The sequence below is a fragment of the Streptococcus sp. SM5 genome (genome assembly GCF_027497975.1).
Map to the genome: position 1 here is coordinate 1 of NZ_JAJNSC010000029.1, position 42,425 is coordinate 42,425.

Sequence of the window (42,425 nt, forward strand, 5' to 3'; positions counted from 1 at the left end):
TTTTTAGCTTCTGCTGCGCGCAAGATAGCTTGAGTCCACTCAAGGTTGTTTGTGTTAAATCCACCAACTGCATAACCGTTGTCACGAGCTGCTTGGACAAATTTTTCTGCTGAAACGATTGCCATTTTATCAGGCCTCCTGTATATTTTTATGGGTCATCCCATTTACATTGTTCATTTTATCACTTTTTGATAAAAAAATCTAGTTTTTCCCGCAGTTTCGATTGAATTTCTTCTAGCTTCATCTATGTAAACCCTTTCTATTCCTAGTCTTGGGCGGCTTTTGGAAAAGCTATGAAGAAGGTCAAACGATTCTCCTGCATTTCAAAACGATAAGCTAATTTTTCATGTTCTAATAGACTTTTGACCACAAAGAGCCCCATCCCCGACCCCTTGGCCTTACGACTAGCATTATCAGAAAAAGACTGGGCTAGTTTTTCTTGTTCTTCTGAGCTACAGCTATTTTCTATAAAAAGTTCACCTTCTCTTTCTCCAATGCTAACTAAGCCGCCTGGAACGGAGTGCTTGATAGCATTACTGATGAGGTTAGACAAAATCAACTTCATGACAGATGGGTTTAGATAAGCCTGCTGATGGGACAAGCTATTATCAATCTGAAGCTCTCTTTCCTTGGCTAGCAAGGCATAATCCTTGACTAGACTTTGCGTCATCTGGAGCAGGTCAATTTTTTCCCTATCATCTCGTAATTCCTGTACAGACGAGAGAGAAAGTATCTGGAGAACGTGATGATTGAGCTCATCCACAATCCCCAAGGCAACTCCCAGATAGTAGTCTCTATCCTTATAACGACCAATATTTTCCTGCATATTTTCAATCAAGATTTTGAGACTTGCCAGAGGTGTCTTCAATTCATGAGAAGCGCCCCGTAGGAATTCAACCTTCATCTTTTCCAGCTGGAGAATGGCTTCATTCTTGTCATGCAAGTCCGCAATGACAGTCAAAAGATGTTGGTAGAGGCTATTGATTTGTTCCTTGAGATCACCAATTTCGTCCTTAGAATCCACGCGCAAACGCACTTGGGCATCTAGCTCCATCATCCGACGGGTTACTTGCTTGATTTCCAAAATCGGTGCAACAATAGTCCGTGCATAAATATAGGCCACCAAGAGAGAAATTAGAAAGGATGTCAGCAAGGTGTAGGGGAGAAATTGGAGACTGATTTGCTCCGCTTCCTTTTGCAAATCCACGGAAGCTAAAAATTGCAGAGTCATGGTACTACCATCTTGCGTTTTCACCTCGCGCTCCTCGATAAAGAGAGAGGTTGTCTGGCGGTCTGTATCCAGAGGAAGGCTGTCCTTTACTTCTAACTTGTCCTCGGTCATTTCTCCCTTGACAGCCCCCTTGATATCACTAGTCTGGGAATACAAGTCTAAGACTTGCTCGATACTCTGCCTATCCTTTCCTTCTAGGGACTGGGCAATGGCTGTCGCTTTCTGGCCAATGGTTTCCTGACGATGACTCAGATAAGTCGAAGGAAAAAGAAAATAAATAGCTAAATGAAGACAAATGACCAGAACACTAAAAGTCGAGAAGGTGTAGATGAATATCTTTGTAAATAAACCTGTTCGTTTCATTTTCGCTCCAATTTATAACCAACATTGCGCACAGTGAGGATGCAGTCTAGGTCTAGCTTTTTCCGCAGTTCCTTGATATAAACATCAATGACTCGGTCAAAGGGAACCTCATCTGTCGCTTTCCAGACGGCATCGATTATCTGAGATCGGGTCAAGGCCCGTCCTTCATTTTTTACCAGATAGTCCAGAATTTCCAACTCTTTGGCATTGATGGCTACTTCCTCTCCTGCTAGACTGGCACTGTAGCTCTCAAAGTCCACTTGGGTATCCTTATAGGAGAAGATTCGTCCCGTATCGTAGTATCTCTTGAAAATCGCATCCACCCTCACTTTTAAGAGGGAGAGAGAAAAAGGTTTTTCCAGATAGCCATCTGCCAGAGAAGCAAAAGCACTCATCTTGTATTCCTCATCCTGAAAAGCGGTCAACATCAAGACAGGGACCTGGCTGGTTTTACGAATCTCAGCTAGGACTTCTAGGCCATTGAGCTTGGGCATCTGGATATCTAGTAAAACCAAGGCTACTTCATAGCTGGAAAATTTTTCTAAGGCTTCCTCCCCGTCTGCCGCCTCAATGATTTCATAACCGCAATCCGTCAAATAGTCACTGACCCCCTCACGGATCATCTCTTCATCTTCTACAATTAAAATTTTCATAAAAAAACGTTTCACATTCCTTTAAATTTCTTGTAAATCATCTCAAGTTCATCCTGAAAGAAAGAGGCCTTATCAAGATAAAATAGATAAAAATGCTACCTATATTATACCCCATTTAGGGGAGAATAGGTAGCAAGTTTGTTATTCGCTATCCAGCAGAAGCTCTTTTGGTTGTTTTCTAAGGAGATTGCTTGAAGCAAGCGCCATAACGAGAACCACTAGAACCAAGGCAAGGACAAAGACGATGATAAAATCTGATGTCTGAATAGAAATATCTAGGCTCGACAAAGTCTTACTAAAGCCATCTACTTCTGCACCACCACCAAGGTTAGAGGCTTGAGCAGCCTTGCTAGCCTGCTTAGCAACACCTGAAGTGACGTTGGCAAGAACAGTATTTCCGATTGCACGCGCTGTGTAGTTGGCTAGAAAGTAAGCAGAAACAAGAGCAGGGATGGCAATCAAGATGGATTCGGTGATGAATTGACCCAAGATACTTGCCTGCTTGAGACCGATAGAGAGGAGAATTCCCACTTCCTTGCGACGGGCATTGATCCAAAGGCTAAGCAAGAGGGCAAGGAGAAGAACTGAGAAGCTCAAGCTACCCCAGAAGAGGAGATTGGCCATCTTGTACATACCAGAAATGGATTGCTCAAGAGCTGGGTAGTTAGATGAGCTCTTAACGAGTGTATAGCTCTTCCAGTTGATACCACTGATGCCATTCAACTCTTTCATAACATCATCCAAGTTCTTGTCCGCTGTTACAAAGAAGGTTGCATCCCCATAAATGGCTGTGTCTTCTGTGTATCCATATAACTTAGCGGCCGTATGTATGTCTGTGATAGCTGTGTTTTCATAGAGTTCTTGTGAATAGGTTACTGCAGACTTATTGTGACCATCAAAGAGTCCCTTGATTGTCACTTCGACTGTTTCCTTGGCTCCTTTTTCATTGTCTGCATCGTAGATATTAGAGTCTAGTTTGACCTTGTCCCCTACTTTCCAGCCGTGTTTGGCTGCCAAGTCCTTGTGCAGGAGGATCTTGTCCTTGTCATCGTTGGTTAGGTGCTCACCTTCGACCAGCTTATAAGAACCAGAGACAAACTTGTCTTCTTTAGAGGAGTCATTGACACCTGTAATCATCAAGCTACTTCCAAAATGTTTGGCACGGTCAGGTGTCAGATTTTTCTTGGTTTCTGGCGTTTCGATGAGTTCATAGCCAGTCAAATCCCCAATAGCGTTGATGCGTTTCACATAAGACTCAATGGCCTTGTTTTCGGTGATTTTTTTGATATCTTCACCCTTGATATTCCCAGCACCACGTGGCGTTCCTTGATTGACGCGACGATTGATTTGCATGGAGAAGCTGTTGGTGATATTTTTAAAGGTCTCCTGAGAAGCCTTGGCAGTAGCTCCCTTGATCGACAAGCCGACCAAACTCAAGCTCGCCATGAGGAGAATAATCAGGAAGATGACAATCGATTTGAAAAACTTCCTTGTAACATAGGCAAATGCGTTGTGTAACATAGGTTCCCTTTCTAGATGTTGTTCTATTTTATAGTTCTAACAGAAAAAGCTCATATTATTTCGTATTATTTCATAGTATTGCGAGTTTCAGTCAGTTTCTTATCCTTCAATTCAAGTGTAATATCTGATGCTTGTGCCACTTCTTTGCTGTGAGTTACGACGATGACACATTTACCTGTTTTCTGGGCAAGTGATTTGAGCAGTTCGACAATATCTCCAGCAGTTTTAGGGTCCAGATTTCCCGTTGGCTCATCCGCTAGAATAACTGGAGCTTCTGATACCAAACTACGAGCAATGGCAACACGTTGCTGTTGACCACCTGATAACTGGAGAACATTCCGCTTGATCTGACTTTCATCTAAACCAAGTTCAAGAAGTGTATCCTTACTTGCCTTTTTATTGACCAAGCGGATATTTTCCAGTGGAGAAAGATAATCTATCAAGTTATAATTTTGGAAGACCAGGGAAATATGGTGCATGCGATGGTAAGAATAGCCCTTCTTACGAATGTCCTCTCCTTGAAAAAGGATAGAACCCTCAACAGGACTATCTAGACCAGCAAGTAGGGACAAGAGTGTGGATTTTCCTGCTCCTGACTCACCAATAATACTGTAAAATTTCCCGGGTTCAAAATTATAATTGATCTGATATAGGACTGCTTCAGCAGTGTTCTTATAACGGTAGGTAACATCTTGTAATTGTAATAAAGTCATGATTTCTCCTTCTTAACTAATAGATGATAAAATTTCTTTAGGCGATTTTCTAAATAAGAATAGGAAACAAAGGGCTACAGATAAGCAACTAAGCAGAACTAGAAAAACATAGGATTCTGCAAAAGATAGGATGCTGGTTGATAGACTGCTTGCTTTGGCTAGCGTGTCTTGTAAGCTTGCCTGATCTCCACTTGCTAATAGAGTTTGGAGTAGGTAAGATGTGATTGCGTTTCCTGCAACAAATGCTGGAAGCAAAGCACCAAGAGATACCAAAACTACCTCTAAACAGAATTGTAGGAAGATCGAGCTCTTACCTTTTCCAAGTGCCAGAAGGATTCCCACTTCGTAGACCCTTTCCCTCAACCAGAGAGACAAGACTAAAATTAAGGATCCAGCTCCTGCTATCAACATCCCATAAAGGAAGATGGTTAGGAAGGTTTGGAAGGTTGCCACTGAGTCTTTGATTTGTTCAAAAGCCTTGTTTTCCTTTTCGACTTGATAGCCTTGATTTTCCAAAGACAAGTTTTCTACCTGCTTCATGAGTCCGTCCATTTCCTTAGGATTTTCTACATAGAAGCGAGCTGCACTGACTAGAGATTCACCATTACCCAAAAGGCTTTGGCTACTTTCATAGTCTGTAAAGACTTGGTTTTCACTGAAGTCAGAAGACAAGCCTGTAAATTTCTCTTGTTTTTTACCAGAAAAGATGCCGACAATCTCAAACTCCACTGTTTGCCCTTTGCCAGCTTCTGACTGACCAGCATCCAAGCGAAACTTGTCATGAAGCGAAAGACTATTCTTCTTAGCCAACTCTTCGTGGATTAGGATTTTCTTGGAATCCCCTTTTTGAAGATGTCGCCCTTCTTTTAAGTTGAAAGCCGAGCTGGTAAAGGTGACATCCTTAGATGAATCTTCAAGAGCTGTTAAGCTAACCAAATTCTTATCCGCAGCGGACAAATCATCACGTTCCACGCTCTGCTCGCCACTCACTGCTTCCTTGTCTTTTAGTTTTGCGACCGTCTCGAGTTCAGGAGAAACATTTTCCAGTCCCTTAATCTTGCTTACAGATGCTAGGTCTGACAACTTGAATGTCTGACCATTTTCTATCTTCTTAATAGAAAAAGAGGTATTGAGTGATTTGTAAAGATTGGTTTCAACTGTTTTGTTGGACTTCATCAGAGTCAAACAGGCTGAAATTCCAGCCAATAGGACCAATAAAATCAGAAATAAAATAAAACTTCTCAGTCGTTTTCTGCTGACATAAGCCCAAGCTCTTTGGATCGGATTCATTTGTCACCTCCATATTTGTAAGACTATTATAAAATCCAAATATGAAATGTTTATGAAATACAAAAAAAGAGCAAAAATTTTTTGCTCTACTTGAATTAGATAAAAAAGAGCTAGCCTAAGCTAACTCTTATCCTATGCGGAGAGAGGGACTTGAACCCTCACGACCTAAAGCGGTCACAGGATCCTTAGTCCTGCGCGTCTGCCAATTCCGCCATCCCCGCGTCGATTACTTTACTAGTATATCAACTTTTAGGATGCTTGTCAACACTTTTTTTCAATTTTTTTCATTTCATCAACCAAATTACTCAGAAAGTTCATTTAGATTTTCATCTACTAACTTAGCTCCAAGTGTGTTTTTAAAATGACCTAGGGCAAATTGATGATTTTCAGGCCAGATGGAAGCAACAGCTGGTTTAACAATCTCGATGTCATATCCTAGATTATAGGCATCTATAGCTGTATGCAGGACACAGATATCCGTCAAAACTCCGGTTAAAATAACTGTAGAAATTCGACGCTCTCTCAAACGGATATCCAGGTCAGTCCCTGAAAAAGCTGAGTAATGGCGTTTATCCATCCAAAAGACACGACTGTCTGAACCATGCTCTTGATAAAAGGTCCCCAAATCTCCGTATAAATTCCGTCCACTAGTCCCAATCAAATTGTGAGGAGGAAACAGCTTGCTTTCTGGATGGAAACAATCGTTTTCTTCATGAGCATCTATTGTAAAGAAGATGTAATCTCCGCGTTCAAAAGCTAATCGAGTTACCTTGCTGATGGCATCCGAAATTGCCTGAGCTGGAGCACCTGCTGTCAGCTTCCCACTATCAGCAACAAAATCTTCTGTATAATCAATCGAAATTAAAGCCTTAATCATTAGTAATCTCTTTTCTTCACTTCTTCAAAAATATCTGAAATCAAGACCTTAAGATAGGTTCCCTTCATTCCAAGTGAGCGACTTTCAATAATTCCCGCAGACTCAAGCTTACGAAGAGCATTGACAATCACAGAACGGGTAATACCGATACGGTCTGCAATCACAGACGCAGTTAACTGGCCTTCATTTCCATTTAATTCCCCTAAAATTGCTGAAACAGCACGGAGTTCTGAATAAGAAAGGGTATTAACCGCCATGGTAACAGCAGTACGGCGGCGAATATTTTTCTCATCTTCTTCACGCTGGAAGTTGAGGAGTTGAATTCCAACAACGGTACTCGCAATCTCAACAAGAATCAAATCCTCGTCTTCGAATTTTTTATCATTGCGCCAAATAATCAAAGAACCAAGACGAATCCCTGATACATGAATCGGTGCAATAGTCGTCAAACCATCTGGAAAGTCGGCACGACTTTCCACAGGAAAAATACTTAAATCATGATCAACTGTCAGATTGGCTTCTGTATCGTAAATCATGTTCGCACCTTGAATGTAGTCATCTGGGAAAATTTTAGTTTGGAAGAATTGCTCTACACGATCTGTATTGGTTTTGTAACGCATAAAATAGCCAAGGAGACGTCCCTTGCTATTAACGATACAGGCGTTACAGTCAATAATATCTGCCAATTGACGGGTAATTGCATTGTAGGGAAGTTCTTCCTGCAACTGCTCCTCTGAGCGCTTCAGGATAGAAGTAATTTTTCTAGTTTTTTCTAATAAATGTGCCATTTTTCACCTCGAATATAATCGCTATCATTATAACATAAACAGCTTGAATTTTCAATTATTATCTGAAAATTGCTTATTTAATTGCAATTTAAAAAAACAAGAATATTTTTAATTAAATTGCTTCTTTTCTATTGACAAGCCCCCTATTTTTGTGTATCATAATATTATAAGAAGATAATATATCTATTTTATTTATCTTTCTTTTCCATTCGGTCTCCTTATATAAAAAAGCGATTCATTTTGAACCGCTTTTTCTTATTTATCGCCCTTGTTACGAATAACAAAGCCTGTTTGCTTTTCGCTTGAAGTATTGCGTGGTTTTTTATTATCTTTACGGTAACGTTTTTCCTTATCAAAACGATCGTTGCCACGACTTCCTTTTTTGAAATCATCACGACGACCACCACGACGGTTGTCTCCACGGCGATTATCACGACGGTCATCTCCACGACGACCTCCCTTACCTTTACCACCGAATCCATTACCTGATGGTTTAAATGGCAATGGTTTTTCACGTGCAATCTCCACTTCAGGAAGACTATCTGGGTCTTGAACAGTCAGACTCAAGATATACATTGCCAATTCTTCAGGAGTAAATTCGGCAGCCAGCTTACGAGCATCCTTACCAAATTTCTCAAAGTTGGCACGGATAGTCTCATCTGCAAAATCACGTTCGATTTTCTTGAGAGCTACGTGTTTTTTAGCTTGGAAGGCTTCTTCTGCACTTGCAGGTTTGAGACCTTTCATGCGTTTCTTAGTCAAGTTTTCAATGATTTGGAGGTAGCCCATTTCATTTGGTGATACGAAAGTAATAGACTGACCTGACTTACCAGCACGACCTGTACGACCGATACGGTGAACATAACTTTCAGGATCTTGTGGAATATCGTAGTTATAGACATGGGTCACACCTGAAATATCCAACCCACGCGCTGCAACGTCTGTCGCAACCAAAACATCAAGATTGCCATTTTTAAAGTCACGAAGGACACGAAGACGTTTGTTTTGGTCTAGGTCTCCATGAATTCCTTCTGCACGGAAGCCACGGATTTTCAAACCACGAGTCAATTCATCTACACGGCGTTTTGTACGACCAAACACGATAGCAAGCTCAGGCTGTTCCACATCCATAAGACGGGTCATGGTATCAAATTTTTCTTGTTCTTTAACACGAATATAGTACTGGTCAACCAATTCTGTTGTTAATTCCTTAGCAGCAATCTTCACATGCTCAGGTTCTTTCATAAACTGAACACCGATACGTTTGATGGCATCTGGCATAGTTGCTGAGAAAAGCAAAGTTTGACGGCTTTCAGGGACACGAGAGATGATAGCTTCAATATCTTCAAGGAAGCCCATGTTGAGCATTTCATCCGCTTCATCAAGTATAAGAGTTTCAATATCTTGTAATTTCAAGGCCTTGCGTTTAATCAAGTCCAAGAGACGACCTGGAGTTCCCACCACGATATGAGCACCAGATTTAAGAGCCTTAATTTGTTTTTCAATGCTTGATCCGCCATATACTGAGCGGACTTTGACTCCCTTACTACGGCCAAAGCGGAAGAGTTCCTCTTGACTTTGGACAGCTAGTTCACGAGTTGGAGCGATGACCAAGGCTTGGATGGTCGCTTCTTCTGTACGGATTTTTTCAAGGGTTGGCAAGCCAAAGGCTGCAGTTTTTCCTGTACCAGTCTGAGCTTGACCGATAACGTCCTTGCCTTCTAGAGCCAAGGGAATAGTTTGTTCTTGGATCGGGCTGGCTTCTACAAATCCAGCTTTTTCAATCTCTGCTAGCAAATCAGCAGACAAGTTTAATTCATTAAATTTCACGTTATTCTTCTTTCTAAAGGTGGTGCGAAGCCACCCTATAGGGCTTAGTTTATACTTTTCTTTTTATGACGTATTTTCATATACTGGATATAAAATCGTGTTGCTTCTTTTCCACAAAAGAAAAGTACTGTTTTCTTTGCAACCTATCTAGTATAACACAAGAGAGAAGCAAAAGATAGCCCAATCCTTCGATAATGTCATGTAAACGATTTTTCTGATAAAATAAGGCTGAAATTTACACTATTTCATAAACTTTTTTAAAGCGTAGCAGAATTGTGCAAAAGTTTTTTTCTTGTGCTAGAATGAAATTCGAATAGGAGGAACTCTAAATGTTAACTTATGATTTAATCGTTATCGGATTTGGTAAAGCTGGTAAAACACTAGCTGGTAAATTGGCTTCAGCTGGCAAAAAAGTTGCCCTTATTGAACGTAGCAAAGCTATGTACGGTGGAACTTGTATCAACATCGGTTGTATCCCAACTAAGACTTTGCTAGTTGCTGCTGAGAAGGACTTGTCTTTTGAAGAAGTGATTGCTACCAAAAACACGATTACTGGCCGCCTCAACGGTAAAAACTATGCGACTGTTGCTGGTACAGGCGTGGATATCTTTGATGCGGAAGCTCACTTCCTTTCAAATAAAGTCATCGAAATCCAAGCTGGTGATGAAAAGAAAGAACTGACTGCTGAAACAATCGTCATCAACACTGGTGCTGTTTCAAACGTCTTGCCAATCCCTGGACTTGCTACAAGCAAAAACGTCTTTGACTCAACAGGTATCCAAAACTTGGACAAATTGCCTAAAAAACTTGGAGTCCTTGGTGGCGGAAATATCGGTCTTGAATTTGCTGGTCTTTACAACAAACTTGGAAGCAAGGTTACAGTTCTAGATGCCTTGGATACTTTCCTTCCTCGTGCAGAACCTTCAATCGCTGCTCTTGCTAAACAATACATGGAAGAAGACGGTATTGAATTGCTTCAAAATATTCGTACTACTGAAATCAAAAACGACGGTGACCAAGTGCTTGTCGTAACTGAAAACGAAACTTACCGTTTCGATGCCCTTCTCTACGCAACTGGACGCAAACCAAATGTAGAACCACTTCAACTTGAAAATACAGATATTGAACTAACTGAACGTGGTGCTATTAAAGTAGACAAACATTGTCAAACAAACGTTCCTGGTGTCTTTGCAGTTGGGGATGTCAACGGTGGACTTCAATTTACTTACATTTCACTTGATGACTTCCGTGTTGTTTACAGCTACCTTGCTGGAGATGGCAGCTACACACTTGAAGACCGTCTCAATGTACCAAACACCATGTTTATCACACCTGCGCTTTCACAAGTTGGTTTGACTGAAAACCAAGCAGCTGATTTGAAACTTCCATACGCCGTTAAGGAAATTCCTGTTGCAGCCATGCCTCGTGGTCACGTAAACGGAGACCTTCGCGGAGCTTTCAAAGCTGTAGTTAATACTGAAACAAAAGAAATTCTTGGAGCAAGCATCTTCTCAGAAGGTTCTCAAGAAATTATCAACATCATCACTGTTGCTATGGACAACAAGATTCCTTACACTTACTTCACAAAACAAATCTTCACTCACCCAACCTTGGCTGAGAACTTGAATGACTTGTTTGCGATTTAAGTTGAGATTTAATCGTATCGAACAGCCCTCTGAGGGCTGTTTTCATTTCTGCGAAATCTCATACTCTTCGAAAATCAAATTCAAACCACGTCAGCTTTATCTGCAACCTCAAAGCGGTGCTTTGAGCAACCTGCGGCTAGCTTCCTAGTTTGCTCTTTGATTTTCATTGAGTATCAAATCTGTCTTTTCCTTCTTTTATGATATAATAGAAACATGAAATTAAAAACTACTTTGGGCCTTCTTGCTGGGCGTTCTTCCCACTTCATTTTAAGCCGTCTTGGCCGTGGAAGTACGCTTCCAGGAAAACTTGCCCTTCAATTTGATAAAGATATTTTACAAAACCTAGCTAAGAACTACGAGATTGTCGTGGTGACTGGAACCAACGGAAAAACCTTGACAACTGCTCTCACTGTCGGCATTTTAAAAGAGGTTTATGGTCAAGTTCTGACCAACCCAAGCGGTGCCAACATGATTACAGGAATTGCGACAACCTTCTTAACAGCCAAATCTTCTAAAACTGGGAAAAATATTGCCGTCCTAGAAATCGACGAAGCCAGTCTATCTCGTATCTGTGACTATATCCGGCCAAGCCTTTTTGTCATCACTAACATTTTCCGTGACCAAATGGACCGCTATGGTGAGATTTACACAACTTACAAGATGATTTTGGATGCTATTCGTAAGGTGCCTACTGCCACTGTTCTTCTTAATGGAGACAGTCCACTTTTCTATAAGCCAGCTATTCCAAATCCTGTACAGTATTTTGGTTTTGACTTGGAGAAAGGCCCAGCACAGCTGGCTCACTATAATACAGAAGGGATTCTCTGTCCTGACTGCCAAGGCATCCTCAAATATGAGCATAATACCTATGCAAACTTGGGTGCCTATATCTGTGAAGACTGTGGATGTAAACGTCCTGATCTCGACTATCGCTTGACAGAACTGGTTGAGTTAACCAACAATCGCTCTAGCTTTGTCATTGACGGACAAGAATACGGTATTCAAATCGGTGGTCTCTACAATATCTACAACGCCCTAGCAGCGGTTTCCATCGCCCGTTTCCTTGGTGCAGATTCACAACTAATCAAGCAAGGATTTGATAAGAGCCGTGCAGTCTTTGGACGCCAAGAAACCTTCCATATCGGTGACAAGGAATGCACGCTCGTCTTGATTAAAAATCCAGTCGGTGCAACTCAAGCTATCGAAATGATTAAACTAGCACCTTATCCATTTAGTCTATCTGTTCTCCTAAATGCCAACTATGCAGATGGAATTGATACCAGCTGGATCTGGGATGCTGATTTTGAACAAATCACTGAGATGGACATCCCTGAAATCAACGCTGGCGGTGTTCGCCATTCTGAAATCGCTCGTCGTCTACGAGTAACAGGCTATCCAGCTGATAAAATCACTGAAACAAGTAGTCTAGAACAAGTTCTTAAGACCATTGAGAACCAAGACTGCAAGCATGCTTATATTCTAGCTACCTATACTGCTATGCTTGAATTCCGCGAACTGCTGGCTAGTCGTCAGATTGTTAGAAAGGAGATGAACTAATGGTTTATACTTCACTTTCCTCAAAAGCTGGCAATTACCCTTATCAGCTCAACATTGCTCACCTCTATGGAAACCTCATGAATACCTACGGGGACAATGGAAATATCCTCATGCTCAAGTATGTGGCTGAAAAACTAGGGGCCCATGTGACGGTTGACATCGTTTCACTGCATGATGATTTTGATGAAAATCACTACGACATTGCCTTTTTCGGTGGCGGTCAAGACTTTGAACAAAGTATTATTGCAGACGACCTACCTGCTAAAAAAGAGAGCATTGACAACTACATCCAAAACGACGGTGTGGTTCTCGCTATCTGCGGTGGTTTCCAACTATTGGGCCAATATTATATTGAAGCTTCAGGTAAACGTATCGAAGGGCTCGGTGTCATGGGCCATTATACCCTAAACCAGACCAATAACCGCTTTATCGGTGACATCAAGATTCATAATGAAGATTTCGATGAAACCTACTATGGCTTTGAAAATCACCAAGGCCGTACTTTCCTTTCTGATGACCAAAAACCGCTGGGACAGGTTGTCTATGGAAATGGAAACAACGAAGAAAAGGTCGGCGAAGGGGTTCATTATAAGAATGTCTTTGGTTCCTACTTCCACGGGCCTATCCTCTCTCGTAATGCCAATCTGGCCTATCGCCTAGTCACTACTGCCCTCAAGAAGAAATACGGTCAGGACATCCAACTCCCTGCCTATGAGGACATCCTCAGTCAAGAAATCGCTGAAGAATACAGCGACGTCAAAAGCAAGGCTGACTTTTCTTAAACCAAGGAAAACTATATCAAAGAACTCCGCTATCTTACCGGAGTTCTTTTTGTCTTTTCTTTTACCCTTCTCCCTTGCATTTTCTCTCTTTTTTTGCCAAAATAGAGGGGTAGAAAGAAGGTAGCATATGTCTAAATTACAACAAATCGTAACATATCTTGAATCAGAAAAACTAGACGTCGCTGTCGTATCTGACCCCGTCACAATCAATTACCTCACTGGCTTTTACAGTGATCCCCATGAACGCCAAATGTTCCTTTTTGTCCTAGCGGATCAGGAACCCCTCCTCTTTGTCCCAGCCCTTGAAGTTGAGCGTGCAAGCAGCACTGTTTCCTTCCCAGTTGTGGGCTATGTGGATTCTGAAAATCCATGGCAAAAAATGAAACATGCTCTTCCACAGCTTGACTTCAAACGTGTCGCTGTCGAGTTTGACAATCTCATCTTGACTAAATATCATGGCTTGAAAACAGTCTTTGAAACTGCTGAGTTTGAAAACCTCACTCCTCGTATCCAACGCATGCGTCTCATCAAATCAGCTGATGAAGTACAAAAAATGATGGTTGCAGGTCTCTATGCTGATAAAGCAGTTAATGTTGGTTTTGACAATATTTCTCTTGATAAGACCGAGACAGATATCATCGCTCAAATCGACTTTGCCATGAAACGTGAGGGCTATGAAATGAGCTTTGATACCATGGTCTTGACTGGAGATAACGCTGCAAATCCACACGGCATTCCAGCAGCTAATAAGGTCGAAAATGATGCTCTTCTCCTCTTTGACCTTGGTGTTCTAGTAAACGGCTACGCGTCAGATATGACTCGTACAGTCGCTGTCGGTAAACCTGACCAATTCAAGAAAGATATTTACAACTTGACTCTTGAAGCCCAACAAGCTGCTCTTGAATTTATCAAACCAGGTGTGACTGCCCATGAAGTAGACCGCGCTGCCCGTGAGGTCATCGAAAAAGCTGGTTACGGAGAGTACTTCAACCACCGTCTCGGTCACGGTATCGGTATGGATGTCCACGAATTTCCATCTATCATGGAAGGAAACAACATGGTCATCGAAGAAGGCATGTGCTTCTCTGTTGAACCAGGTATCTATATCCCTGGTAAAGTCGGTGTCCGCATCGAAGATTGCGGTGTTGTTACCAAGGATGGCTTTGACCTCTTTACAAACACCAGCAAAGACTTGCTTTATTTTGATTAATATTCTTCCAAAATCTTCCCACAACAAAACGCATAGTATCAAGTTTTTTCAACACCTGATAGTATGCGTTTTTGCTGATTTTTAGGACTTTTGACTCAGCCTCTTTACTTAATCTTCTTAATACTTTGACTAAGGATAAATCCTACAATCATCCCTACCATATTTTGCATGAAATTCGGTAGGATTTCTGGTAGGGCTGCTGCCCAGCCATTCATCAAAGTTGAACCCAAGGCGTAGCCCCCTACCATGGCAATCGTTGCTAAGATAAGACCTAGCCACTGAGCTTTTCCTTTAAATCCTGCGAAAAATCCCTGCAAGCCATGGTTGACCAAGCTAAAGAACATCCACTGAGGATAGCCTGATAAGAGGTCAATCAAGAAACCTGCTAGTCCTCCTACTACAGCCCCTTCACGACTACCAAAGTAGAAGGCCGTAAAGAAGACACCCGCATCTAAAAGAGTTAGAATGCCTGTCGGTGTTGGAATTTTTAAGAAATAACCTAGAACCACAGAGAGGGCGGTTAATAGGGATACAAGGGCAATTTTAGTCGTTTTTGTTTGCTTCATATTGTCTTACTCCATACTGATCTGCTTGTGCAATAGCACGGTAAACGAAAGCCTTAGAGCTTTCTACTGCTGGTAAAAGTTCATCACCTTTAACCAAGTGACTGGCAATGCTAGAGGCAAAGGTACAACCTGCACCAGCATTTTGCCCTTGGATGACAGGATTTTCTAAGACTGTAAAGTTCTGTCCATCATAAAAAACATCTACAGCCTTGTCCTGACTAAGGCGATTGCCTCCCTTGATAATGACTGCTGGCGCTCCTAAATCATGCAATTTCTGCGCTGCAGCTTTCATGTCTTCCAAGGTTTTGATTTCCTGACCAGCCAATAATTCTGCTTCTGGGAGATTAGGCGTAATTACGCTCACATAAGGGAAAAAGCGAATCAACTCTTGGCAGAGCTCACTAACAGCCACGTCATGCGTTTCCTTGCAGACCAAGACAGGGTCCAATACCACAGGTACTCCTGGGCGTTGCTTGATAAAATCCAATGCTTTCTCAGCTACACTAACATTAGGGAGAAGACCAATCTTAATCCCTGCAAACTCCACATCACGCAAACTATCTAATTCATGTTGAAAAATGGCATCGTCAGTTGGAAAGACTTCAAACCCCTTCTCTGTCAAGGCTGTCAAACAAGTCACTGCTACAAAGCCATGCAAGCCGTTCAAAGTATAGGTAGCCAAATCTGCTGATAAACCACCGCCACTAAAAATATCATTTCCAGAAAGTGCTAAAATACGATTATTCTTCATAACGAATCTCCTTTAAATACAAACCATTTGGTGCTGCAGTGGGACCTGCAAGCTGCCTGTCCTTTTTCTTCAAGATGAGGTCAATCTGCTCTACTGGCATGCGGTTATTGCCGATTTTGAGCAGTGTCCCCACCATATTGCGAATCTGCTTATACAAGAAACCATTTCCTGAAAAGGTAAAGGTCAAAAACTGACCTGTCTCATCAACTGCTAAACTAGCTTCTGTGATGGTGCGAACCTTATCCTCTACACTAGTCCCAGAGGCTGTAAAACCGGTAAAATCATGGGTTCCCTCTAACTTTTTGATTGCAATCTGCATGCGTTCCACATCGAGTGGATAGGGAAAGTGAGTGGCATAGTGACGGCGCATAGGATTTTTAGGACGGCCCCTATCCACGATAAACTCATAGGTCTTACTGTGCTTAGCATAACGGCAATGAAAATCATCCGCCACAAGCTCAATCGAAATCACATCAATATCTTCAGGGGACTGAGTGTCTAGAGCAAAACGGAGCTTCTCCTCATCCATTTGATAAGGCAGGTCAAAATGAATCACCTGTCCCAGGGCATGAACCCCACTATCTGTCCTACCAGCACCGTGAACAGTAATGGCTTGCCCTTTATTTAGCTTGGTCAAGGCTTTTTCAATTTCTTCCTGAACGCTACGCGCATGAGGCTGGCACTGAAAACCAGCAAAGGCGTAACCATCATAGGAAATAGTTGCTTTATATCTTGTCATAACTTCTATTTTATCAAGAAAATAATCTGTAAACAAGAGTCTAAAATAAATATTGTCTGGGTACAAAAATCCCGAAAGAAAAACTTAGGAAATGAATCCTAAGCTCTCTTTTGAAGTAGATACATGACAAAGATAGAGGTTACAATCAACCATGAGCCTAAAATGGCAAAGACCAACATACCATTGTGAGTTAGTAAGCCAATTGCACCTAGAACAAATGGAGTCGTAAAGGCTCCGAAACTACAGCCTAATACAGCAAATGAGGTTGCTTGATTGAGGAGTTTAGCTGGAATTCTTTCAGAGACAAGTTGAAAGACCGTCGTCAAGGCTACACTGTAGGCAAAACCAGCCAGAATGCTTCCTGCCACCACCACCCACAAGGATGGAGACAAGGCAATCACAATTTGCCCTAAGCCAAAGGTAATACCAGACCAGAGGAGCAGTTTCTCTTTAAAGATAGAAATCAAGAAAGAGAAACTCACACCAGCCACAATCCCGATTAACTGCATGACACTAAGAACAAAACTAGATAACTGGGCATCTCCAAGCCCTCTTTCCACCATCAAGCTTGGAATACGGATGGTAATAGCTGTATTGGTACAAACTACAACTGCCGCTTCGATAGCTAGGATAAAAATCAAGCCCTTCATTTCCCTAGTTAAGCGACTTGCTTCCTTCTCCTTTCTCTTGACTTCTTTCTTTTCCTTTCCATAAGGGACAAAGAGCAGATAAAGGGTCAGTACCAAAAATCCAGCACTATAGGCTAGGAAGGTAGCTGTCCAACCAAAGGCCAACAACTGGCCGACTGCCAAGGTGATGAGAGAAGCCCCAACGACCTCTGCAGAACCGCGTAGCCCTAACATCTGAATTCGCGTTTTTCCTTGAAAGCGTTCACTGATAATGGAAATGGCCTTGGCATTGATCATCCCAACACCTAAACCAAAGAGAATACGTGTTCCAAAGACAAAAGGATAGGCTTGATACCAAAAGGGTGCTGTTCCACTCAGTGATAAAATCAGTAAACCCAAACTAATCTGTAAGCGCTCAGGGAATATTTTTTCTAAGAAACCATTTAGTAGTAACATGATCATGATCCCAAAGGAAGGCAAGCTCACCAAAAGCTCAATTTGTTCCTTAGGATAACCTTGATAATAGTCAAACATGGCTGGTAGGGCACTTGAAATCGAAAAGGACGTAATCAAAACGAGGGAGAGAGCCAAAATACTGGCCCGTTCTAAAAATTGTTTCATGAAATCTCTTTCTATCTTTCTCTTAATCTTCTATTTTTTGATGGTTATCAAGCAAGAAAAGAAGAAGTCTCATTGGTTTGTAGACTCCTTCTTAAACTCGAAAATGAATCCCTTGTGTCTTATACTCAATGAAAATCAAAGAGCAAACTAGGAAGATAGCCGCAGGCTGTACTTGAGTACGGCAAGGCGAAACTGACGTGGTTTGAATTTGATTTTCGAAGAGTATTAGGATGACTTTCTCTTGATTTGCTTAATAAAGTAGAAGATAAATCCTGCCACCATATAGGCAACAAAGATAATCAGACACCACTTGAACACGACATCCCACCCCTTGTTCACATTCAAAAAGAAGTAAGGGAAGGGACTGACCTTAGAATTAGGAACATCAAGTTTCAGTACCAAGCCATTAAAAAGAGCAAAAATCATATAAAGCAAGGGTAAAATCGTCCACACAATTGGATCCCAAATCTTGTATTGACCCTGTTTGTCAAAAAAGAGGGTATCTGCTAAAAACCAGAGGGGAACGATATAGTGGCAAAGGAAATTTTCTAGGGTATAGAAATTAGTCGCAATGGGCGCCAGGAGGAAATGGTAAATCACACAGGTAATCATGATACTCATGGTGACCCCACCTTTTAAGCGCAAGAGGCTTGGCCTTTGCCAGTTTTCACCTAAACGGCTCATAACCTTTAGGAGATAGAGCGTAAAAATCGCGACTACAAGGTTGGACAGAACCGTATAATAGAGCAACATCCCAAAGCCACCATGCTTGGCGATTTCAAGATAAACTCCCGTAAAAGCCGCTAGAAACAAGAAGATACGGCTATAAAATACTAGTTTATAGTGCTTTGACATGCTTAAATTTTCTTCACAAACTCTGATTTGAGTTTCATGGCACCAAAGCCATCGATTTTACAGTCGATATTGTGGTCGCCTTCTACGATGCGAATATTTTTCACGCGCGTTCCTTGTTTCAAATCTTTTGGCGCACCTTTTACTTTCAAGTCCTTGATGAGGGTTACTGTATCACCGTCAGCCAATTTATTTCCGTTGGCATCGATAGCGACAAGGCCTTCTTCTACTTCTGCAACTTCAGCAGGATTCCACTCATTAGCGCACTCTGGGCAAACCAGTAGTGCACCGTCTTCGTAGACATACTCTGAGTTACATTCTGGGCAATTTGGTAGGTTGTTCATGGTTTCTCCTTATCATCATTCACTATTCTTTGAAAATCAAAATTTCTCGAACAGCAACTATTATACCTTAAAATTAGTATTTTGACAAATGAGTCGCCGGAGGAGTAAAGAAAAAATCATGTAACTTTTTCTGCTACATGATTTTTAAAAGATAGTTTATCATGAGTAGTGATACAGAAACTCATGATAGAAAGGGATGCATTTATCTTATAAACCAGGTGCTTGTCCAAGTTCTGCGGCAAGCATCCAGATTGTTTTATCAGTTTCAGTTTTAGCATCTGAGAAGATACCGTTTGTCACATCATCACCCTCTTCATCAGTGACATCCAAACCTTTTTGGAAGAGTTCTGACAAGTAACGGTAGATAGCAAGCACACGTTCCAAGCTTTCTTCAACATTACGGTATTCACCAGCTTCTTCTTCGATTTCACTGTTTTGAAGGAATTCTGTCAATGTAGAGAATGGGCTTCCTCCAAGTGTGATCAAACGCTCACTGATTTCATCCAATTGACCGTCAAGAGCTTCCATATACTCATCCATTTTTGGATGCCATACAAGGAAACCACGACCACGCATGTACCAATGCACTTGGTGCAAAGCAACGTGAGCTACATACAAATCAGCAACAGCTTGGTTCAAGACTTCCTTTGTTTTTGCCAATGCTACTGGCGCTGCTTTTGTCAATGATGTTACGTCTTTTACTGCTTCTTTTTTCAATTCTACCATTTTATTTTACCTCATTCATTATTATTTGTAACCACTTCTTAGTGTTTACTCCCTTAGTATACTACTAATGAAAACCAATAGCAAGCCAAATGACTCACATGAGAAAAGTTGCAATAGACTGATAATTTAAGAAAAGTTTAGTTAGTTCTGATTAGCTCACTTTATCAGATTTACTTGAAAATTGGCTTTGGTAAAGTTCATAATAAAAGCCTTTTGCTTAGAGTAATCTTTCGTAATTTCCCTGCTCAATAATCTGTCCATCCTTAAGAACGAGAATCTTATTTGCTTCTTAAATGGTCTAGAGACAGCGGGCGATGACAAAACTGTTCCTTCCTTTCATCAACAGTTTCATAGCTTTTTGAATCAAGAGTTCCAAACGGGTATCAATAGAGGAAGTCGCCTCATCTAAAATGAGAATTTTAGGATTAGCTAGAATAGCAAGCGCGATGGTCAACAGTTGTTTTTGCCCGAGGGAAATATTGCTGGAGTCTTGGTTCATCTCCATGATATAACCACCAGGAAGAGTTCGAATAAAATGGTCTACATTAGCCGCTTTAATAGCAAAAAAGAAAGGACGATATTTGTCCTTTCTCGATTTTAGCTTTTCTTCAACCAAATAATGTTAATAAAGAGTCGATTATTTTACAAAGTCAAGCAATGCCAAGAAGCTTTCAGCTTCAAGTGACGCACCACCAACAAGGGCACCGTCAACGTCTGGGCAAGCCATGTATGAAGCAACGTTTTCAGGTTTAACAGAACCACCGTACTGAACACGAACTTTGTCCGCAACTTCTTGACCAAAGTCAGCAGCTACAACGTCACGAACAACTTTACACATTTTTTGTGCGTCGTCTTGTGAAGCTGATTTACCAGTACCGATAGCCCAGATTGGTTCGTAAGCGATAACTGATGCAGCAACTTGTTCAGCAGTCAATCCAGCCAATGCTGCAGATACTTGAGCACCTACAAACTCAGCAGCTTTACCAGCTTCGTAAGTTTCAAGTGACTCACCACAACAGATGATTGGAAGCATACCGTTTGCAAAGATTGCTTTTGCTTTTTTGTTGATATCTTCGTCAGTTTCATGGAAGTAGTCACGGCGTTCTGAGTGACCGATAACAACGTAATCAGTACCGATTTCTTTCAAAACTTGTGGGCTTGTTTCACCAGTGAAAGCACCTGCATTTTCAAAGTAGCAGTTTTGAGCAGCAACCTTAAGGTTTGAACCTTTTGCAGCCGCAAGAACAGTTGTCAAATCAAGAGCTGGAGCTGCGATACCTGCTTCAACAAGATCTGATGAAGGAAGTTTTGATGCAACTGCTTCAACGAATGCTTTAGCTTCTTCTGGATTTTTGTTCATTTTCCAGTTACCAGCGATAAATGGTTTACGTGACATTTCACATACCTCTTTTTTCAATTTATTTTCTATTTATTTTATCACAATTAGACACAGCTTGCAAATCTTACTCGGATTTCAAGCCTGCTTACATGGATTAATCCTTCCAGAGATCCATGGCATTTCTGAAATCTGCCGATACCTGTGTCAACTGAGGATTACTTGCTTCTCTCTCTGCTCGCTTGGCCTCTATTTGAGGCACACTTTTAATGCCTTCATGGCGCCAATTTCTCAAAATGGCCTGAATGTACTTCCAGTTTGGTTTTCCATTCAAAACAGCTTCACGAAGAGCTTCCTTAATCAAGTCAGCACTAGTTCCATCTTCCTTAAGAGTCTTGGTCAAATCCTCAATCTCAAAAGGGGTCAACAGGCGTCCCAATTCCTGCTGGAAGGTTTCCACTAAATCTTTAAGCTGATTTTGAGGTGTCAACTGGTCTGAACTTGAATGAGCAGCTCCAAGCAGGTCATCCAAACGTTCCAGAGCCAAACTTGCATCAAAAAGCAATTCAATTTCACCATTCAATTCGATGGTTCGATACTGAAGCAGTCCCCTTTCCGTCAGATTGGAAATAGCCTGATTGACATCCGAAATTTCCTTGCCAATCCTTTCAGCAATCTGGCTTGGCGACATTTCTTCTAAGCCTGTCGTATTTTGAAAATAGAAAAATTGCCAGACCAGAAAATCATCGCTAGACGGAAAGAGTTCCTTAAAATGCAAGAGCAGGGCACTCGGTAAAACCAAGTTCCCTGATTTAAAAGCGTCTAAATATGTCATAATTCCTCTTATAAATACCCAAATGCGGATGCATCATCTTCTATTTTTCTCCAGTCAAAAGGGGTTTCCTGATAGACCGCATAATTCACCCAGTTACTGAAAAAGAGGGCTGCTGATGAAGACCAACAAAGACAAGGTGTCTGATTAACATCATTATCCTTAAAGTAATTTTCTGGAATATGTGGATCTAAACCTGCATCACGATCCCTAAAATACTCTTTTGCCAAGGTATCACGGTCATATTCCAAATGCCCAAAACTATAAATTTCTCGTAAATCCCGACTGGCCAAAATCGAAACCCCAACCTGCGGGCCCTCTGATAAAATCTCAAGATTGGTTTTATTTAAGACCTCTTCCTTAGAAATCTCCGTATGCCGAGAATGAGGTGATACGTAGCTATCGTCAAATCCTCTAAAGAGAAGATGACCTTCCTTTAAAGTGTCCTGAGGATAAATACCCGATAACTTACTGTCCATCTGGTGTTTTTCCACTCCATAGCGAAGATAGAGTCCAGCCTGAGCTCCCCAACAGATATGAAGGGTCGAATAGACATGGGTCTTGGACCACTCAAGCACCTGACTGAATTCCTCCCAATAGTCCACTTCCTCAAATGGTAAATGCTCAATCGGAGCCCCTGTGATAATCATCCCATCAAAATACTCGTCCTTGACTTCAGGAAAAGTTTTATAAAAAGTCTCCATATGCTCTGCACGAGTCGTCTTGGAACGGTGGCTCTCCATATAGAGAAAGTCTATGTCCAATTGCAAAGGAGTATTTGCTAAATGCCGTAACAACTGGGTCTCTGTGACCACTTTTTTGGGCATTAGGTTTAAAATCAAAATTTTCAAGGGACGGATATCTTGGTGGGCCGCACGTTGATCATCCATGACAAAGATATTCTCTGTCCGTAAAATCTCAACAGCTGGCAATTTTTTATCAATTCGAATCGGCATAACCTTCTCCTAACTGTATTCTTTCAGGAATCATTGCATATGTTTGAAGCCAAATCTCAAACACTTAGTCCTTTTATTATACTGCAAGAAGATATAGTTTTCAATTATAGTTTTTCTCTAACTAGCTATAGTCTATTTTTATATCCTAATGTAGAGAAAACAGCCCTAGGGACTGTTTTTCATTAATAATGCATAAGAACTTTGTAATCGTAGTCACCGATTTTTTCACGGCCGTTCAAGTCATCCAATTCAACAAGGAAGGCACAACCTGCTACAACACCACCAAGTTTTTCAATCATTTCGATAGTTGCCTTAACAGTTCCACCTGTTGCCAAGAGGTCATCCACGATAAGAACACGTTGACCTGGCTTAATAGCGTCAGCATGCATAGTCAAGGTATCAACACCGTACTCTTTTTCATAGTCAGCAGAAATGACTTCGCGTGGCAATTTACCTGGCTTACGAACAGGTGCAAAACCAATTCCCAATTCAAAGGCAACTGGACAACCCACGATAAATCCACGAGCCTCAGGCCCTACGATCATATCAATTTTCTTGTCAGTAGCATATTGAACGATTTCACGAACAGCGTAGCTATAAGCATTCCCATCAGCCATCAAAGGACTGATATCACGGAAAGTAATACCTTCCTTTGGATAATTTTCAATTGTTGCAATATAATCTTTTAAATTCATCTTTTTCTTTCTTTCAAAGTTTTTACTCTCTATTATACCATATTTTCTCCAAAAGAAGAAAGTAAAACTCCATTTTCCTTTTCAAGTCAAGAGCAAAAATAGTTCACTTCCAACTTTATTGGATACAAAAGCAATCAAAAAACGAGCACTTTCGTACTCGCCTTTGTTTATAAACTACTGATTAAAGTGAGTTTACGTCAACTTTGATACCAACACCTTGAGTAGTTGTGATAGTCAAGTTTGTTACGTAAGTTCCTTTAGCTGTAGCTGGTTTTGCTTTTTGGATTGTTTCGTTGAAAGCTTTGAAGTTTTCAACCAATTTTTCAGCTTCAAATGATACTTTACCGATGATTGCTTGAACATTACCTGCACGGTCAGCACGGTAAGTAATTTTACCACCTTTAGACTCTTCAACTGCTTTAGCAACATCCATTGTTACAGTACCAGTTTTAGGGTTTGGCATCAAGTTACGTGGTCCAAGGACACGTCCAAGACGTCCAACAAGAGCCATCATGTCAGGTGTAGCAATAACTACGTCGAAGTCTAACCAACCGTCATTGATTTTAGCAACAAGGTCATCTTCACCAACAAAGTCTGCACCAGCAGCTTTTGCTTCTTCAGCTTTTGCACCACGTGCGAAAACAAGAACGCGTGAAGTTTTACCAGTACCGTTTGGCAATACCATTGCTCCACGGATTTGTTGGTCAGCTTTTTTAACGTCGATGTTCAAGTTGTAAGCAACTTCTACAGTTGCGTCAAATTTTGCAAAGTTAGTTTCTTTTGCAAGTGCTACAGCTTCTTCTACGCTGTATGCTTTTGTGCTGTCGATTTTCTCAAGAGCAGCACGAAGTTGTTTGCTTTTTTTAGCCATTTTCTATTCTCCTTGTAAGTGGTTCAATCGATTTTCATCTCCCACGTCACTTCTCGAAATGATGAAGTCTTGCGGGTTATATTGGGGGTGTTATTGATTAATCAACAACAGTGAATCCCATAGAACGAGCAGTACCTTCGATCATACGCATTGCAGACTCTACGTTTGCTGCGTTCAAATCTGGCATCTTAGTTTCTGCAATTTCTTGTACTTGTGCACGAGTAACTGTAGCAACTTTAGTTTTGTTAGGTGTACCTGATCCTTTTTCAACACCTGCAGCTTTTTTCAAAAGAACAGCAGCTGGTGGTGTTTTAGTGATGAAAGTAAATGATTTATCTTCGTAAACTGAGATAACAACTGGAATGATCATACCAGCTTGGTCAGCTGTACGAGCGTTGAACTCTTTTGTGAATCCCATGATGTTGATACCAGCTTGACCAAGAGCAGGTCCAACCGGTGGAGCTGGTGTAGCTTTACCAGCAGGGATTTGCAATTTTACAAGTTTTTCGACTTTTTTAGCCATTTTTAAATCCTCCTTTGTGGTTTTGGCGGTAATTAGAGATTTTTACCTCCCACAAGTATGCTTTTCACATACCCATCTATTATACACTATTTATCTGGAATTGCAAGAGAAAAGTTTATTTTTTAATCGACGTAATCTCCACCTTCAAAGCCGAAATACTCTTCCAAACTGAGGCCACTAGCTGCAATCTCTTTAGCCTCTTTTCCGACATAACGAAGGTGCCATTCCTCAGCCATATAGCCTGTTTCCTTTTCCTTACCTTTAAGATAACGGACAACAAAGCCATAATCAGCTGCATGGTCCAAAAGCCATTGGGCCGCTTTTTCTTCTGTCACCAAATCACCATTTGTCCCAATCACATCAAAGGCCAAGCCTGTCTGGTGCTCGCTATAGCCAGGGCGAGCAGAGTAACGGTCTGCTGCAGCCTTTCCATCTTTATTGACATAATCTTGATAGAGGTTAGTCTGAGTCTCGTAACTTCTAAAACCACTGTATTGATCACTAATTGGGAAGCCTGCCTCTTGCATCGCTTTGATGAGTTTGACCAACTCAGCCTTGGCTGTTGGATTTTCCCCTGGATTGTAGTCTTTAGATAATGGATAATGTTTATTTGCTACGATAATTTCATCGTATTTCCCTTGAATACTGTAGTAGTCACCTTTATTAACCACTTCTGCTTTTTTCTGGGTGGCTTCTTGAGACTTATTTCCGACTGTTCCATCAACTTTGGCTGTTTGTTCTGTCTTAGCTGCTCCATCTTCATTTTTTGCTTTTTCCTGTGAACAAGCTGCTAAACTCAAGGCTAGCAAGGCTGTCAAGACAAGGTATCTTTTTTTCATTTCTACTCCTTTATTTTCAATAATTTATCTAGTTCTGACGATAAACGTTCGACTAATCTTTTAATCTCATCCGGTTTTGCTTGGCAGGTTTCTGCTGTCATTTCTTCAAAGGGAACCCACCAGACTGGCCCACGCCCCTTGAGACCGTGACCATTCATGTCACCTCTTCGTCTAGGAAAAAGATGCCAATGAAGATGGGCATCACCATTTCCTAGCAGTTCGATATTCATTTTCTCAGCAGCAAAGGCCTTAGCAACCGCCTCTTGGACTAAACTCATTTCCTCTAGAAAACGGATTCTAGTTTCCTTCTCTAAATGATGCAATTCGGTGACATGTTCCTTGGCTAGAAAGAGACTATAGCCTGCAAAATACTGGTGGTCTCCAATCACAAGATAGCCTGTTTCCAACTCTTTGACAAAATAGGGATTTTCTCCCTTCTTGATGAGTTCAATTCTCTGGCAAATCAGGCACATATTAGTCCACCAACGTGCTCTTAAGGTAAGCATCCACCATACGCTCTGTTGCAACCACCGAGTCAATATGAGTACGCTCATAAGAATGACTAGACTCGATACCAGCACCGAGAAGGGCGTGTTTGACTTCTGCCCCTGCAGACATAGCTGCTGAAGCGTCCGAACCATAAAATGGATAGATATCCAGCTTAAATGGAATATCTTGCTCTTTAGCCAAAGCAACCAAGTGTTGACGGAAGTCATAGTGATAAGGTCCAGAAGCATCCTTGACACAGATAGACACTGTATCTTCGTCTGTTTGCTGGTCATCTCCCATAGCTCCCATATCCACAGCCAGATATTCTACTACCTGAGCAGGAATGTTAGAATTAGCACCGTGTCCCACTTCTTCAAAGACTGAAAAAGCAAAATGGGTTGTTACTGGCAATTCAATCTTCTCTTCCTTATAAATACGAAGCAGGTTAAGCAAAATCGCTGCGCTGACCTTATCGTCCAAATGACGAGACTTGATAAAACCTGTCTCTGTCACGACAGTTCGTGGGTCAAAGCTGATAAAATCACCGACCTCAATACCAAGAGCACGAGTTTCTTTTTCACTGGTTACTTTTGCATCCAAACGCACTTCCATATTGTCCTGCGTGCGTTCTGCAGTTCCTGCATCCTTATAGACATGGCAAGAAGTCTGGTGGATGAGGATGGTTCCTGATACTTTTTCACCTGTGCTAGCCACATGAACGGTACAGTTTTCTCCTTCAATCATGTTCCAAGGGAAACTACCGATACGGTCCATTTTGAGACGGCCATCTGATTTGACAGCACGGACAATAGCACCCAGCGTATCCACATGGGCAGTCACATAGCGATGCTCCTCATCATTTTGACCTTTGATGGTCACATTGACACCACCCTTAGCTGTGCGAACCGGCTGGTAACCAAAACCTTCTAGAGTCTTGACTAAATAGTCCGAAATCTCCCGAGTGAAGCCCGTTGGCGACGCAATGGCTGTCAGTTCTTTGATATATTCTACTGTTTGATTCATTTCTTCACCTCTTTTGCTACCTATTATAACACATTTATCATCGGATAAAAAAAGAAAATCACTCCTGTAGACTTGGCTACAAAAGTGATTTTAGTGATTATTCCATTTCAAAAACATCGCTTTCTTGCTTGTTTGGTAGAACCAATGAGAGCAAGATTCCAACAATGGCTGGTACCAACCATGGGAGTGATGCTTTAGCAAAAGGAAGAGCGTTGACAAAGTTTGCAAGAAACTCAACCTTAAACGAGCTTCCTAGTACGCTTGCAATGGCAATAGCTGTAACCACAGCAATTGTCAATTGCATACCAGGTTTTGAAAGGGCAACAAATTTGTTGACAATGACAATCATAACGATGGCAATCGTGATTGGGTACAAAATAACCAGTACTGGAATGGAGTACTTGATAATCGCATCAAGACCCAAATTAGCAATGGCAAATCCAATCAAGGTAAAGGCTGTCGCATAGACCTTGTAACTGATTTGTGGGAAACGTTCATTAAAGAACTCAGCTGTTGACACAATCAAACCAACCGTTGTTGTGAAGCAGGTTACGGTAACCATAGCTGCAAGGAAGAGTTGGGCTGTTGAGCCAAAGATTTCTTGAGTGGCTTGTGACAAGATGTAAACACCTGGTGTTCCACCCTTCATCGCTTCAGCTGGTACTGGGAAATGATTTCCAAGGAAACCTAAACCGATATAAAGAGCACTGAAGGCAAGGGCAACAACGATACCAACCACCCAAATAGTCGAAATGTATTCTTTCTTACTTGAAAATCCAAGTTGTTTCAAGGTTTGAACTGCAATCACACTAAAGGCAACTGAAGCAAGGGCGTCCAAGGTATTGTAACCTTCTAAGAAACCTGTACCAAAGGCAGAAGCTTGATAAGCAGCTGAAGCAGCTTGAGGACTTGTTCCACCGTATTTGAAAGCTCCAAGAACAACTAAGATAACAATCAAAATCGCAAAAACTGGTGTTAAAATACGGCCGATACGATCTAAGATTTTTGATGGATTAAGCGAAATCAAATAGGCTGCTGCAAAATACAGAACTGTAAAGACAATCAAACCAAGACCTTTATTGGCATCCGACAAAAGAGGCTTAATCCCTACTTCGTAAGCTGTTGTAGCTGTACGCGGGATAGCAAAGAATGGACCGATTGACAAGTAAAGAACTGAGAGGTAAAGAGTCGCAAACCAAGGCGCTATCTTTGTAGAAATCTCGTAGATATATCCTTTAGGATTTAGCGTTCCAATAATAAGAGTCAAGACGGCGATACCGACGCCTGAAAAGACAAAACCTGCGATGGCAGGAAGAAAATGTTCTCCAGATAAAGCACCTAGAGAAGGCGGAAAAATCAAGTTTCCCGCACCAAAAAATATTCCAAACAGGAGCAAACCTGTTAGAGCACCTTTTTTAGCCATGAAAATCTCCTTCATATTTATAAAATACTGACCTAGTATATCATGAATGGGAGTATGAAAAAAGCTTCACGAAGTAAATATTGAATGTTTTCAAGATTCTCAAAAATGAGAATTGTCTAAAAATAAAATTCTCCTACCCAGTCCACACCAAGTAGGAGAAATTCTAATGTTTATACTCTTCGAAAATCTCTTCAAACCACGTCAGCTTCACCTTGCCGTACTCAAGTACAGCCTGCGGCTAGCTTCCTAGTTTGCTCTTTGATTTTCATTGAGTATTAAAGTTCTTCAAAGGCCATCATGCCACCTTGTACATTGATAACCTCATAACCTTGTTCAGCTAGAAATTGACAAGCGCGCGCCGATCTCATTCCAGATTTACAAATAACATAATGTAACTGATCCTTGTCCAATTGATCATAAGTATCAGCTAATTGACTCAGAGGAAGATTCTGAGCACCTTCTAAATGAAGAGCGTCAAACTCTTCCACTTCTCTCACGTCCACTAGAGAAAGTTGGTCGTTTTGGTAAAGCTGGTAAAATGCGTCAAAGGTAATTTCTTTCATTCTTTTTCTCCTAATACTCTTCGAAAATCAAATTCAAACCACGTCAGCGTCGCCTTACCGTACTCAAGTACAGCCTGCGGCTAGCTTTCTAGTTTGCTCTTTGATTTTCATTGACTATAAAATAGTTTTAATTCTTTTTTTCAAATCTGGCACCACTTCTGACTCAAACCAAGGATTTTTGGCCATCCAGATTTGATTTCGAGGCGAGGGGTGAACTAGTGGAAAATAGGTTGGCAAGTAGTTCTGGTAATGTTTTACCCGTTCTGTCACCTTGCCACTGATTTTCTCCTGCAAATAGTAAGCCTGGGCATATTGCCCAATTAAGAGGGTCAACTGAATATCGGGCAATTCTTGTAAGAGTTGCGGATGCCATTTTTCGGCAAAACCCGCTCTTGGTGGTAAATCACCTGATTTGCCATGCCCTGGAAAGTAGAAATCCATAGGCAAGACAGCAAAATAGCCTGAATTGTAAAAGGTATCCTCATCCACACCTAGCCAGTCTCTCAGGCGGTCACCACTCTTATCTTTCCAGTAAAGGCCTGCTTCTTGGGTTTTAAGACCAGGCGCTTGACCGATGATATTGATGCGAGCAGTCTTTGGCGCTGCAAAGAGAGGCTCGATGCCACGCTTTGTATAGGTAGCATTCTGCGGATCCGCCATGATATCCTGCTTGATTCTTTCGATTTGAGACATCTACTTTCCCTCCAAAAAGAAGTCTAAGCATACAATCTCAGACTTCTATCGTTTTATTTGATCAATTCGTAAATAGCTTCGGCATAGATTGCTGCTGCTCGGAAGAGATCGTCCAAGGCGATAAATTCATTGGCTTGGTGCATGGTGTCAATTGAGTCTGGGAACATGGCACCATAAGCAACACCTCGTTCTAGCAAGCGACCAAAGGTTCCACCACCGATAACTTGCTCATGACCTTTAAGACCAGTTTGTTTTTCATAAACATTCAACAAGGTTTGCACAAGTGGATCTTCCATTGGCACATAGTGAGGCGTATGACCGTGTTCAGAAAGACTAACAGAAGCAACCGGCAAGTTTTCAAGGATTGACTTGATTTGCTCTGGACTTGTTCCTTTTGGATAGCGGATGTTGAGGGCAATGGTATTATCAGCACTTGCTTCATCAAAGCGGAAGACACCGGCATTCATAGAAAGGGCACCCATCTTTTCATCCACATGAGCAATCTTGAGATTTTCACCCTCATGATCGTTCAAGAGAATCTTACCAGCGATGTCAAGGTAGTCTTTGGCTGGACCAGCAAAGTCAAACTGGCTAAGGAAGAGGGCTAGGTAAGTCGCACCATTGACACCTGAAGCAGGCATAGCACCGTGGGCTGATTTACCAATAATCGTCACCTTGTATTGCCCAGCTTCTTCTTGGAGTTCTCCTCTAAGTTTGTGTTCTGCAACAAAGGCATCTAGTTTAGCTTGCAAGTCAGTCAAATCACCTGAAACGACTGCTGTTGCTGATTCTGGTACCATATTTTCACGTAAACCACCTGTAAAGCTGTGAAGACGGGCAGCACCTGCATTTTCACCTGCAAAGTGGAGGTATTCTGTGATATTTCCTTTTTCACCATTGATGATTGGGAACTCAGCATCTGGAGAGAAACCGAAGTCTGGTTTTGCAAGTCCTACGTGCTCGAAATAGTAGTCCATGTCTGCCCAACCTGATTCTTCATCTGTTCCAACGATGAAACGAACTTTCTTAGAAGTTGGAAGGCCCAATTCTTTGATGATTTTCAAACCATAGTAACAAGCTGTTGTAGGTCCCTTGTCATCAGAAGAACCACGCGCATAAAGGCGACCGTCTTTGATAGTTGGTGTGTAAGGGTCTGTGTCCCAACCGCTACCAGCAGGCACTACGTCCATGTGGGCAAAGATTCCGAGAACTTCTTCTCCATCACCAAACTCGAAATGTCCTGCGTAGTTATCAACATTTTTAGTTGGGTAGCCATCACGGTCTGCAATTTCAAGGAATTTTTCCAAGGCTTTTACCGGCCCAGGTCCAAATGGATGCTCAGCATCAGCCTTGCTGTCATCACGTTCTGAGTTGATTTCCAAAAGGCTAAACAAGTCAGCCAAGAGGTCTTCTTTGCGTTTTTCTACTTCTGCTGTAAAATCAATTGTTGTCATTTTTTTCTTCTTTCTATCTTTTCTCGATGATTTCATCTACTGGCAAGCGGTAACTTGGTTCCAATTTTTCGTCTGTGTATCCCACTGTAATCAAAAGTTCTGGGCGGAAGCGGTCTTCGATATCCAAAACTTCATTGACTTTTGATTTGTCAAAACCAAGAATCAGATTTGATCCGATTCCTTGGTCTGTAAGAGCCAGAACCAAATTCATAGCAACCAAACCTGCATTGAGGGCTAGGTAGTCGCTGACTTGTTGTTCATTGTAACGGGCAAATTCAGCAGGCAAATTTTTCATAAAGTATTGAAGTTGTTCTTCTGAGAAATTGTTAGCACCACCAACTCGGGCAATCTTACGAGCACGTTTAGCCAAATCTGTGTCTGTAAACAAGGCAATAGTTACAGGCGCTGATAATACCTGCTCAAAGTTGGAACCGTAAGCCAACTTTGCCAGTTCAGCATTTTTCTCACGAACGACCACAAATTTCCAAGGCTGGCTGTTGTGGGCACTTGGAGCCAAGGTTGCAATTTCGATGGCCGTACGCACATCTTTTGGATCAACCGGCTTATCAGTGAAATGCTTAGTCGCATGACGTTTTTTATTTAATTCAAGAAATTTCATAATCGATTTCCTTTTCTAATTCTACTGCTTCCATTCTACCATAATTTGAAAGAGCTTGCAGGGATTTTTCATAGGAAAAGTAATAGCAAAAAAACTGCTCTATGCAGTTTGTAGCAATTATTCTAGTTACTCACTATAAAATTAGCAAATGGAATCATACTGAGATAGCTTCTCCGTTGTCACTTCTTCCAACTTTTTCTTTACCTGACCTTTTATAGCCGTATCCATCTGTGATTTTATTTTCCCAATAGCGACTTTTGTCTCCTCCGCACTTTCTCTCACTTTTTCTTTATAATCTGTTTGCAAAGAATTTTTTTCCTTTAGGATTACTGTCGCCATTGTATAGATTCTATTCCTCTCCATCATACGATACATCTGACGTAAAGCAAATTCATATTCTTCATCTGTATAATATTCATTTAATGGCGCGAGCATATGACCTCCTTAAATCTCCGATTGTCTGTTCTAACTCATCTTGCTTTTTACGATAATCTCTGTTTAACAAATCCTCTTGATACTGCAATTCATCTTCTCTATGCCTACACACAAACTGAGAATCCTCCATCAATTGTTGTAAACTCCTATAAAACTGTTCTCCATCTTGGTAACTATATTGTCCTTTTTGAAGAAAAGCAGTCATCTTACCAGCTTCGTCTTCTACGATTCGGGCAAGGCGGTCTCGACGTTCATAGAGTTCATTGCGTTGATTTGTAAAAGTTGCTTTCTGCTTTAGATATTCATCTTCCAAATCATAATACTCTTTTTCTTTTGCTTTTAACTTTTGGAAGACTAAATCCGACTGTTCCATTTTCTAAATTCTCCTGCCAATTCCTTATCTGTGGCTAGTTTATTCTCAATGACTTGGATAATCTGTTGGTTAAGGGTATCAAATTCTGTGGCTAGTTTTTCAGCTTTTTGGTTCATTTGCTCAAAATCTTGCTCAACTGAACCGACAATCGTATCCCGAGTCACACCCGCAGACGCAAAAGTCGATAGGACTTCATCATAACTCAGGTATCGGAAACTACTAAAGTCAAGCTGATTCCATAGTTCTTGTGCTTTTGACACCACCTCCTCTTGAAGGTGCTTAATATCGTCTGCACCAGCTCGAGCTGCATTAGACATCCCTTCCCCTAGAGCCATTCCCTGCAAGCTATCCAAGTATATCTCTTCCCTACTTGACAAACCATCTGCCGAGAGGTAGCTTTTAATTTTTTGGTAGCGGTACATACCCGCTGTTGCTTCTGCTAGTACCGTTACTTTGAGATTCGTAACTCGCTTTCCGTTCAAATCAACTAACTGGCCATTCTCATCAAATCGCCACTGGGACAAGTTATGATATTCTAACTTGTCACCCCAGTTATCTTTTGCAGGATAGATATAGGGATAGATAGCTGTTTGAGTCGTATTTCCCATAATATTGCCAATAAAATCATACTTATGACGGTAATTGCGAAATTGTTCTGGATGCTCTTGCATGTACTTGATTTCTTCTTTCGAAATCAAGTTATGAATATCTGGCCCATTATACCCTATATTGGCATAACCTCGCTTCAAAGCGACATACATAGCCAGAGACTCTCCAAGCGAATGCCCCGCAGTTGTGATTTTAGCAGAGGGATAAGTTTTTTCGATTTCTTCCGCAAAACTCAGAGCCGTTTGAAATTGAGATTTTCTAAATGTCTTTGTTTTCGAATCCGACAACATCCGTCTATCACCAAATCCTATTGATTGGATATCTGTTTGGATGTCAAGCCGATCGTCTCTATTCGTCCCAGCATAAGCAATCACTACATGACTATAATCCACATTCCCATTTTTATCCACAGGAGCAACCGCCATCGCCTGCATACCATTGGAGGTGTTGTCTTTTGCACTCAGAACTCGAAAAGTTTGAGAATCCTTTCTTAACTCATCTCCTGCTTTCCATGGAGTTGAATTTTTATTTTTATCAACTTCATATACTTGGTCAACTAAGTAATTAAAACTTTTATCCGTAATCATATTATCTCACCCAATAAATAACTGTTATATTTGACATAAGTGAATCGCTATTTATTACTTCCGGATTATCTCTTTCTATTAATTCATTCCCATTACTTTGACTAATATGCTGTCCAAAACCTATTTCATCCTCTGTCATCAAGTTTTGAACAGAAAAAGTGACAAATATTTCGTCATTGACAATGGCATTAGAATTCCAAGTTCCTGTTAATTTATTCTGTTGAAAACTTGTAAACTCAATCTTCTCAACCTTTTCATAATGACTAACTAAGTATAACGCCATCCTATCCTGTTCAATTCTCATTTTTTCTTCCATCGTTTTTTCTTTTTGTTGATTCAAACTAAACATTATAATCCCTCCTATGATACAAATTACTAAAGCAATAATACCCCATTTTTTGTGCCTATTCATTAACACACCTCCTTATATTATTCTATAAAGCAACTTGGTCTGAATTACCTTATAGTATAACATAAATGGCTTTTTTACTTAACATTGGCATAATTCAAAGCTGTCACAAACTGAGAATCCTCCATCAATTGTTGTAAACTCCTATAAAACTGTTCTCCATCTTGGTAACTATATTGTCCTTTTTGAAGAAAAGCAGTCATCTTACCAGCTTCGTCTTCTACGATTCGGGCAAGGCGGTCTCGACGTTCATAGAGTTCATTGCGTTGATTTGTAAAAGTTGCTTTCTGCTTTAGATATTCATCTTCCAAATCATAATACTCTTTTTCTTTTGCTTTTAACTTTTGGAAGACTAAATCCGACTGTTCCATTTTCTAAATTCTCCTGCCAATTCCTTATCTGTGGCTAGTTTATTCTCAATGACTTGGATAATCTGTTGGTTAAGGGTATCAAATTCTGTGGCTAGTTTTTCAGCTTTTTGGTTCATTTGCTCAAAATCTTGCTCAACTGAACCGACAATCGTATCCCGAGTCACACCCGCAGACGCAAAAGTCGATAGGACTTCATCATAACTCAGGTATCGGAAACTACTAAAGTCAAGCTGATTCCATAGTTCTTGTGCTTTTGACACCACCTCCTCTTGAAGGTGCTTAATATCGTCTGCACCAGCTCGAGCTGCATTAGACATCCCTTCCCCTAGAGCCATTCCCTGCAAGCTATCCAAGTATATCTCTTCCCTACTTGACAAACCATCTGCCGAGAGGTAGCTTTTAATTTTTTGGTAGCGGTACATACCCGCTGTTGCTTCTGCTAGTACCGTTACTTTGAGATTCGTAACTCGCTTTCCGTCCAAATCAACTAGCTGGCCATTCTCATCAAATCGCCACTGGGACAAGTTATGATATTCTAACTTGTCACCCCAGTTATCTTTTGCAGGATAGATATAGGGATAGATGGCTGTTTGAGTCGTATTTCCCGTAATATTGCCAATAACATCATACTTATGACGGTAATTGCGAAATTGTTCTGGATGTTCTTGCATGTGCTTGATTTCTTCTTTCGAAATCAAGTTATGAATATCTGGTCCGTTATACCCAACATTGGCATAACCTCGCTTCAAAGCGACATACATAGCCAGAGACTCTCCAAGCGAATGCCCCGCAGTTGTGATTTTAGCAGAGGGATAAGTTTTTTCGATTTCTTCCGCGAAACTCAAAGCCGTTTGAAATTGAGATTTTCTAAATGTCTTTGTTTTCGAATCCGACAACATCCGTCTATCACCAAATCCTATTGATTGGATATCTGTTTGGATGTCAAGTCGATCATCTTTATTCGTCCCAGCATAAGCAATCACTACATGACTATAATCCACATTCCCATTTTTATCCACAGGAGCAACCGCCATCGCCTGCATACCGTTGGAGGTGTTGTCTATGGGGTTAGAGATTACTTTAAACCGATCGTTTGCAACTAATCGTCCCTCCTGAATAGGATTACTCACCTTACCAGAGTCAACATCGTAAACATCGTCTACTATATATCTATAATCTTCTTCTGTAACCATATAGTTATCTCTCCTCTAAGTAGATAATTTTTACTGCTATATCATACCCAGCTTCTTCTTTGTGTTCTCTCTTTATGAATTCTGTTGGTGAATAATTAGAACTTCTTATTTTCCCATTCTCATTTAAAGAATCTATTTTGACAGATATATCATATTGACCATTTACTTTAGCAGTAATCCTCCAACTCCCCGTACTTTCATTTTTTTGAAATTCAACAAACTCCACTCTCTCAATCTTTTGTCCATCAGCTAAATCATAGTTACTTACTAAAAACTTTGCTACCCTATCCTGTTCGATTCTCATTTTCTCTTCCAATGTTTTTTCTTTTTGATGATTCAAACTAAACATCACAATTCCTCCTATTACACAGATTACTAAAGCAATAATACCCCATTTTTTGTGCCTATCCATTAACGCACCTCCTTATATTATTCTATAAAGCAACTTGGTCTGAATTACCTTATAGTATAGGACCAATAGTCGCTCTGGTCTTGTGCATTGAATTCAAGATTAGCATAGTTCACTCGCGATTTCCTTTTCTAATTCTACTGCTTCCGTTCTACCATAATTTGAAAGAGCTTGCAGGGATTTTTCATAGTATCTCTTGGTCCAAATTATTCTTTTTTAAAAACCAAAATATAATTTTTATAAAAACCTAAGGTAGCAACTGATAAAAGTATCACATCAAAAATGATAATTGCAACAGATAGCCCGGTCGATAAAGCAATTTTATGGCCTGCTGTATCTGTAATTCGTTCTAAATGAAAATTTTTAAGTACCAAATACAGATAATAGCTGTTCAATAAACTCGATATATAACCAATTAAAATCTGGGATTTCAATTTTGTAAATATCCATAAACCTAACAAAGGAATAGCTATTATTAATAAGGGAAAACCAAATAAGATAACCGTCAAAAAAAGAAAAATTGGTCCATTCCAAATCCACAGACAATAAAGAAGGCAGAGATAAGAAATTACATATACTGTCCCTAATATTTTATTGCTTATTTTACTCATTTTTTCTCCATTCTATTATTCCTTGTTCAGCAACTTGAGCTAATTCCTTTTCTTCCTGCGGGTTCAACTTTCTTTGCACAGCCTCTGCTACTGCTATTGGTACTCCAACTTCGACAATCTCATCCACACTGGCTTCCTTGATTTTAGTCAAAGACTTGAAATGCTTCATGAGATTTTGCTTGCGTTTAGGTCCTAGACCGTCAATGCCATCCAATTGTGATGAAAAGGAATTTTTGGAGCGCAGTTGGCGGTGGAAAGTAATGGCAAAGCGGTGCACCTCATCTTGGATACGTTGTAGGAGGAAAAATTCCTGAGAATTACGAGACAACTCCACCACCTCAAGCGGATCTCCAAAGAGCAATTCATGGGTTTGGTGCTTGTCATTCTTTTGCAGACCTGCAATGGGAATATCCAAGCCCAGTTCTTCTTGGATGACCTGCTTGGCGATATTGACTTGACCTTGTCCCCCATCAATCACAATCAAATCTGGAGGAGTCAAACTGTCACGCTGTACTCGACCATAGCGTCTGCGAATGACCTCTCGCATACTGGCATAGTCGTCTGGCCCGACTACGGTTTTTATCTTGTACTTACGATAATCCTTCTTACTTGGTTTGCCGTTGACAAAGACCACCATGGCTGAAACAGGACTAGTTCCCATGATATTGGAGTTATCGAAGGATTCTATGCGGACTGGTGTCGGAATTTGGAGCAAGCGTCCTAGATTTTCAATAGCCCCCTGTGTCTTTTCGACAGATTTCTCTAGCAGGTTGAATTTCTGCTCTAGGCTGACTCGAGCATTCTTTATAGCCAGATTGACCAGCTGCTTTTTCTCTCCACGCTGGGGTTTGAGAATCTTAGTATCCACTATGGCCTTGACGGCTTCTTCATCAATATCCTGCGGAATCAGTACCTCATTGGGAACTAGGTGAGATTTTTCTTGATAGAATTGTCCCACATAGGTTAAGAAGTCCTCGTCCGAATCATTGTAGTAGGGGAATAGATTGACATCCCGCTCAATGAGCTTGCCCTGACGGACAAAGAAAACCTGAACACACATCCAGCCCTTGTCCACATAATAGCCAAAGACATCCCGATTTTGGAGATCCTTAGCCATGACCCGTTGCTTGGTTCGAAGCGTTCCAATAGCCTGAATTAGGTCACGATATTCCGCCGCACGTTCAAATTCCATAGTCTGGACTGCCGCTGCCATTTTGCCCTTTAGGTCATCAATGATTTTGTCATCCTGCCCTTTTAGGAAATCAGAAACCTCCTGAGCCATAGACTTGAAGTAGGACTCATCCTTCTTACAGATAGTGTGGGCCATGCATTGGCCGATATGGTAGTAAAAACAGACCTTAGACGGTGGATTGGTACACTTGCGAAAAGGGAAAATCCGATCCAGCAATCGCTTGATTTCATTGGCTGCCCCCACATCGGGATAAGGTCCAAAATAAAGACCGCCGTCCTTCTTGACCTGACGGGTAATAATCAAACGAGGATAGCGTTCATTGGTGATTTTGATGAAGGGATAAGACTTATCATCCTTGAGCATGATATTGTATTTAGGCTTGTTTTCCTTGATCAAGTTGATTTCTAGGAGAAGTGCCTCAATATTGGACTCAGTAACGATAAATTCAAAATCCACAATTTCGGACACCAGAGCTTCCGTCTTGGTATCATGACTTCCACGAAAATAGGACCGCACACGGTTTCGCAGATTTTTAGCCTTTCCTACATAGATAATAGTGCCGTTTTTATCCTTGTGAATGTAGCAACCAGGGCTGGTCGGCAAGAGCTCTAGTTTTGATTTAATCAAGTTATTCATAGTTCCATTATAGCAAAAAAGTAGGGAAAGATTGTTCCCTACTCACTAGTCTCATATATTTTTCGGAGGTTTGCAACATCCTCTTCCTGGATACCATAAAAGGAACCCGCAGGTTGCATGACAGACTTCTCATCTGTATGATCCAATCCAATCGCATGACCCAACTCGTGTTCTGCCGTATGGACAATGCGCTCATATGAATAGCCATAGTTAGGATTGGACAGATAATAATGATTCAACCGTACCGTTACAGACAAGAATTGCCCCGTTAATAGATTGGTCTGACTTTCTGCCTCTCCTGCCACAGGAGTGCCTCCGTCATTCATCTCCGTAGCCAAGATATCTGCCTTGCTGGACTCGGTGACAATTTCAAAGTTAAAAGCACCAGTTTGATTCCAATTCTGAATCGCTTCTACATAAGCTTCGTGAAAGCGTGAATCCATCTGGGGATCTAGGTAAATACTAGCTGAAGCCTGCGGCCACCTTCCTTCAGAGTGTTGGTGGCTATCTGTCTGGTTCAACTTAGGCAGTTGCCCTGTTTTTTCCCATTGGTCGATACTTTGTTGACCAATCTTGACTGACCGTTCTGCTTGCTTTAGCGCTCCTTGAAAATCACCGTTCAGATACCAGAGAAGTCCGAAAGCAAAAGCACACAAAAGAAAAGCTATCCAAACTAAACGCCAAAACAAACGCCACACAAAAGAAAAGAAAGCCCCTATCAAACGAAAAATCCAGCGCATTTCCCTCCACCTTTCTAGAAAATAAAGTCTATTTTACTAAAACAAGCTGAAAGAAAACTAAATTATGACAATCTCTCTTCCAATTTGAAATCGATTGGCAGAGTTGCTAGAAACCGTTCCAATTGTTTTTCCCAGTAGTACCACTCGTGAGTTCCAGCACTATGGCTATAGGTCACATTAAAGCCCAGTTTTTTGAGATTATTCACTGCTAGATTATTGGCTTCGTACAAGAAATCCTGCTCGCCACACCAAGCCCACAGCTTGGTCTTTTTATCCGATTTTTTAGCCAGACTTTCTAGAGAATAGGGACTAGTTGTCCAGTCTTTAATCTCCCCAAAAACACCTCTCCAGTAAGCTGGTGTCCCCAAATCTTGGCTCTCAGGAGAAAAATCTTGAAAACTAAGGGCACCTGAGAAGCTAGCTGCATGAGAAAAACGATTTGTAGCAAGAGCCAATTTGAAACAGCCATAGCCTCCCATAGAGAGGCCAGCGATAAAGGTCTTTTCACGCTTGCTAGTCATATTAGGGAAGAAGCGTTTCAGAACCTGTGGCAATTCCTCTGCTAGAGCTGTGTAATAGTCAAAACCATACTGGGTATCGGTGTACCAACCGTTGCTGGTATTGGGCATAACAACGATAAGATTGGTTCCTCGAAGTAAGCGTTCTACATTGGTCCGCTTGAGCCAACTATTATGATTGCCAGACATCCCATGCAAAAGGTACAAGACGGGAATATCTTGACACTCTGGTTCTTCCACTCGATTGACATCGGGGTAAAGAACATTCACTCCCCACTCCATATCCAAAACTTGTGAGTAATACTCGATTTTCATTACTGCCATAATTTTTTCCTCTATTTTTCTATAAGAAAAAGCCGAAACTCGACTTTCTCTCTATTTATTTCAACAATTATTTTGCTTCCATGACTACTGGTAAAATAGCTGGACGACGCTTGGTTTGGTCAAAGAGATACTTGGTCAGATTATCACGAACCTTCCCTTTTAGATCTGCCCAGTCAAAGTCATCTCCTTGAAGATAGTCTTCTACCGTTTGGTTAATCAATTCTGAACTTTCACGGAGAATATCGCGACTCTTCTTGAGATAAACAAATCCACGCGTGTGAACACGAGCCTTGGCCACAATTTTCTTCTCACGACGGTTAACGGTGATTGCTACGATGAAAATACCGTCCTCTGACAAGACCTTACGGTCACGAAGAACCACATTTCCAACATCACCAATAGCATTCCCGTCAATCAAGACATCCCCTGCTGAAACCGCGCCAGCTGGGACAAAGTCCCCATTCTCATAAGCCATGCTGGTTCCCTTTTTAGGAATGAATATGCGTTCTGGCAGCATCCCGACGGCCATAGCAGCCTTAGCATGAGCATCCAACTCACGGTATTCCCCTTGAATCGGGAAGAGATACTTAGGTTGCAAGAGATTAATCATCAACTGCAAGTCACGCGCATTCCCATGTCCTGACACACGCAAGCTTTGGGTGATCAATTTGACAACACCTCCAGCTTGGTAAATCATGTTTTCCACACGCGCCATAACTGCTTCTTTGGCGATAGATGGAGTCGTTACGATATAAACTAGGTCACCGTCCTTAATTTCCACATAACGGTGGCGCCCAATCGACATCTTGCGAAGACCATTGATAGGCTCACCCATACGACCTGTCTCAAGGATGATCAACTCACGATCCTCAAAGCGAGACATGTCTTTCGGTTTAATCAAAAGACTCTCGTTAGCTAGAGACAATTTCTTGAGGCGAATAGCAGTGCGGACGATATTTTCAATATCAAATCCTGTCAAGACCACACGGCGACCTGTTGCATCTGCAGCATCAAACACCTGCTGGATACGAGAAAGGTTGCTGGCTACTGCTGCGACGATGATACGACCATCCCAATCTGCAATGGTTTGAGTAATCTCGTCCCCAACTTCACTTTCGCTAGCCACCTGGATATTGCTATCTGCATTAGCTGAATCACTGAGAAGTGCTAGAACACCATCACGACCGATTTCTGCTAAACGAGCGAAGTCTGTCGCATAGGATTCACTAGCTGTCTGGTCAAATTTGAAATCACCTGTATAAACGATGCTACCTTCAGATGTCTTCAAGACAACACCCAGACTTTCTGGGATAGAGTGTGTTGTACGGAAGAAGGAAACCACAGTTCCTCCAAAATCTATCTCCGTATCCTCATCGATAACATGGAAATCATTAAATTTCTTAACTGTGTCATTTCCTTTGACAAAGAGTTTGGCCAACTCAATGGTCAGCTCAGACCCAAATACAGGCACCTTGGCTTCAGCCAAGAGATAAGGTAGAGCACCAATAGCATCCGCATGTCCATGGGTCAAGAAGACCCCTGCGATACGGTCACTATTTTCAAAAAGGTAGTCCATATTTGGAATGACGACATCCACCCCTAGTTGTTCATTCTCAGGATATTTTAGACCTGCATCCAAAACGAAAATAGACCCATCGATTTCAGCGATATACATATTTTTCCCATTTTCACGCACACCACCAAGTGTTGTTAAACTGATATTACTCATTTTTCCTCCGAAAGCTTAGTTTATCTTGATTATAGGGTTACTTACCCTCTTATTCTAAAAGCACTACTTTTAGCCGAATCTTTTCCTACCATTATACCATTTTTTTGATGATTTTCAAAATGAAGATTTGTTTTCAAAAAAGAGCTGGTTGCCCAACTGAACTGCACCCCAAAAGTTAGACAGAAAAAATCTAACTTTTGGGGTGTTTTTATTATGAAATTAACTTATGATGATAAAGTTCAGATCTATAAACTTAGAAAACAAGGATATAGCATAGAGAAGCT

46 protein-coding genes, 1 tRNA gene and 2 pseudogenes are annotated in these 42,425 nt (G+C 41.2%); 5 read left to right on the forward strand and 44 right to left on the reverse strand.

Translation table 11 applies throughout. The annotated features are described in order from the left end of the window. The 10 genes from PAN07_RS15435 to PAN07_RS15480 form a co-directional block, all read right to left on the reverse strand. A partial coding sequence (locus tag PAN07_RS15435) for a class II fructose-bisphosphate aldolase (RefSeq protein WP_269798295.1) occupies nucleotides 1–125 on the reverse strand: 125 nt, incomplete at its 3' end. A 140-nt stretch (nucleotides 126–265) separates the two neighbouring features. After that, a complete protein-coding gene (vncS, locus tag PAN07_RS15440; protein WP_269798282.1) occupies nucleotides 266–1,594 on the reverse strand; it encodes a sensor histidine kinase VncS in 1,329 nt (442 codons plus the stop codon). After that, nucleotides 1,591–2,247 carry a response regulator transcription factor VncR gene (gene vncR, locus PAN07_RS15445; RefSeq protein WP_004269838.1) on the reverse strand — a complete coding sequence of 219 codons (657 nt, stop codon included), beginning with the start codon at nucleotides 2,245–2,247 and terminating at the stop codon, nucleotides 1,591–1,593. Before vncR ends, vncS begins: the two co-directional genes overlap by 4 nt. A 141-nt stretch (nucleotides 2,248–2,388) precedes the next feature. Next, nucleotides 2,389–3,768 carry an ABC transporter permease subunit Vex3 gene (gene vex3, locus PAN07_RS15450; protein ID WP_223330709.1) on the reverse strand — a complete coding sequence of 460 codons (1,380 nt, stop codon included), beginning with the start codon at nucleotides 3,766–3,768 and terminating at the stop codon, nucleotides 2,389–2,391. Nucleotides 3,769–3,833: 65 nt separating this feature from the next. Beyond that, the gene (gene vex2, locus PAN07_RS15455) at nucleotides 3,834–4,481 is read right to left on the reverse strand and encodes an ABC transporter ATP-binding subunit Vex2 (RefSeq protein ID WP_049531391.1); all 648 of its coding nucleotides are present in this window, start codon (nucleotides 4,479–4,481) and stop codon (nucleotides 3,834–3,836) included. 12 nt (nucleotides 4,482–4,493) lie between these two features. Further along, the gene (locus tag PAN07_RS15460) at nucleotides 4,494–5,771 is read right to left on the reverse strand and encodes an ABC transporter permease (protein ID WP_084863039.1); all 1,278 of its coding nucleotides are present in this window, start codon (nucleotides 5,769–5,771) and stop codon (nucleotides 4,494–4,496) included. A gap of 135 nt (nucleotides 5,772–5,906) precedes the next feature. After that, nucleotides 5,907–5,992 (reverse strand) — tRNA-Leu (locus tag PAN07_RS15465). Nucleotides 5,993–6,072: 80 nt separating this feature from the next. Beyond that, on the reverse strand, nucleotides 6,073–6,648 hold the full coding sequence (locus PAN07_RS15470; RefSeq protein ID WP_084863037.1) for an isochorismatase family cysteine hydrolase: 576 nt from the start codon (nucleotides 6,646–6,648) through the stop codon (nucleotides 6,073–6,075). Continuing rightward, complete coding sequence (codY, locus tag PAN07_RS15475) at nucleotides 6,648–7,436, reverse strand: GTP-sensing pleiotropic transcriptional regulator CodY (RefSeq protein WP_000940738.1); 789 nt, start codon at nucleotides 7,434–7,436, stop codon at nucleotides 6,648–6,650. The genes PAN07_RS15470 and codY overlap by 1 nt, the downstream gene beginning before the upstream one ends. A 255-nt stretch (nucleotides 7,437–7,691) precedes the next feature. Beyond that, the gene (locus tag PAN07_RS15480) at nucleotides 7,692–9,266 is read right to left on the reverse strand and encodes a DEAD/DEAH box helicase (RefSeq protein WP_061589876.1); all 1,575 of its coding nucleotides are present in this window, start codon (nucleotides 9,264–9,266) and stop codon (nucleotides 7,692–7,694) included. A 329-nt stretch (nucleotides 9,267–9,595) separates the two neighbouring features. On the opposite strand from PAN07_RS15480, the gene PAN07_RS15485 reads away from it, so the two are divergent. From PAN07_RS15485 to PAN07_RS15500, 4 genes are all read left to right on the forward strand, one after another. Continuing rightward, nucleotides 9,596–10,912 (forward strand): FAD-containing oxidoreductase, encoded by a 1,317-nt coding sequence (locus tag PAN07_RS15485; protein ID WP_269798283.1) that lies wholly within the window; start codon nucleotides 9,596–9,598, stop codon nucleotides 10,910–10,912. Nucleotides 10,913–11,125: 213 nt separating this feature from the next. Then, on the forward strand, nucleotides 11,126–12,469 hold the full coding sequence (murT, locus tag PAN07_RS15490; protein WP_084863032.1) for a lipid II isoglutaminyl synthase subunit MurT: 1,344 nt from the start codon (nucleotides 11,126–11,128) through the stop codon (nucleotides 12,467–12,469). Next, nucleotides 12,469–13,251, forward strand: a complete 783-nt coding sequence (gene gatD, locus PAN07_RS15495) for a lipid II isoglutaminyl synthase subunit GatD (protein WP_000263159.1) — start codon at nucleotides 12,469–12,471, stop codon at nucleotides 13,249–13,251. Before murT ends, gatD begins: the two co-directional genes overlap by 1 nt. 127 nt (nucleotides 13,252–13,378) lie before the next feature. Then, on the forward strand, nucleotides 13,379–14,461 hold the full coding sequence (locus tag PAN07_RS15500; protein ID WP_084863030.1) for a Xaa-Pro peptidase family protein: 1,083 nt from the start codon (nucleotides 13,379–13,381) through the stop codon (nucleotides 14,459–14,461). Between the two features lie 104 nt (nucleotides 14,462–14,565). Here PAN07_RS15500 and PAN07_RS15505 read toward each other — a convergent pair whose 3' ends face one another. The 34 genes and pseudogenes from PAN07_RS15505 to PAN07_RS15670 form a co-directional block, all read right to left on the reverse strand. Next, the gene (locus PAN07_RS15505; RefSeq protein ID WP_084863029.1) at nucleotides 14,566–15,027 is read right to left on the reverse strand and encodes an ECF transporter S component; all 462 of its coding nucleotides are present in this window, start codon (nucleotides 15,025–15,027) and stop codon (nucleotides 14,566–14,568) included. Next, on the reverse strand, nucleotides 15,005–15,778 hold the full coding sequence (locus PAN07_RS15510; protein ID WP_265465189.1) for a bifunctional hydroxymethylpyrimidine kinase/phosphomethylpyrimidine kinase: 774 nt from the start codon (nucleotides 15,776–15,778) through the stop codon (nucleotides 15,005–15,007). The genes PAN07_RS15505 and PAN07_RS15510 overlap by 23 nt, the downstream gene beginning before the upstream one ends. After that, complete coding sequence (gene truA / locus PAN07_RS15515) at nucleotides 15,768–16,517, reverse strand: tRNA pseudouridine(38-40) synthase TruA (RefSeq protein WP_269798284.1); 750 nt, start codon at nucleotides 16,515–16,517, stop codon at nucleotides 15,768–15,770. Before truA ends, PAN07_RS15510 begins: the two co-directional genes overlap by 11 nt. Nucleotides 16,518–16,615: 98 nt before the next feature. Beyond that, the gene (locus tag PAN07_RS15520; RefSeq protein WP_269798285.1) at nucleotides 16,616–17,767 is read right to left on the reverse strand and encodes an MFS transporter; all 1,152 of its coding nucleotides are present in this window, start codon (nucleotides 17,765–17,767) and stop codon (nucleotides 16,616–16,618) included. A 225-nt stretch (nucleotides 17,768–17,992) separates the two neighbouring features. Continuing rightward, entirely contained in the window at nucleotides 17,993–18,622 is a 630-nt protein-coding gene (locus tag PAN07_RS15525) for a Pr6Pr family membrane protein (protein WP_269798286.1), read from the reverse strand. A gap of 2 nt (nucleotides 18,623–18,624) precedes the next feature. Then, nucleotides 18,625–18,963, reverse strand: a complete 339-nt coding sequence (locus PAN07_RS15530; protein WP_084863024.1) for a zinc ribbon domain-containing protein YjdM — start codon at nucleotides 18,961–18,963, stop codon at nucleotides 18,625–18,627. A gap of 207 nt (nucleotides 18,964–19,170) precedes the next feature. Next, complete coding sequence (locus tag PAN07_RS15535) at nucleotides 19,171–19,689, reverse strand: Dps family protein (RefSeq protein ID WP_004237560.1); 519 nt, start codon at nucleotides 19,687–19,689, stop codon at nucleotides 19,171–19,173. A gap of 217 nt (nucleotides 19,690–19,906) precedes the next feature. Continuing rightward, nucleotides 19,907–20,245, reverse strand: a pseudogene (locus PAN07_RS15540) (ATP-binding cassette domain-containing protein); the annotation flags it as partial. 81 nt (nucleotides 20,246–20,326) lie between these two features. Beyond that, nucleotides 20,327–21,085, reverse strand: coding sequence for a triose-phosphate isomerase (gene tpiA / locus PAN07_RS15545; protein WP_000087893.1), 759 nt, complete (start codon nucleotides 21,083–21,085; stop codon nucleotides 20,327–20,329). Between the two features lie 97 nt (nucleotides 21,086–21,182). Then, nucleotides 21,183–21,860: a DnaD domain-containing protein gene (locus tag PAN07_RS15550; protein ID WP_261116853.1), complete on the reverse strand. Its 678-nt coding sequence runs from the start codon at nucleotides 21,858–21,860 to the stop codon at nucleotides 21,183–21,185. An 8-nt stretch (nucleotides 21,861–21,868) separates the two neighbouring features. After that, complete coding sequence (metA, locus tag PAN07_RS15555) at nucleotides 21,869–22,813, reverse strand: homoserine O-succinyltransferase (protein WP_120718916.1); 945 nt, start codon at nucleotides 22,811–22,813, stop codon at nucleotides 21,869–21,871. 182 nt (nucleotides 22,814–22,995) lie between these two features. After that, nucleotides 22,996–23,508 carry an adenine phosphoribosyltransferase gene (locus PAN07_RS15560; protein WP_020902089.1) on the reverse strand — a complete coding sequence of 171 codons (513 nt, stop codon included), beginning with the start codon at nucleotides 23,506–23,508 and terminating at the stop codon, nucleotides 22,996–22,998. 181 nt (nucleotides 23,509–23,689) lie between these two features. After that, nucleotides 23,690–24,379 carry a 50S ribosomal protein L1 gene (gene rplA / locus PAN07_RS15565; protein WP_001085675.1) on the reverse strand — a complete coding sequence of 230 codons (690 nt, stop codon included), beginning with the start codon at nucleotides 24,377–24,379 and terminating at the stop codon, nucleotides 23,690–23,692. 97 nt (nucleotides 24,380–24,476) lie between these two features. Further along, nucleotides 24,477–24,902: a 50S ribosomal protein L11 gene (gene rplK, locus PAN07_RS15570; RefSeq protein WP_001085807.1), complete on the reverse strand. Its 426-nt coding sequence runs from the start codon at nucleotides 24,900–24,902 to the stop codon at nucleotides 24,477–24,479. Between the two features lie 122 nt (nucleotides 24,903–25,024). Further along, nucleotides 25,025–25,741, reverse strand: a complete 717-nt coding sequence (gene ldcB / locus PAN07_RS15575) for an LD-carboxypeptidase LdcB/DacB (RefSeq protein WP_020902091.1) — start codon at nucleotides 25,739–25,741, stop codon at nucleotides 25,025–25,027. Nucleotides 25,742–25,743: 2 nt separating this feature from the next. After that, the gene (locus tag PAN07_RS15580) at nucleotides 25,744–26,214 is read right to left on the reverse strand and encodes an HIT family protein (protein ID WP_269798296.1); all 471 of its coding nucleotides are present in this window, start codon (nucleotides 26,212–26,214) and stop codon (nucleotides 25,744–25,746) included. 1 nt (nucleotide 26,215) lies between these two features. After that, nucleotides 26,216–27,253, reverse strand: a complete 1,038-nt coding sequence (locus PAN07_RS15585) for a M42 family metallopeptidase (RefSeq protein ID WP_049510678.1) — start codon at nucleotides 27,251–27,253, stop codon at nucleotides 26,216–26,218. Between the two features lie 97 nt (nucleotides 27,254–27,350). Next, nucleotides 27,351–28,676 (reverse strand): branched-chain amino acid transport system II carrier protein, encoded by a 1,326-nt coding sequence (brnQ, locus tag PAN07_RS15590; protein ID WP_269798287.1) that lies wholly within the window; start codon nucleotides 28,674–28,676, stop codon nucleotides 27,351–27,353. A 275-nt stretch (nucleotides 28,677–28,951) separates the two neighbouring features. Further along, a complete protein-coding gene (locus PAN07_RS15595; protein WP_042750454.1) occupies nucleotides 28,952–29,239 on the reverse strand; it encodes a rhodanese-like domain-containing protein in 288 nt (95 codons plus the stop codon). Nucleotides 29,240–29,353: 114 nt separating this feature from the next. Beyond that, nucleotides 29,354–29,932 (reverse strand): uracil-DNA glycosylase family protein, encoded by a 579-nt coding sequence (locus tag PAN07_RS15600; RefSeq protein ID WP_269798288.1) that lies wholly within the window; start codon nucleotides 29,930–29,932, stop codon nucleotides 29,354–29,356. A gap of 53 nt (nucleotides 29,933–29,985) precedes the next feature. After that, a complete protein-coding gene (gene pepV / locus PAN07_RS15605; RefSeq protein ID WP_269798289.1) occupies nucleotides 29,986–31,386 on the reverse strand; it encodes a dipeptidase PepV in 1,401 nt (466 codons plus the stop codon). Between the two features lie 13 nt (nucleotides 31,387–31,399). After that, nucleotides 31,400–32,005: a nitroreductase family protein gene (locus tag PAN07_RS15610; RefSeq protein ID WP_064276322.1), complete on the reverse strand. Its 606-nt coding sequence runs from the start codon at nucleotides 32,003–32,005 to the stop codon at nucleotides 31,400–31,402. Nucleotides 32,006–32,146: 141 nt separating this feature from the next. Next, nucleotides 32,147–32,440 (reverse strand): hypothetical protein, encoded by a 294-nt coding sequence (locus tag PAN07_RS15615; RefSeq protein WP_004269862.1) that lies wholly within the window; start codon nucleotides 32,438–32,440, stop codon nucleotides 32,147–32,149. After that, entirely contained in the window at nucleotides 32,421–32,813 is a 393-nt protein-coding gene (locus PAN07_RS15620) for a hypothetical protein (protein ID WP_064276320.1), read from the reverse strand. The genes PAN07_RS15615 and PAN07_RS15620 overlap by 20 nt, the downstream gene beginning before the upstream one ends. Beyond that, nucleotides 32,795–34,009 carry a triacylglycerol lipase gene (locus tag PAN07_RS15625; protein ID WP_269798290.1) on the reverse strand — a complete coding sequence of 405 codons (1,215 nt, stop codon included), beginning with the start codon at nucleotides 34,007–34,009 and terminating at the stop codon, nucleotides 32,795–32,797. The genes PAN07_RS15620 and PAN07_RS15625 overlap by 19 nt, the downstream gene beginning before the upstream one ends. 1 nt (nucleotide 34,010) lies before the next feature. After that, complete coding sequence (locus tag PAN07_RS15630) at nucleotides 34,011–34,421, reverse strand: hypothetical protein (protein ID WP_004264263.1); 411 nt, start codon at nucleotides 34,419–34,421, stop codon at nucleotides 34,011–34,013. 74 nt (nucleotides 34,422–34,495) lie between these two features. Then, nucleotides 34,496–34,789: a hypothetical protein gene (locus PAN07_RS15635; RefSeq protein WP_269796522.1), complete on the reverse strand. Its 294-nt coding sequence runs from the start codon at nucleotides 34,787–34,789 to the stop codon at nucleotides 34,496–34,498. Further along, entirely contained in the window at nucleotides 34,771–35,982 is a 1,212-nt protein-coding gene (locus PAN07_RS15640) for a triacylglycerol lipase (RefSeq protein ID WP_269798291.1), read from the reverse strand. Before PAN07_RS15640 ends, PAN07_RS15635 begins: the two co-directional genes overlap by 19 nt. Before the next feature lie 4 nt (nucleotides 35,983–35,986). Next, nucleotides 35,987–36,394, reverse strand: a complete 408-nt coding sequence (locus PAN07_RS15645) for a hypothetical protein (RefSeq protein ID WP_004269953.1) — start codon at nucleotides 36,392–36,394, stop codon at nucleotides 35,987–35,989. A 203-nt stretch (nucleotides 36,395–36,597) separates the two neighbouring features. Beyond that, nucleotides 36,598–37,002: a hypothetical protein gene (locus tag PAN07_RS15650; protein WP_269798292.1), complete on the reverse strand. Its 405-nt coding sequence runs from the start codon at nucleotides 37,000–37,002 to the stop codon at nucleotides 36,598–36,600. After that, a complete protein-coding gene (gene uvrC, locus PAN07_RS15655; RefSeq protein WP_269798293.1) occupies nucleotides 36,995–38,830 on the reverse strand; it encodes an excinuclease ABC subunit UvrC in 1,836 nt (611 codons plus the stop codon). Before uvrC ends, PAN07_RS15650 begins: the two co-directional genes overlap by 8 nt. Nucleotides 38,831–38,868: 38 nt before the next feature. Further along, the gene (locus PAN07_RS15660; RefSeq protein ID WP_265495687.1) at nucleotides 38,869–39,570 is read right to left on the reverse strand and encodes a M57 family metalloprotease; all 702 of its coding nucleotides are present in this window, start codon (nucleotides 39,568–39,570) and stop codon (nucleotides 38,869–38,871) included. Between the two features lie 62 nt (nucleotides 39,571–39,632). After that, nucleotides 39,633–40,412: an alpha/beta hydrolase family protein gene (locus PAN07_RS15665; RefSeq protein WP_269798294.1), complete on the reverse strand. Its 780-nt coding sequence runs from the start codon at nucleotides 40,410–40,412 to the stop codon at nucleotides 39,633–39,635. A 67-nt stretch (nucleotides 40,413–40,479) separates the two neighbouring features. Beyond that, nucleotides 40,480–42,141 (reverse strand): ribonuclease J, encoded by a 1,662-nt coding sequence (locus tag PAN07_RS15670; RefSeq protein WP_261045436.1) that lies wholly within the window; start codon nucleotides 42,139–42,141, stop codon nucleotides 40,480–40,482. 213 nt (nucleotides 42,142–42,354) lie between these two features. On the opposite strand from PAN07_RS15670, the pseudogene PAN07_RS15675 reads away from it, so the two are divergent. Next, nucleotides 42,355–42,425, forward strand: a pseudogene (locus PAN07_RS15675) (transposase); the annotation flags it as partial.

What these genes read in the sequence shown, in the direction of transcription:
- vncS (WP_269798282.1), bottom strand. Translation starts at nt 1,594, where the DNA reads ATGAAACGAACAGGTTTATTTACAAAGATATTCATCTACACCTTCTCG.
- vncR (WP_004269838.1), bottom strand. Translation starts at nt 2,247, where the DNA reads ATGAAAATTTTAATTGTAGAAGATGAAGAGATGATCCGTGAGGGGGTC.
- vex3 (WP_223330709.1), bottom strand. Translation starts at nt 3,768, where the DNA reads ATGTTACACAACGCATTTGCCTATGTTACAAGGAAGTTTTTCAAATCG.
- vex2 (WP_049531391.1), bottom strand. Translation starts at nt 4,481, where the DNA reads ATGACTTTATTACAATTACAAGATGTTACCTACCGTTATAAGAACACT.
- PAN07_RS15460 (WP_084863039.1), bottom strand. Translation starts at nt 5,771, where the DNA reads ATGAATCCGATCCAAAGAGCTTGGGCTTATGTCAGCAGAAAACGACTG.
- PAN07_RS15470 (WP_084863037.1), bottom strand. Translation starts at nt 6,648, where the DNA reads ATGATTAAGGCTTTAATTTCGATTGATTATACAGAAGATTTTGTTGCT.
- codY (WP_000940738.1), bottom strand. Translation starts at nt 7,436, where the DNA reads ATGGCACATTTATTAGAAAAAACTAGAAAAATTACTTCTATCCTGAAG.
- PAN07_RS15485 (WP_269798283.1), top strand. Translation starts at nt 9,596, where the DNA reads ATGTTAACTTATGATTTAATCGTTATCGGATTTGGTAAAGCTGGTAAA.
- murT (WP_084863032.1), top strand. Translation starts at nt 11,126, where the DNA reads ATGAAATTAAAAACTACTTTGGGCCTTCTTGCTGGGCGTTCTTCCCAC.
- gatD (WP_000263159.1), top strand. Translation starts at nt 12,469, where the DNA reads ATGGTTTATACTTCACTTTCCTCAAAAGCTGGCAATTACCCTTATCAG.
- PAN07_RS15500 (WP_084863030.1), top strand. Translation starts at nt 13,379, where the DNA reads ATGTCTAAATTACAACAAATCGTAACATATCTTGAATCAGAAAAACTA.
- PAN07_RS15505 (WP_084863029.1), bottom strand. Translation starts at nt 15,027, where the DNA reads ATGAAGCAAACAAAAACGACTAAAATTGCCCTTGTATCCCTATTAACC.
- PAN07_RS15510 (WP_265465189.1), bottom strand. Translation starts at nt 15,778, where the DNA reads ATGAAGAATAATCGTATTTTAGCACTTTCTGGAAATGATATTTTTAGT.
- truA (WP_269798284.1), bottom strand. Translation starts at nt 16,517, where the DNA reads ATGACAAGATATAAAGCAACTATTTCCTATGATGGTTACGCCTTTGCT.
- PAN07_RS15520 (WP_269798285.1), bottom strand. Translation starts at nt 17,767, where the DNA reads ATGAAACAATTTTTAGAACGGGCCAGTATTTTGGCTCTCTCCCTCGTT.
- PAN07_RS15525 (WP_269798286.1), bottom strand. Translation starts at nt 18,622, where the DNA reads ATGTCAAAGCACTATAAACTAGTATTTTATAGCCGTATCTTCTTGTTT.
- PAN07_RS15530 (WP_084863024.1), bottom strand. Translation starts at nt 18,963, where the DNA reads ATGAACAACCTACCAAATTGCCCAGAATGTAACTCAGAGTATGTCTAC.
- PAN07_RS15535 (WP_004237560.1), bottom strand. Translation starts at nt 19,689, where the DNA reads ATGGTAGAATTGAAAAAAGAAGCAGTAAAAGACGTAACATCATTGACA.
- tpiA (WP_000087893.1), bottom strand. Translation starts at nt 21,085, where the DNA reads ATGTCACGTAAACCATTTATCGCTGGTAACTGGAAAATGAACAAAAAT.
- PAN07_RS15550 (WP_261116853.1), bottom strand. Translation starts at nt 21,860, where the DNA reads ATGACATATTTAGACGCTTTTAAATCAGGGAACTTGGTTTTACCGAGT.
- metA (WP_120718916.1), bottom strand. Translation starts at nt 22,813, where the DNA reads ATGCCGATTCGAATTGATAAAAAATTGCCAGCTGTTGAGATTTTACGG.
- PAN07_RS15560 (WP_020902089.1), bottom strand. Translation starts at nt 23,508, where the DNA reads ATGAATTTAAAAGATTATATTGCAACAATTGAAAATTATCCAAAGGAA.
- rplA (WP_001085675.1), bottom strand. Translation starts at nt 24,379, where the DNA reads ATGGCTAAAAAAAGCAAACAACTTCGTGCTGCTCTTGAGAAAATCGAC.
- rplK (WP_001085807.1), bottom strand. Translation starts at nt 24,902, where the DNA reads ATGGCTAAAAAAGTCGAAAAACTTGTAAAATTGCAAATCCCTGCTGGT.
- ldcB (WP_020902091.1), bottom strand. Translation starts at nt 25,741, where the DNA reads ATGAAAAAAAGATACCTTGTCTTGACAGCCTTGCTAGCCTTGAGTTTA.
- PAN07_RS15580 (WP_269798296.1), bottom strand. Translation starts at nt 26,214, where the DNA reads ATGTGCCTGATTTGCCAGAGAATTGAACTCATCAAGAAGGGAGAAAAT.
- PAN07_RS15585 (WP_049510678.1), bottom strand. Translation starts at nt 27,253, where the DNA reads ATGAATCAAACAGTAGAATATATCAAAGAACTGACAGCCATTGCGTCG.
- brnQ (WP_269798287.1), bottom strand. Translation starts at nt 28,676, where the DNA reads ATGGCTAAAAAAGGTGCTCTAACAGGTTTGCTCCTGTTTGGAATATTT.
- PAN07_RS15595 (WP_042750454.1), bottom strand. Translation starts at nt 29,239, where the DNA reads ATGAAAGAAATTACCTTTGACGCATTTTACCAGCTTTACCAAAACGAC.
- PAN07_RS15600 (WP_269798288.1), bottom strand. Translation starts at nt 29,932, where the DNA reads ATGTCTCAAATCGAAAGAATCAAGCAGGATATCATGGCGGATCCGCAG.
- pepV (WP_269798289.1), bottom strand. Translation starts at nt 31,386, where the DNA reads ATGACAACAATTGATTTTACAGCAGAAGTAGAAAAACGCAAAGAAGAC.
- PAN07_RS15610 (WP_064276322.1), bottom strand. Translation starts at nt 32,005, where the DNA reads ATGAAATTTCTTGAATTAAATAAAAAACGTCATGCGACTAAGCATTTC.
- PAN07_RS15615 (WP_004269862.1), bottom strand. Translation starts at nt 32,440, where the DNA reads ATGCTCGCGCCATTAAATGAATATTATACAGATGAAGAATATGAATTT.
- PAN07_RS15620 (WP_064276320.1), bottom strand. Translation starts at nt 32,813, where the DNA reads ATGGAACAGTCGGATTTAGTCTTCCAAAAGTTAAAAGCAAAAGAAAAA.
- PAN07_RS15625 (WP_269798290.1), bottom strand. Translation starts at nt 34,009, where the DNA reads ATGATTACGGATAAAAGTTTTAATTACTTAGTTGACCAAGTATATGAA.
- PAN07_RS15630 (WP_004264263.1), bottom strand. Translation starts at nt 34,421, where the DNA reads ATGAATAGGCACAAAAAATGGGGTATTATTGCTTTAGTAATTTGTATC.
- PAN07_RS15635 (WP_269796522.1), bottom strand. Translation starts at nt 34,789, where the DNA reads ATGGAACAGTCGGATTTAGTCTTCCAAAAGTTAAAAGCAAAAGAAAAA.
- PAN07_RS15640 (WP_269798291.1), bottom strand. Translation starts at nt 35,982, where the DNA reads ATGGTTACAGAAGAAGATTATAGATATATAGTAGACGATGTTTACGAT.
- PAN07_RS15645 (WP_004269953.1), bottom strand. Translation starts at nt 36,394, where the DNA reads ATGGATAGGCACAAAAAATGGGGTATTATTGCTTTAGTAATCTGTGTA.
- PAN07_RS15650 (WP_269798292.1), bottom strand. Translation starts at nt 37,002, where the DNA reads ATGAGTAAAATAAGCAATAAAATATTAGGGACAGTATATGTAATTTCT.
- uvrC (WP_269798293.1), bottom strand. Translation starts at nt 38,830, where the DNA reads ATGAATAACTTGATTAAATCAAAACTAGAGCTCTTGCCGACCAGCCCT.
- PAN07_RS15660 (WP_265495687.1), bottom strand. Translation starts at nt 39,570, where the DNA reads ATGCGCTGGATTTTTCGTTTGATAGGGGCTTTCTTTTCTTTTGTGTGG.
- PAN07_RS15665 (WP_269798294.1), bottom strand. Translation starts at nt 40,412, where the DNA reads ATGGCAGTAATGAAAATCGAGTATTACTCACAAGTTTTGGATATGGAG.
- PAN07_RS15670 (WP_261045436.1), bottom strand. Translation starts at nt 42,141, where the DNA reads ATGAGTAATATCAGTTTAACAACACTTGGTGGTGTGCGTGAAAATGGG.